The organism is Nocardia sp. NPDC004278 (assembly GCF_053602975.1).
The window spans coordinates 1-56,680 of the sequence record NZ_JBSGEQ010000022.1 but is presented as its reverse complement, the minus strand read 5'-3'; the positions used below and the strand labels follow the sequence as shown (position 1 = coordinate 56,680).

General features: G+C 65.1%; 54 protein-coding genes and 1 other RNA gene (1 of these 55 cut by a window edge). 30 read left to right on the top strand and 25 right to left on the bottom strand.

The features are described from left to right. On the bottom strand, positions 1–241 hold the 5' portion of the coding sequence (locus tag ACWEO2_RS28940) for an ArsR/SmtB family transcription factor (RefSeq protein WP_452408206.1). Its footprint begins 263 nt before the window's first position; 241 of the gene's 504 nt are visible here — the first part of the coding sequence; it begins with the start codon at positions 239–241; its stop codon lies off the left edge, out of view. A gap of 105 nt (positions 242–346) precedes the next feature. Beyond that, the gene (locus tag ACWEO2_RS28935; RefSeq protein WP_452408205.1) at positions 347–973 is read right to left on the bottom strand and encodes a hypothetical protein; all 627 of its coding nucleotides are present in this window, start codon (positions 971–973) and stop codon (positions 347–349) included. A gap of 414 nt (positions 974–1,387) precedes the next feature. Here ACWEO2_RS28935 and ACWEO2_RS28930 point away from each other — a divergent pair, with 414 nt between their 5' ends. Continuing rightward, entirely contained in the window at positions 1,388–1,705 is a 318-nt protein-coding gene (locus ACWEO2_RS28930) for a hypothetical protein (protein ID WP_355189158.1), read from the top strand. A gap of 312 nt (positions 1,706–2,017) precedes the next feature. Here the strand turns inward: ACWEO2_RS28930 and ACWEO2_RS28925 are convergent, their stop codons facing one another. Together ACWEO2_RS28925 and ACWEO2_RS28920 are read right to left on the bottom strand one after the other, a co-directional pair. Next, entirely contained in the window at positions 2,018–3,238 is a 1,221-nt protein-coding gene (locus ACWEO2_RS28925; protein ID WP_354957344.1) for an acyl-CoA dehydrogenase family protein, read from the bottom strand. 33 nt (positions 3,239–3,271) lie between these two features. After that, a complete protein-coding gene (locus ACWEO2_RS28920) occupies positions 3,272–4,666 on the bottom strand; it encodes an acyl-CoA dehydrogenase family protein (protein ID WP_452408204.1) in 1,395 nt (464 codons plus the stop codon). 130 nt (positions 4,667–4,796) lie between these two features. On the opposite strand from ACWEO2_RS28920, the gene ACWEO2_RS28915 reads away from it, so the two are divergent. After that, positions 4,797–6,656 (top strand): glycosyltransferase family 39 protein, encoded by a 1,860-nt coding sequence (locus ACWEO2_RS28915; RefSeq protein WP_452408203.1) that lies wholly within the window; start codon positions 4,797–4,799, stop codon positions 6,654–6,656. 305 nt (positions 6,657–6,961) lie between these two features. Then, a complete protein-coding gene (locus ACWEO2_RS28910) occupies positions 6,962–7,927 on the top strand; it encodes an SMP-30/gluconolactonase/LRE family protein (protein ID WP_452408202.1) in 966 nt (321 codons plus the stop codon). Between the two features lie 133 nt (positions 7,928–8,060). On the opposite strand, the gene hisN is transcribed toward ACWEO2_RS28910, so the two are convergent. Together hisN and ACWEO2_RS28900 are read right to left on the bottom strand one after the other, a co-directional pair. Next, positions 8,061–8,846, bottom strand: a complete 786-nt coding sequence (gene hisN, locus ACWEO2_RS28905; RefSeq protein WP_452408201.1) for a histidinol-phosphatase — start codon at positions 8,844–8,846, stop codon at positions 8,061–8,063. A gap of 477 nt (positions 8,847–9,323) precedes the next feature. Continuing rightward, positions 9,324–9,908, bottom strand: a complete 585-nt coding sequence (locus tag ACWEO2_RS28900; RefSeq protein WP_452408200.1) for an NADPH-dependent FMN reductase — start codon at positions 9,906–9,908, stop codon at positions 9,324–9,326. Positions 9,909–10,038: 130 nt separating this feature from the next. Between ACWEO2_RS28900 and ACWEO2_RS28895 the strand changes: the two genes are divergently transcribed. The 11 genes from ACWEO2_RS28895 to ssrA all read left to right on the top strand — a co-directional run bounded on the left by ACWEO2_RS28895 (position 10,039) and on the right by ssrA (position 20,164). Beyond that, positions 10,039–10,896, top strand: a complete 858-nt coding sequence (locus ACWEO2_RS28895; protein WP_452408199.1) for a helix-turn-helix transcriptional regulator — start codon at positions 10,039–10,041, stop codon at positions 10,894–10,896. Positions 10,897–11,088: 192 nt separating this feature from the next. Continuing rightward, positions 11,089–12,204, top strand: coding sequence for a peptide chain release factor 2 (gene prfB, locus ACWEO2_RS28890; protein ID WP_354958190.1), 1,116 nt, complete (start codon positions 11,089–11,091; stop codon positions 12,202–12,204). Then, entirely contained in the window at positions 12,205–13,062 is an 858-nt protein-coding gene (locus ACWEO2_RS28885; protein ID WP_452408198.1) for a mechanosensitive ion channel family protein, read from the top strand. It begins immediately after the preceding gene. Positions 13,063–13,264: 202 nt separating this feature from the next. Further along, entirely contained in the window at positions 13,265–13,945 is a 681-nt protein-coding gene (gene ftsE / locus ACWEO2_RS28880) for a cell division ATP-binding protein FtsE (protein ID WP_452408293.1), read from the top strand. Then, a complete protein-coding gene (gene ftsX / locus ACWEO2_RS28875; protein ID WP_452408197.1) occupies positions 13,945–14,850 on the top strand; it encodes a permease-like cell division protein FtsX in 906 nt (301 codons plus the stop codon). Before ftsE ends, ftsX begins: the two co-directional genes overlap by 1 nt. Positions 14,851–14,951: 101 nt before the next feature. After that, complete coding sequence (recQ, locus tag ACWEO2_RS28870; RefSeq protein ID WP_452408196.1) at positions 14,952–16,835, top strand: DNA helicase RecQ; 1,884 nt, start codon at positions 14,952–14,954, stop codon at positions 16,833–16,835. Further along, positions 16,832–17,911: a metallophosphoesterase gene (locus ACWEO2_RS28865; RefSeq protein ID WP_452408195.1), complete on the top strand. Its 1,080-nt coding sequence runs from the start codon at positions 16,832–16,834 to the stop codon at positions 17,909–17,911. The genes recQ and ACWEO2_RS28865 overlap by 4 nt, the downstream gene beginning before the upstream one ends. 53 nt (positions 17,912–17,964) lie before the next feature. After that, positions 17,965–18,213, top strand: coding sequence for a hypothetical protein (locus ACWEO2_RS28860; protein WP_452408194.1), 249 nt, complete (start codon positions 17,965–17,967; stop codon positions 18,211–18,213). Positions 18,214–18,265: 52 nt separating this feature from the next. Further along, entirely contained in the window at positions 18,266–18,739 is a 474-nt protein-coding gene (gene smpB / locus ACWEO2_RS28855) for an SsrA-binding protein SmpB (RefSeq protein WP_354958183.1), read from the top strand. Beyond that, positions 18,736–19,596, top strand: a complete 861-nt coding sequence (locus ACWEO2_RS28850; protein ID WP_355189132.1) for a DMT family transporter — start codon at positions 18,736–18,738, stop codon at positions 19,594–19,596. Before smpB ends, ACWEO2_RS28850 begins: the two co-directional genes overlap by 4 nt. Positions 19,597–19,793: 197 nt before the next feature. After that, positions 19,794–20,164: a transfer-messenger RNA gene (gene ssrA, locus ACWEO2_RS28845) on the top strand. Between the two features lie 581 nt (positions 20,165–20,745). On the opposite strand, the gene ACWEO2_RS28840 is transcribed toward ssrA, so the two are convergent. Together ACWEO2_RS28840 and ACWEO2_RS28835 are read right to left on the bottom strand one after the other, a co-directional pair. After that, positions 20,746–21,087, bottom strand: a complete 342-nt coding sequence (locus ACWEO2_RS28840) for a helix-turn-helix domain-containing protein (protein ID WP_452408193.1) — start codon at positions 21,085–21,087, stop codon at positions 20,746–20,748. Then, the gene (locus ACWEO2_RS28835; RefSeq protein ID WP_452408192.1) at positions 21,084–21,467 is read right to left on the bottom strand and encodes a type II toxin-antitoxin system RelE/ParE family toxin; all 384 of its coding nucleotides are present in this window, start codon (positions 21,465–21,467) and stop codon (positions 21,084–21,086) included. Before ACWEO2_RS28835 ends, ACWEO2_RS28840 begins: the two co-directional genes overlap by 4 nt. 575 nt (positions 21,468–22,042) lie before the next feature. Here ACWEO2_RS28835 and ACWEO2_RS28830 point away from each other — a divergent pair. Continuing rightward, entirely contained in the window at positions 22,043–24,304 is a 2,262-nt protein-coding gene (locus tag ACWEO2_RS28830) for a hypothetical protein (RefSeq protein ID WP_452408191.1), read from the top strand. Between the two features lie 388 nt (positions 24,305–24,692). Continuing rightward, positions 24,693–26,021 (top strand): serine hydrolase domain-containing protein, encoded by a 1,329-nt coding sequence (locus tag ACWEO2_RS28825; protein WP_452408292.1) that lies wholly within the window; start codon positions 24,693–24,695, stop codon positions 26,019–26,021. 25 nt (positions 26,022–26,046) lie between these two features. Here ACWEO2_RS28825 and ACWEO2_RS28820 read toward each other — a convergent pair whose 3' ends face one another. Both ACWEO2_RS28820 and ACWEO2_RS28815 read right to left on the bottom strand, forming a co-directional pair. Continuing rightward, the gene (locus ACWEO2_RS28820) at positions 26,047–27,798 is read right to left on the bottom strand and encodes a BTAD domain-containing putative transcriptional regulator (protein WP_452408190.1); all 1,752 of its coding nucleotides are present in this window, start codon (positions 27,796–27,798) and stop codon (positions 26,047–26,049) included. A 163-nt stretch (positions 27,799–27,961) separates the two neighbouring features. Continuing rightward, entirely contained in the window at positions 27,962–28,390 is a 429-nt protein-coding gene (locus ACWEO2_RS28815; protein WP_452408189.1) for an acyl carrier protein, read from the bottom strand. Between the two features lie 190 nt (positions 28,391–28,580). On the opposite strand from ACWEO2_RS28815, the gene ACWEO2_RS28810 reads away from it, so the two are divergent. Next, positions 28,581–29,480, top strand: a complete 900-nt coding sequence (locus ACWEO2_RS28810; protein WP_452408188.1) for a phosphotransferase family protein — start codon at positions 28,581–28,583, stop codon at positions 29,478–29,480. Between the two features lie 165 nt (positions 29,481–29,645). Next, positions 29,646–31,253 carry a peptide ABC transporter substrate-binding protein gene (locus ACWEO2_RS28805; RefSeq protein WP_452408187.1) on the top strand — a complete coding sequence of 536 codons (1,608 nt, stop codon included), beginning with the start codon at positions 29,646–29,648 and terminating at the stop codon, positions 31,251–31,253. 104 nt (positions 31,254–31,357) lie between these two features. On the opposite strand, the gene ACWEO2_RS28800 is transcribed toward ACWEO2_RS28805, so the two are convergent. Then, a complete protein-coding gene (locus tag ACWEO2_RS28800; RefSeq protein WP_452408186.1) occupies positions 31,358–32,566 on the bottom strand; it encodes a cytochrome P450 family protein in 1,209 nt (402 codons plus the stop codon). 464 nt (positions 32,567–33,030) lie between these two features. Continuing rightward, positions 33,031–33,486, bottom strand: a complete 456-nt coding sequence (locus ACWEO2_RS28795; protein WP_452408185.1) for an ester cyclase — start codon at positions 33,484–33,486, stop codon at positions 33,031–33,033. 365 nt (positions 33,487–33,851) lie between these two features. On the opposite strand from ACWEO2_RS28795, the gene ACWEO2_RS28790 reads away from it, so the two are divergent. After that, the gene (locus ACWEO2_RS28790) at positions 33,852–35,048 is read left to right on the top strand and encodes a glycosyltransferase (RefSeq protein WP_452408184.1); all 1,197 of its coding nucleotides are present in this window, start codon (positions 33,852–33,854) and stop codon (positions 35,046–35,048) included. Positions 35,049–35,107: 59 nt separating this feature from the next. Here the strand turns inward: ACWEO2_RS28790 and ACWEO2_RS28785 are convergent, their stop codons facing one another. Continuing rightward, complete coding sequence (locus ACWEO2_RS28785) at positions 35,108–35,509, bottom strand: PPOX class F420-dependent oxidoreductase (protein WP_354958170.1); 402 nt, start codon at positions 35,507–35,509, stop codon at positions 35,108–35,110. 225 nt (positions 35,510–35,734) lie between these two features. Then, the gene (locus tag ACWEO2_RS28780) at positions 35,735–36,076 is read right to left on the bottom strand and encodes a cupin domain-containing protein (protein ID WP_354958169.1); all 342 of its coding nucleotides are present in this window, start codon (positions 36,074–36,076) and stop codon (positions 35,735–35,737) included. A 79-nt stretch (positions 36,077–36,155) separates the two neighbouring features. Between ACWEO2_RS28780 and ACWEO2_RS28775 the strand changes: the two genes are divergently transcribed. Further along, positions 36,156–37,565, top strand: coding sequence for an aminotransferase-like domain-containing protein (locus ACWEO2_RS28775; protein ID WP_452408183.1), 1,410 nt, complete (start codon positions 36,156–36,158; stop codon positions 37,563–37,565). A gap of 15 nt (positions 37,566–37,580) precedes the next feature. Here ACWEO2_RS28775 and ACWEO2_RS28770 read toward each other — a convergent pair whose 3' ends face one another. Further along, complete coding sequence (locus ACWEO2_RS28770) at positions 37,581–40,634, bottom strand: BTAD domain-containing putative transcriptional regulator (RefSeq protein ID WP_452408182.1); 3,054 nt, start codon at positions 40,632–40,634, stop codon at positions 37,581–37,583. A 51-nt stretch (positions 40,635–40,685) separates the two neighbouring features. Continuing rightward, the gene (locus ACWEO2_RS28765) at positions 40,686–40,883 is read right to left on the bottom strand and encodes a hypothetical protein (protein ID WP_452408181.1); all 198 of its coding nucleotides are present in this window, start codon (positions 40,881–40,883) and stop codon (positions 40,686–40,688) included. 127 nt (positions 40,884–41,010) lie between these two features. Here ACWEO2_RS28765 and ACWEO2_RS28760 point away from each other — a divergent pair, with 127 nt between their 5' ends. The 3 genes from ACWEO2_RS28760 to ACWEO2_RS28750 all read left to right on the top strand — a co-directional run bounded on the left by ACWEO2_RS28760 (position 41,011) and on the right by ACWEO2_RS28750 (position 43,759). After that, positions 41,011–41,406, top strand: coding sequence for an ankyrin repeat domain-containing protein (locus ACWEO2_RS28760; protein WP_354958163.1), 396 nt, complete (start codon positions 41,011–41,013; stop codon positions 41,404–41,406). 69 nt (positions 41,407–41,475) lie between these two features. Then, positions 41,476–42,780: a glycosyltransferase 87 family protein gene (locus ACWEO2_RS28755; RefSeq protein ID WP_452408180.1), complete on the top strand. Its 1,305-nt coding sequence runs from the start codon at positions 41,476–41,478 to the stop codon at positions 42,778–42,780. 70 nt (positions 42,781–42,850) lie between these two features. After that, positions 42,851–43,759 carry an EamA family transporter gene (locus ACWEO2_RS28750; protein WP_452408179.1) on the top strand — a complete coding sequence of 303 codons (909 nt, stop codon included), beginning with the start codon at positions 42,851–42,853 and terminating at the stop codon, positions 43,757–43,759. 3 nt (positions 43,760–43,762) lie between these two features. Here the strand turns inward: ACWEO2_RS28750 and ACWEO2_RS28745 are convergent, their stop codons facing one another. Then, positions 43,763–44,692, bottom strand: coding sequence for a QcrA and Rieske domain-containing protein (locus ACWEO2_RS28745; protein ID WP_452408178.1), 930 nt, complete (start codon positions 44,690–44,692; stop codon positions 43,763–43,765). Between the two features lie 227 nt (positions 44,693–44,919). Here ACWEO2_RS28745 and ACWEO2_RS28740 point away from each other — a divergent pair, with 227 nt between their 5' ends. The 3 genes from ACWEO2_RS28740 (at position 44,920) to ACWEO2_RS28730 (ending at position 47,252) form a co-directional block, all read left to right on the top strand. After that, the gene (locus ACWEO2_RS28740) at positions 44,920–45,828 is read left to right on the top strand and encodes an NADP-dependent oxidoreductase (RefSeq protein WP_452408177.1); all 909 of its coding nucleotides are present in this window, start codon (positions 44,920–44,922) and stop codon (positions 45,826–45,828) included. Positions 45,829–45,928: 100 nt separating this feature from the next. Beyond that, positions 45,929–46,642, top strand: a complete 714-nt coding sequence (locus tag ACWEO2_RS28735; RefSeq protein ID WP_452408176.1) for a helix-turn-helix domain-containing protein — start codon at positions 45,929–45,931, stop codon at positions 46,640–46,642. Between the two features lie 223 nt (positions 46,643–46,865). Then, the gene (locus ACWEO2_RS28730) at positions 46,866–47,252 is read left to right on the top strand and encodes an META domain-containing protein (RefSeq protein WP_354958157.1); all 387 of its coding nucleotides are present in this window, start codon (positions 46,866–46,868) and stop codon (positions 47,250–47,252) included. Positions 47,253–47,260: 8 nt separating this feature from the next. Here ACWEO2_RS28730 and ACWEO2_RS28725 read toward each other — a convergent pair whose 3' ends face one another. Both ACWEO2_RS28725 and ACWEO2_RS28720 read right to left on the bottom strand, forming a co-directional pair. Then, entirely contained in the window at positions 47,261–47,911 is a 651-nt protein-coding gene (locus tag ACWEO2_RS28725) for a TetR/AcrR family transcriptional regulator (protein WP_452408175.1), read from the bottom strand. Further along, positions 47,911–48,594, bottom strand: coding sequence for an SGNH/GDSL hydrolase family protein (locus ACWEO2_RS28720; protein WP_452408174.1), 684 nt, complete (start codon positions 48,592–48,594; stop codon positions 47,911–47,913). The genes ACWEO2_RS28725 and ACWEO2_RS28720 overlap by 1 nt, the downstream gene beginning before the upstream one ends. Positions 48,595–49,050: 456 nt before the next feature. Between ACWEO2_RS28720 and ACWEO2_RS28715 the strand changes: the two genes are divergently transcribed. Beyond that, entirely contained in the window at positions 49,051–49,341 is a 291-nt protein-coding gene (locus ACWEO2_RS28715; protein WP_354958197.1) for a hypothetical protein, read from the top strand. Here the strand turns inward: ACWEO2_RS28715 and ACWEO2_RS28710 are convergent. Genes ACWEO2_RS28710 through ACWEO2_RS28700 form a run of 3 tightly spaced genes read right to left on the bottom strand, consistent with a single transcriptional unit; the run spans position 49,338 to position 51,699 of the window. Beyond that, positions 49,338–49,880, bottom strand: a complete 543-nt coding sequence (locus ACWEO2_RS28710) for a thioredoxin family protein (protein WP_452408173.1) — start codon at positions 49,878–49,880, stop codon at positions 49,338–49,340. The two genes, ACWEO2_RS28715 and ACWEO2_RS28710, sit on opposite strands and share 4 nt — an antisense overlap. Positions 49,881–49,939: 59 nt before the next feature. Next, entirely contained in the window at positions 49,940–50,905 is a 966-nt protein-coding gene (locus ACWEO2_RS28705; RefSeq protein ID WP_452408172.1) for a threonine/serine dehydratase, read from the bottom strand. 23 nt (positions 50,906–50,928) lie between these two features. Then, positions 50,929–51,699: a dienelactone hydrolase family protein gene (locus ACWEO2_RS28700; RefSeq protein ID WP_452408171.1), complete on the bottom strand. Its 771-nt coding sequence runs from the start codon at positions 51,697–51,699 to the stop codon at positions 50,929–50,931. A gap of 175 nt (positions 51,700–51,874) precedes the next feature. Between ACWEO2_RS28700 and ACWEO2_RS28695 the strand changes: the two genes are divergently transcribed. Next, complete coding sequence (locus ACWEO2_RS28695; RefSeq protein WP_452408170.1) at positions 51,875–52,363, top strand: hypothetical protein; 489 nt, start codon at positions 51,875–51,877, stop codon at positions 52,361–52,363. Positions 52,364–52,714: 351 nt separating this feature from the next. Beyond that, positions 52,715–53,425 (top strand): helix-turn-helix domain-containing protein, encoded by a 711-nt coding sequence (locus ACWEO2_RS28690; RefSeq protein ID WP_452408169.1) that lies wholly within the window; start codon positions 52,715–52,717, stop codon positions 53,423–53,425. Positions 53,426–53,440: 15 nt separating this feature from the next. Here ACWEO2_RS28690 and ACWEO2_RS28685 read toward each other — a convergent pair whose 3' ends face one another. The 3 genes from ACWEO2_RS28685 to ACWEO2_RS28675 form a co-directional block, all read right to left on the bottom strand. Continuing rightward, the gene (locus ACWEO2_RS28685) at positions 53,441–53,836 is read right to left on the bottom strand and encodes a VOC family protein (protein ID WP_452408168.1); all 396 of its coding nucleotides are present in this window, start codon (positions 53,834–53,836) and stop codon (positions 53,441–53,443) included. Between the two features lie 48 nt (positions 53,837–53,884). Then, positions 53,885–54,298: an arsenate reductase ArsC gene (locus ACWEO2_RS28680; protein WP_354958148.1), complete on the bottom strand. Its 414-nt coding sequence runs from the start codon at positions 54,296–54,298 to the stop codon at positions 53,885–53,887. Positions 54,299–54,623: 325 nt separating this feature from the next. Beyond that, positions 54,624–55,532 carry an oxygenase MpaB family protein gene (locus ACWEO2_RS28675; protein WP_452408167.1) on the bottom strand — a complete coding sequence of 303 codons (909 nt, stop codon included), beginning with the start codon at positions 55,530–55,532 and terminating at the stop codon, positions 54,624–54,626. Between the two features lie 132 nt (positions 55,533–55,664). Between ACWEO2_RS28675 and ACWEO2_RS28670 the strand changes: the two genes are divergently transcribed. Then, positions 55,665–56,411: an SIR2 family NAD-dependent protein deacylase gene (locus ACWEO2_RS28670; RefSeq protein ID WP_452408166.1), complete on the top strand. Its 747-nt coding sequence runs from the start codon at positions 55,665–55,667 to the stop codon at positions 56,409–56,411. Positions 56,412–56,680: the final 269 nt, after the last annotated feature.

Here is a 56,680-nt window from a genome sequence, read left to right as displayed (position 1 = left end):
AGGCGACGATGTCATCGGTGCTGAACTGGATCTGCCAGTTGTACTGCTCCGCACTGGGCAGTCGGCCCGAACCGGCGAACATCACCCCACCATTGCGCTCGTCCGCGAACTGCTCCCGCAGCGGCCGCAGCGCCCACCCTTCCGGCGGGACAGATCCATTCGCTCGACCGTTGCTATCACCGGCGAGTTCCATGGAGTCGAGTCGGCGTTCGAGCTCCGCTAGTCGTTCTTCCAGGCTCACTCGCGCAAATTTACGGAATTACGTAATTACTGGCAATAGTTCAGCATTGGGTGTCGCAATGCAGAAGCCCGGCACGGAAATCCGTGCCGGGCTCGCGTGCCGGGGTCAGTTGTAGAAGGTCCCGAAGGACGGGATGGAGATGGTCCCCATTTTGTACTGGAAACCGTCCGGGTTGGCATCGCTGACCGGAACGGGCCAACGGTGCCACAGTGTTCCGTAGACCGCGGCGACGACCAGGCCGCTGCCGAGGTCGAGGGTGCGGGTGCGGATGGTGGTGTCGACCGTGGTGTCACTGTGCTCGTTGAGCGTCTCGGTGCCGCTGCGACCGTTGGACAGGTTGATCCACGTCACCTGTAGTCTGGCGCCGTCCTGGATCGGGGAGATCGTGCCCGGTCCGCCGAAGAATCCGAATCGGAACCCGTCGTACCCGAGGGCGACCCCGGACCCGTAGACACCCGGCCCGTCACCGCGCCCGATATCGGATTGCGCTGGCATCTGGAACGGCTGTGCGGGCAGTGCCACCGGTGTGACAACCTGTCCCGAGGCCAGCAGCCGGTCCACGGCCTGCTCGGCCGCGGGATTGCCGCCGGCCGCCGCCCGCAGCTGCTGCACAGCCGCATTCCAGTCGATTGCGACCGGTTCGGCAGCGGCATGGCCAACGAAAACAGCTGCGAATGCGGTGGCGGCCGCGAGTGCGGCGGTAAAGCGACGTATCAAACCCAGTCTCTGCATAACCAGTCTCCTTGCGGGGTCTTGGTACAGCTCGGTGGAATTCGTCCGCTGAACGATCGCAGCCAACATACCGGTCATTGCTTTGCCGATGGTCTGCGGCACCCGATACCGCCGGGCAGATCCCGATGCGGTGTCGAACTTCCTCCCGAACTGCTTGTCTCGAGAATGGTGTATCTCTGAACAAGGGGCCGTCCGCACTCGTCAGAGCATGTTGTCGGCCGGATCGCATAGGGCGAGAGCGCCTCCGGCCGAGAGGTGCCGGACTTGGTCCACCCACCGTGCCCAGGAGGGGGTGGGCATAATAAGCGACGCTCGCGTACGTAAAGGGCTGCTTTGCTGCTCGATACTTTTGCTGCTCGATACTGCTGCCCCTGCGTGCGCGGGAGCCCATTACTCACACCTCGAGGGGAAACCATGACCAAGTCGTTGTCCTTCGCCACGGCGATCACGGCGGCTGCTGCCGCTCTACTCTTCCTTCCGGCCACGCCTGCGTACGCCCAATCCCCCAGTTGCGCCAAGGCCATCGAGCTGATCAACATCGCAATCGACCAGAGTGGCGGCACCATGGACCAGGCGACGGCGACAGCCCTTTCCGAGAGGCTGACCGGTCTGGGCGATTTCGCCCAAGGGGCCGAAAAGGAGGCCATCACGGCCTACGCTCGAGCGCTGATCGATGACGGCGTCGCAGAGCTCAACCCCTACACCGACGAACTGAATCGCGTCTGCGCCTGACCCGCGCTCAGCCGAAGAGGCCGCACACTTTTCGGCAGCCGCTCGGTGCCACGGCGTGCCGCTGCTGCGATGTCCATCAGTTGTGGTTCGAGGGCATGAAGATCCCCGGTTCACGCTCCGGGTGTACATGCATCTGCTCTCGTCCAGCAATGAGCGTGCCCGTCAGGCCGTGGATGACGCAGCGGCAGCGTGGGATCTATCGGCCTGGTGACGGCCTGAGATTGTGTGTAGCCGTGCATGCTGACCCCAGCAAATAGAAATCCGGTGCAAGTCATGAAGTCGACTCGCACCGGATTTCTGTTGTGGCACTTGCTATTTCAGCTCGGAGCTGGTCTTGCCGAGCACTCGGCGCGCGACGATGAGCTGCTGGATCTGCTGGGTGCCTTCGAAGATATCGAGGATCTTCGAGTCGCGGCCCCACTTTTCGAGCAGGGTGCGTTGGGAGTAGCCGATGGCACCGGCCAATTCGACGGCTTTCAGCGTGACATCGGTGCCGGTGCGGCCCGCCTTGGCCTTGGACATGGAGGCCTCGAGCGAATTCGGCTTCTTATTGTCGGCCATCCAGGCCGCGCGCAGGGCGAGCAGATAGGCGGACTCGTAATCGGCCTCCATGCGCAGGAATTCGGCGGCCGCGGCGTGCTGGTTATTGGCCGGAATGTCATAGGAGATCTCGACACCGGCTTCGGTCAGGATGGCACGCAGTTCCTCGAGCGCCGCCCGTGCGACACCGACCGCCATTGCCGCGACCAGGGGACGGGTGTTGTCGAAGGTCTGCATGACCCCGGCAAAACCCTTCTCCACATTGACTTCCGGGCTGCCGAGGATGTTGTCCTTCGGAATCCGGCAGTCCTGCAACAGCAATACCGCGGTATCGGAGGCCTTGATGCCGAGCTTGTGCTCGAGCCGCGCCACCGAAAGGCCCGGAGCGTCGCGGGGCACGACGAACGACTTGATCGCGGCGCGGCCGAGGCTGCGGTCCACCGAGGCCCACACCACGATGTGGGTGGAGCGCTGGCCCGCGGTCACGAAGATCTTCTCGCCATTGAGCACCCACTCGTCGCCATCCAGCACGGCGGTGGTGGTGACGGCGGCCGAGTCGGAGCCGAAGGACGGTTCGGTGATCGCCATCGAGGCCCACACCTTGCCGAAACGCTTCAGCTGCTCATCGGTGGCGACGGCCGCGATGGCCGCGTTACCGAGACCCTGGTAGGGGATGGAGAGCATCAGGCCGACATCGCCCCAGGAGGTCTCCAGCGCGTTCAGCAGCGCGGACATATTGCCGCCGTTGGTGTTTCCGAGCAGCTCGGTGGCGTGCTCGTCCGAATCGGAGCGGCCACCGGCTGCGCCGCCGATCTTCTGGGTGCCGGAGTCGGCCAGTCCCTCGACCATGGCGGCCATGGTGTCCAGCTCGACCGGGTACTCGTGCTCGCCGAGGTCGTACTTGCGCGAGATCGGCCGGAAGATCTCCTGAGCGACCTGATGGGCCTGATTGGCGCTGGCCCGCAGCTTCTTGGGGAGTTCGAGATTGATCATGGAATATCTCCTGGAAGTTGAGGAACCGGCCGGTTAGATGAGCACGACACCTTCGGCGACGCCGATGGCCCGCAGATCGCGGTACCAGCGCTCGACCGGGTGTTCCTTGGTGAAGCCGTGGCCGCCGAGCAGCTGCACGCCGTCCAGACCGATCTGCATGCCCTTATCGGTGGCGAGCTTGCGGGCCAGCGCCGCCTCGCGGCCGTAGGACAGACCCTGCTCCGCGCGTGACGCACCCCGCAGGGTCACCAGTCGCAGGCCGTCCAGTTCGATTGCCATATTCGCGACCATGAACGCGACTGCCTGGCGGTGCGAGATCGGCTCGCCGAACGCCTCACGCTCGTTGACGTACGGAATCACGTAGTCGAGCACGGCCTGACCGGTACCGATGGCGAGCGAGGCCCAGCCGAGGCGAGCCAGCCGCACCGCGTCGGCGTACTCCTCGGCGCGGGTCTTGGCGTCGCTGTCGCCGAGGATGGCGTCCGCGCCGACCGCGACATTGTCGAGCAGCAGGCGCCCGAGGCCAGCGGCCCGCAGCCCCATGCTCGGATCGGCCTCCACGACCAGACCCTGGGCGTCGGACGGCACGATGAACAGCGCCGGGCGGCCGTCGAGTTCGGCGGCAATGATGAACAGCTCGGCATCACCGGCGGCCGGGACGAGGCTCTTCACACCGTTGAGGCGGAAGCCGCTCGGCGAGCGGGTCGCCTTGGTCTGCAGTGCAAACGGGTCGAACAGGGCGCGCGGCTCGCTGATCACGACCGCGGACTGCGGCACATTCTCGCCGGTGAAGGCGGGCAGGTAGGTCTGCTGCTGGGCATCGGTACCCCACTGCGACAGGGCGACCGCGACACCGCTCGGCGCGAGAATCGGCAGGGCCAGGCCCATATCGCCATGTGCGAGCGCCTCGGCGACCATCGAGTTGGTGACCGCGCCGCGCTCGGCGGCCGCGCCTTCCAACTCCTCGGGCACATTGATCACGGTGATGCCGAGTTCGGCGGCGCGTTCGAGCAGATCGCGCGGCGCTTTGGCGGCATTGTCGGCCTCGTAGGCGGCCGGGCGCAGGATCTCGGCGGCGAATTCCTTCACCGTCTCGACGATCATCTGCTGCTCGTCGCTCGGGGTCAGGTCGAAGTAGCCCTTCTTCTTGGACTCGTTGTCGGCAAGGCGCTTCGGAGCGCCACCACCGGCAACCTTGCCGAAGGCGCGAGTGGCGGCACCGAGGGTGCGGAACCCGGTCTTGGTGCCTTCATAGGTGACTCGCTCGATCGGCTTGCGCAGGTTGTACTTCTCGGCGAGCTCCGAACCGGTAAGGGTCGTCATCACCCGCATGGCCGCGCCCATCCAGTCCCGCTTGGGGTGGTTCAGGCCGACCGCGGACGTGTCTGGACTTCGCTTCGTTGCGCTGTCTCGAGTGCTCATCATCACCTGTTTTCTCGGATGGGTGTGGTGCGGTCTTGTCCCCAGCTATCTTACTCCTGAGTAAGGCTATCTTACTCTTGAGTAAGAAATGCGTCGAGGTGCAGCCTACGCCGCTGAACTGTGTCAGGCTGGACGAGTGCCCAAAATCGCGGCGCGACCGCTATTCGCCGTCGCAGTCCTCTTTGTCGCACTACTGGCCGCCTTTGCCCAGCGCTATGGCTATCACCGGGATGAGCTGTACTTTCTCGCCGCCGGCCGCCACCTCGATTGGGGCTATCCGGATCAGCCGCCACTGACCCCGCTACTCGCCCGCACAATGGCGGCCATCGACGCCGATTCGTTACTGCTGCTGCGTCTTCCGTCGATCGCAGCGGCGACGTTGGTTGTCGTTGCCGCCGGGCTGATGGCGCGTGAACTCGGCGGTGGTCGCGCGGCGCAGGTGCTGGCGTCGGCCGCGGTCGCGAGTGCAGCGATGGTGTTGGGTGTCGGTCATCTGCTGACCACGACGTCCTTCGATATGGCGGCGTTCGCGTTGGTCTGTCTGCTGGTGCTGCGGCTGCTGCGCGACCCGGAGGTGCTGGCTGCGGGGAGGGGCGGGCGCGGAAGGCTGTTGGGTGCGGCGGACGGTGCGGGTGCGGGTGCGGCGGACGGTGCGGGCGTGGGTGCGGGTGCGGGTGCGGGTGCGGCGGACGGTGCGGGTGTGGAGCGTGCGGGCGTGGGTGTGGAGTGTGCGGGTGCGGCGGATGGTGCGGGTGTGGAGCGTGCGGGCGTGGGTGTGGAGTGTGCGGGTGCGGGTGTGGAGCGCGAGGGTGTGGAGCGCGGTGGCGCGGAGCGTGGGGGTGCGGAGCGCGAGGGTGTCGAGTGTGGGGGTGCGCGTGCGGATGTGGACCGTGCGGGTGCGGAGTGTGGGGGTGCACGTGTAGGCGAGGAGCGTGCCGGCGCAGGGGCGGACGTGAGTGGATGCCGAATGGCGACGGACCCGCGGTGGTGGCTCGGGGCGGGGCTCGTCGTCGGGATCGGGTTGCAGAACAAGGCGCTGTTGGTCTTTTCGGTCGGCGCGCTGGTGACGGCGCTGGTCTTGGTGGGGCCGCGAAAGATATTCGCGACCAGGTACTTTCCGATGGCGGTCGGGCTCGCGGTGGTGCTCTGGTTGCCATATCTGTGGTGGCAGGCGCATCATGGCTGGCCGCAATGGCAGCTGAGCCGGGCGATCGCGGGTGGCTCCTCCGGCACCTCGGACTCGCCGGTGGCGTTCGTAGTTCTGCAATTCGGGCTGATGGGGCCGTTATTGGTGCCGCTGTGGATGTTCGGGCTCCGGCGTCTGTGGCGGGATGCGCGCTGCCGGGCCTTCGCGGTCGCCTACGCTTTGATGTTCGTGGTCTTCGCCATCGCCGGCGGCAAGGCGTACTACCTGGGCGGGATGTATCCGCTACTGCTCGCGGCCGGAGCCGTACCGGTCGCGGAGTGGCTTGCGAATCGGCGAATCCGTTGGGCGGCAATCGGTTCGGTTCTCGCGGTGAATGCGGTGGTGTCGGCGGTACTGTTCCTGCCGGTATTGCCCATTGCGAAGTTGAAGGATGCGCCGGTGCTCGCGGTCAACTACGACGCGGGCGAAACCATCGGCTGGCCGCAGTTCGTGCGCCGAATCGCCGAGGTGCGCACCACGGTCGGCTCCGATATCGCCATCCTCACCGCCAACTACGGCGAGGCGGGCGCGATCGAGCGCTTCGGCGGTGCATACGGACTGCCCACACCGCACAGCGGCCACAATTCCTACTGGTGGTGGGGCCCACCCAGTGATACGGCCACCGCGGTCATCGCCGTCGGCCTCGACCGTGACCAGCTGACGCGGTATTTCGCCGAGGTCGAACCCGTCGGTCGCATCGACAACGGTCTCGGCATCGACAATGACGAACAGGGCCAGCCGCTGTTCGTCTGCCGCGTACCACGAGCGCCCTGGTCCGAACTGTGGCCACAGGCGAAACTCCTGGGCTGACGGGTCACCTCGAATGACCTTGGTTGCCGAGAAATTGGTTTGGGAGCCATCCGCGTGCCCACCGGCTACGAAGATCGATCGACTCCTGTCGACAAGGTGCCGCCCGCAGCGCTCGGTCGCGCCCTCTGCCGAGACTGTCTTTCCACCGCACAAGTAAGGAGATGTCATGGTGATTCGCATGTTCGATCAGTTCGTCTCCGGGATCGTCAGTTTGATGGGCATGTTGTTTACTCCGTAAGCCGAGTCGCCCGGGGCGGGATGTCCGCCCCGGGCGATATGCCCGCACGGCTGTTAGGTTGTGCCGCATGGCAAGACGGCCGCGGCGGCGGCGACTAAGGGCAACGGTGCTGACAGCGGCCGTTGTGGCGGGCATCGCTACCGGAGGTTCGGCCGAGGCGCAGACGCCCGCCGGATCGTGTGCGGATGGCTGGGACGTATCGACGATCGTCAGCGGAGTCGGGAATCTGGAGAATCTCGATACCGACGGTGCCGGCGGTTTCTATGTCACCGGGATCCAGGACGGGTACCTCGCTCATATCGATGCCGCTGGCACGTTCGAGAAGCTGGTCACCGGGCTGGATCACCCGGCCGGAGTGCGCGTCGTCGGGCGGTCCGTCTACTTCCTCACCGGCGATGGTCTTGCGGAGGCGCCGGGCACCTTGCGGCGCTATGACATCGACACCGGTGCGGTGACGATTCTGCTCACGGAGCTGTCCGGTCCGAACGGACTTCTGGAACTACCCGACGGTGACCTGTTGTTCGCCACAATCGGGATCTCCAGCCCAGCGACCGGTATCTCGCGGTACCGGCCGTCGACAGGGGAGTACACAAAGGGCTGGTCCAACCTGCCGTGGACGAACGGACTCGCACTCGCCCCCGACGGTAAGTCGATCTACACCGACAATATGACCCTGCGCGTCTTCCGCGTCCCGCTCGATAACCCGAACAACCCGACCGTCGTCACCGGTGCCCCCAATATGATCGCGCTGCCCGACGATATGGAAGCCACCCGCGCAGACCAACTCTTCGTCGCCGACCATATCCAGGGCGCCGTCTACCAGATCGACCCCGCCACCGGCACCGCATGCACGATCATCACCGGCCTGATCAAACCCGCCCCGCTCCGCACCCCGCCGGACGGCGCCACCTCCGTTCGAATCGCCCGAGACGCCACCACCTGGTCCCTATACGTCACCAGCATGGACGGCACCCTCCGCCGCCTACGCCCACCCCCTGGAATCGACCTGACCCCCGCCGACCCAAGACGCTAAAAAGCCCCACCCCCACCCGCACGATCGACAGCCCCCGCCATCGTCCACCCACCAACGCCGCAACCATTCGGTGCGAATGCGCTGATGCAGGTGGTCACTCGACGTTTGGCTGCATGAGCGCATTCTCGATGGATCAGGGGTGGAGGTGGGAGAGGGCTTGGGGGTGGAGGAGGGTGTTGGTGGCTAGGGCGTTGCCGTTGTGGGGGCCGGGGGCGCCGGTTAGGGAGGTGAAGTGGCCGCCTGCTTCTCGGATGAGGATGTCGAGGGCGGCCAGGTCCCAGAGGGAGACTTCGGGTTCGGTGGCGATGTCTACTGCGCCCTCGGCTAGGAGGCAGTAGCTGAAGAAGTCGCCGTAGCCGCGGACGCGCCAGACGTTGTCGGTGAGATCGAGGAATTTTTCGCGGAGGCCGCGCTCGTGCCAGCCGGAGAGGCTGGAGAAGGCGAGGCTGGCGGAGCCGAGGTCGCTGACGGCGGAGACCGAAATCGGTTTCGGCGCATCGGAATCGAAGCTGGCGAAGGCGCCGGAACCGGCCGCGGCCCACCAGCGCCGGGTCAGTGCGGGTGCGCTCACGACGCCGACCACCGGAACGCCGTCTTCGAGCAGTGCGATCAATGTGGCCCAGATCGGCACCCTGCGCACGAAGTTCTTGGTGCCATCGATCGGATCGATCACCCACTGGCGTCCGGTGAACTCGACATCGCCGCCGAACTCCTCACCGAGCACCGAATCCTCGGGCCGCTGCTGCGTGAGCACCTCCCGAATCGCCTGCTCTACCGCCAGATCCGCATCCGAAACCGGCGTCAGATCCGGCTTCGAATCCACCTTCAGATCCAGCGCACCGAACCGCGCCCGGGTAATCCCATCGGCCACATCGGCCAGGCGCAGGGCAAGTTCGAGATCGGAGGAGTAATCAGCCACCCCCGAACCCTATCCCCAGCTCGCCACCCCTCCGGACATCACGTCACCCCTGGCACGGACGCTCGTCCGTCGGCAGCTCGGCAACGCCGCGGTGTCGGTCAGACCTGCGCGAGTGCCCCAGGCCCACACCTCTGAACTTGCCGCATAGATCGACACACACCTGACCACCGTCGCACGCCCAGCAGCAACATAAGCGAACACCGCGGGAAGCCTCTGCTCCATCGTGACTACCTTCTGGCCCATCGACAAACACTCATCGACCGACCCTTCAGTGTCCGGGATGTCCTGTCACTGCCATGTCAGGGCTGTCACCGGAGATAGGCCGTACTGCGTGCGAAGTAGTCACGAGCAATGCGTCATCTCCGTCCAGCCCGGCTGGCCGACATCCCTGCCGACCGGCCGCCATTCCATGGGGCGGCCGGTGTCCAGCCTGTGCACGAGCGGTGCGTGGGTGTGGCAGGGGCGCTCGGGCGGTTGTTAGGCGGCGGCGGAGCGAGCGGCGGTGAGGGCGGTTGCCCACCAGTGCAATTGGTCGAGCATGGCCGCTGCGGCTGCGGCGGGTTCCGCTGGTTCGAGGAGCTTGCCTTCGGCGTCGAAGAGTAGGTAGTAGCGGGGGAAGGTGACGTAGTTGCGGATGGTGTGGGCATTGAGTTCGTTGAAGACCTGGCGCAGGTGTTCGATGGCGAGCAGGCCGCCGCTCGCGCCGCTGTAGCCGACGAAACCGATTGCCTTGCGGTCCCATTGGGTGAAGTGCCAGTCGATGGCCGCTTTCAGCGAGGCCGGGTAGCTGCGGTTGTAGTCGGGGGTCAGGATGACGAATGCGTCGGCTTCGCCGAGTCGCCTGGTGAGGTCGGTCATTCCGGCCGGGCGCTCGGGATCGGGCTCCATCATGGGGGAGACCGCGGGCAGTGCCAGTGGCAGTTCGGCCTCGGCGAGGTCGATCAGGTCGACCTCGAATGCGCCGTGGCGGGCGGCCTGCTCGACGAACCAGGAGGCGACGGCCGGTGCGAAGCGTCCCTCTCGGACACTGCCGATGATCACCGCGAGCTTCAACGTGGACATGGTGTTCTCCTTCGATCACGAGGTTGTTCGAGTCCAAATCTGCTGCCCGGCGTCGCGACCAGGAAGACCGCGCGAAGAGTGGTAGTGGCAGGGACACCCTCCGCGCCGACCGCGCTTGTACCGTCGAGTCGTGAGTAATAACGAGTTGGGCTTGTTCCTGCGCACCCGCCGTGAAGCGGTGACGCCGGCCCAGGTCGGGCTGCCCACCGGACCGCGCCGCCGCACCCCCGGTCTGCGCCGCGCCGAACTGGCCACCCTGGCCGGAGTGAGTGTCGAATACATCACCCGACTCGAACAGGGCCGCGACCGCCGACCGTCTCCTTCGGTGGTGTCCGCACTCGCCGACGCACTCGGCTTGCCGCCGAGCGAACGCGTCCACCTGCACCGGCTCATCAAGGGGGCCGACCCCGGATTCAGCTGCATGGGCGGCGCGCAGCCGCCGCGCGAGGTGCGCGCCACGGTCCGCGCCATTCTCGATCGCCTCGAGCCCGCGCCCGCACTGGTCGTCAACCGGCTGCGGGAGGTGCTCGCCTGGACCGAGGGCTATGAGCGCCTGATGGCACCGATCGGACTGCTCGACGATGTGTACCGCGCCAATCTCGCGCTATTCGTCTTCACCGACCCGCGCGCCCGCGCCGCCTATCCCGACTGGGACCACATCGCCGATGAGCTGGTCGCCGCGCTGAAACAGGGCCCGTTCCGCGCTGATCCGCATATCGCGGCTCTGGCCGACGAACTCACCGTCGCCGCCGGTACCGAGTTCACCCGCCGCGTCGAATCCGTCCCCAGCCTCGCCGCCGCCACCGGCACCACCCGCCTGAGCCACCCCGAGGCGGGCGCGCTGCGCCTAACCTACGAAACCCTCGAACTCTCCGCCGACGACGATCAGCAACTGATCGTCTATCTCCCCGCCGACGATGCCACCGCCACCGCGCTGGATGCCCTCGCCGGTCGCCGCCCGGGTGGGCTGCGTGCCGTTTCCGGCTGACGACGGCTCCGTCACCCCGACGTCGATGGCTCTGAGCAAGCACTTTTCCGCCGAAACGGGCCGTCTGCGCCGTGTTCGCGCGAAAAGCGCATGCGTCGGCCGTCGGCCGACGCAGGTGTCGGGAGCGCCACCGGCGCCACCAGGTGCACGTGTATTTCACCGTCTCAACCGCGCCCAGTAGGCTTGAGCATCGTGCATCCTGACGTTTCCGCTGATATCGCCGAACTCGACGCCACGCTCAAGACCGTCGAGTCGGTCCTCGATGTCGAGGAGCTGCGTCGACGGATCGATGAGCTCGAGCACCAGGCCGTCGATCCCGATCTGTGGAACAACCAGGAGCACGCGCAGCGGGTCACCAGTGAGCTGTCGCATGCCCAGAGCGAGTTGCGCCGGGTCGAGGAACTGCGGCAGCGGCTCGACGATCTGTCGGTGCTCTATGAATTGGCCGAGGAAGAGGAGGGCGAGGCCAGGGTGGCCGCGCTCGCCGACGCCGATGCCGAACGGGCCACACTGCACGGCGATGTGGAGGCAATGGAGGTCCGTACCCTGCTCTCCGGCGAATACGACAAGCGCGAGGCGCTGGTCAACATTCGCTCCGGCGCGGGTGGTGTGGACGCCGCCGACTGGGCCGAGATGCTGATGCGCATGTACATCCGCTGGGCCGACCGGCACAAGTACGCCGTCGAGGTCTACGACACCTCCTATGCCGAAGAGGCGGGCATCAAGAGCGCCACCTTCGCGGTGAAGTCGCCATACGCCTACGGCACCCTCTCGGTGGAGATGGGCACGCACCGGCTGGTCCGGATCAGCCCATTCGACAACCAGGGCCGCCGCCAGACCTCCTTCGCCGAGGTCGAGGTGCTGCCGGTGGTCGAGACCACCGACCACATCGAGATTCCGGAGGGCGAGGTGCGCGTCGACGTGTACCGCTCATCGGGTCCGGGCGGTCAGAGCGTCAACACCACCGACTCGGCCGTGCGGCTCACGCATATCCCCACCGGCATCGTGGTCACCTGTCAGAACGAGAAATCCCAGCTGCAGAACAAGATTTCGGCCATGCGCGTGCTGCAGGCCAAACTGCTGGAGCGCAAGCGACTGGAGGAGCGCGCCGAAATGGACGCGCTCAAGACCAACGAGGGTGCGTCCTGGGGCAACCAGATGCGCTCCTATGTGCTGCACCCGTACCAGATGGTCAAGGATCTGCGCACCAACTACGAAGTCAACAATCCGAGTGCCGTGCTCGACGGTGATATCGATGGTTTCATCGAATCCGGAATTCGTTGGCGAATGCGAGAGCAGGCGAGCTAGTTGGACGTACCCCAGGCCTTCTCCACGTCCACTGATTTCACCACCTGGCTGCGGTCCTCCGGTCTAGAGATCGTCCTGTACATCCTCGGGGCGATGCTGTTCAGCCGGTTCGCCACCTTTATCAGAGACCGGATCACCCGCAGGATCGACGCGAGCTTCCGCAGCAGCGATGCCCTGGTGCGCTCCGAGGCGGCCAAGCACCGGCATGCGCTGGCCCAGGTCGTCACCTGGGTGGTATTGACGATCGTCTACGTCCTGGTCGGTATCGAGGTGCTGCGCCGGTTCGGCTTCGGTGTCACTGGCCTGGTTGCGCCAGCGGCCGTGCTCGGCGCCGCGCTCGGTTTCGGCGCGCAGCGCATTGTGCAGGACATTCTGGCCGGATTCTTCCTGATCACCGAGCGGCAGTACGGATTCGGTGATGTGGTTCGCATCGCCGTCACTGGATCCGCGGAGCAGGCCGAGGGTACGGTCGAGGACGTCACGTTGCGGATCACCACACTGCGCAATGCCGATGGTGAGGTGATCACCGTGCCCAACGGCCAGATCGTGAAAGTCACGAATCTGTCGAAGGATTGGGCGCGCGCTGCCATCGATGTACCGGTCGCGGCCAGCGCCGATATCACCCGGGTCAACGAGATCCTGCACGAGGTCGGTACAAGGGCGTACGAGGACCGAAAGTTGAAGCCGCTGCTGCTCGACGAGCCCACCGTGATGGGTGTCGAAGATCTGACAGTGGACCAGATGAACATCCGAATGGTTGCCAGAACGTTGCCAGGCAAACAATTCGAGGTCGGTCGCGAGTTGCGGGTGCGAGTCGCCGCGGCGCTGCGCCGGGAGGGAATCAGTGAGACCACGTAGATCCACGGCGATCCTGCTGGCAACTTGGATCGCCACGTTCGTGTTGTACCTGTTCGTCAAGCCCGATCAACCGATCGTGCAATCGCCCGAAAAACTCAACATCGTTCCCGCGGTGGTGAATACGGCTATCCCCGGGCATTGACCATGATGTAGCTGGTGGCTGCGCGGCGGTTGCTGGTTACACTGGCTAGCCGTGATCGCTATGCGGAACGTGACCAAGTCGTATCAGACCTCGACGCGACCCGCGCTGGACAACATCACCGTCGATGTGGGTAAGGGCGAGTTCGTCTTCATCATCGGCCCGTCCGGTTCGGGCAAGTCGACCTTCATGCGACTGCTGCTCAAGGAAGAGGCCCCGACCGCGGGCGAGATTCGAGTCGCCGATTTCCGGGTCGACCGGCTACCCGGGCGGAAGGTGCCGAAGTTGCGTCAGCGCATGGGTTGTGTCTTCCAGGACTTCCGGCTGCTACAGCAGAAGACCGTCGCGCAGAATGTCGCATTCGCGCTGGAGGTGATCGGCAAACGGCGCCAGTTCATCGACCGGACCGTGCCCGAGGTGCTCGATATGGTCGGGCTCGGCGGCAAGGCCGACCGGCTGCCGCATGAACTGTCCGGTGGTGAGCAGCAGCGCGTGGCGATCGCCCGGGCCTTTGTGAACCGGCCGCTGGTCCTGCTCGCCGACGAGCCGACCGGCAACCTCGATCCGGACACCAGTGGCGACATCATGCTGCTGCTGGAGCGGATCAACCGGATCGGCACCACCGTGGTGATGGCGACCCACGACAATCACATCGTCGACGCGATGCGCAAGCGGGTGGTGGAGTTGGACCGAGGCCGTCTTATTCGCGATGAAGCGATCGGCGTCTACGGGGTGGGCCGGTAATGCGCGCTGGATTCCTGTTCAACGAGGTCATCACCGGCCTGCGTCGCAATGTCACCATGACCATCGCGATGATCCTGACCACCGCGGTATCGCTGACCATGCTCGGCGGCGGTCTGCTCGCCCTGCGGATCGCGGATAAGACCCAGAACTACTTCATGGACCGGGTCGAGATCCGGCTCTACCTCTCCGACCTGGTCTCGGCGACCGATACGGACTGCTCCCAGGAACCGTGTCAGCTGCTGATGCGGGATCTGAAGAAGACCGATGGCGTGGTCGCGGTCCAGTACGTCAACAGCGATGAGGCGATGAAGGAAGCCACCGAGGTGACCTTCAAGGATCAGCCCGAAATGCTGGACATGATCAAGGACACCCGGCTGCCCGCGTCATTGCGCGTGAAGATGACCGATGCCGACCAGTATCCGCGGATCTACCAGACCTTCCGCGATAAGCCCGGCATCCAGAGCGTGCTCAACGATAAGGACACCGTGGACCGGCTGGTCGGGGTGTTCGACGGGCTGCGGAACGCGGCATTCGCGTTGGCGGGACTGCAGGCATTGGCCGCGCTGCTGCTGATCGCGAATATGGTGCAGATCGCGGCGTTCAGCAGGCGAGAAGAGGTCGGCATCATGCGGATGGTCGGCGCGACGCGCTGGTATACCCAGTTGCCGTTCCTGTTGGAGGCGGTGGTCGCGGCGCTGGCGGGGTCGCTACTGGCGGTCGTCGGCCTGTTCCTCGCGCAGCCGTTGGTGGTGAATCGGGGGCTGGGCGCGCTGTTCAACAGCAACGTCTTCCCGCACATCACCAGTGAGGACATCGCCCTGGTCTCGCTGACCGTCGCGCCACTGGGCATCGTATTCGCCGCGATAACGGCCTATGGCACCCTGCGGTACTACGTCCGCGACTAGGACGAATTCGGTTATCCACAGGTGGAGAACTCGGCGCGGCACCTGCGATCCGCGCCGATGTAGGGGTTCAGTTGTCCGACCGCGCTCGTAGGATGGGCCGCGTGGAATCCCCCGATGCTTTCGCGGCCGTTCTGACCGACGGCGACCCGGTCGCCGAATCCGGTGCGGCACAAGAAGTTCTACGCCGGGTATTCGGCTACGACAGCTTCCGTGGTGATCAGCGGGAGATCGTCGAGCATGTGATCGGCGGCGGGGACGCACTGGTGCTGATGCCGACCGGCGGCGGTAAGTCGCTGTGTTATCAGGTGCCCGCGCTGGTGCGTCCCGGTGTCGGTGTGGTGGTATCGCCACTGATCGCACTGATGCAGGACCAGGTGGATGCGCTCAGTGCGCTCGGCGTGCGCGCCGGATTCCTGAACTCCACCCAGTTCCCGGATGAACGCCGGATGGTGGAGGCGCAATTCGTCGCGGGGGAGTTGGACCTGCTCTACCTCGCCCCGGAGCGGCTGCGCCTGGAATCGACCGCCGCCCTACTTGATCGCGGCAAGGTGGCGCTGTTCGCCATCGACGAGGCGCACTGCGTCTCGCAGTGGGGTCACGACTTCCGCCCCGACTATCTGGCCCTGTCGATGCTGCACGAGCGCTGGCCGGAAGTGCCGCGCATCGCGCTCACCGCGACGGCGACGGCCAAGACCAGCGACGAGATCGTCGAGCGGCTCGACCTCGGCTCCGCCCGGCGCTTCGTCGCCAGCTTCGACCGGCCGAACATCCAATACCGGATCGAACCCAAGAACCGGCCGGATCAGCAGTTGCTGGAGTTCATCAAGGCCGAACATGCCGGGGACGCGGGCATCGTCTACTGCCTGTCGCGCAATTCGGTGGAGAAGACCGCGGCCTTCCTCACCGAGAACGGCGTCGCCGCGGTTCCGTATCACGCGGGCCTGGATTCACGCACCCGCGCCGCCAACCAGGCGCGGTTCCTGCGCGAAGACGGCCTCATCGTGGTCGCCACCATCGCGTTCGGCATGGGCATCGACAAGCCGGATGTGCGCTTCGTCGCTCATCTCGATCTGCCGAAGTCAGTGGAGGGCTACTACCAGGAGACCGGGCGCGCGGGTCGCGACGGACTGCCGTCGACCGCCTGGATGGTCTACGGGCTCGCCGACGTGGTGCAGCAGCGCAAGATGATCGACTCCTCCGATGGCGACGCCGCGCATCGCAGACAGCTCCAGTTGCATCTGGACGCGATGCTCGCACTGTGTGAAACGGTGTCCTGCAGGCGGACCCAGCTGCTGGCGTACTTCGGGCAGCCGGGACAGGCCTGCGGTAACTGCGATACCTGCCTGACTCCGCCGCAGTCCTGGGACGGTACGGTGCCCGCGCAGAAGGTGCTGTCCACGGTGCTGCGCCTGAAACGTGAACGCGGACAGAGCTTCGGTGCGGGGCATATCGTCGACATTCTGCTCGGCAAATCGAATCCCAAAGTGTTGCAACATGAGCACCATGAGCTGAAGGTCTTCGGGATCGGCACCGATCTGCGCGATGTCGAATGGCGCGGTGTCGTAAGGCAATTGCTCGCACAGGGTCTGCTGACCGTACACGGCGACTACGGGGTGCTCACCCTCACCGAGGCGAGCAATGAGGTGCTGTTCGACGGTAGGGAAGTGTTGCTGCGGCGCGAGCCCGAGCGCGCGCCGAAACCGGCCAGGGCGGTCAAGACGGCGAAGGGCAAGTCACCGGCCGTCGATCTGGCGCCCGCGGATGTGCCGGTCTTCGAGAAGTTGCGCGCGTGGCGGGCCGCGACGGCCAAGGAACAGGGTGTGCCCGCCTACGTCGTCTTCCATGACGCGACGTTGCGGGAGATCGTCGCCCGCAGGCCAACGAATCTGTCCGAACTCGGTACGGTCGGCGGCGTCGGTGAGAACAAGCTGGCGAAATACGGTGAAGGCGTGCTGGCTGTCCTGGCCGGAGAGGCCGGGGCATGAAGGACAATCCGATCGGGCGACGTGGATTTCTGGCGGGCGCGGCCGCCGCTGCGGCGGGTGCGTCGCTGGTCGGTCTAACGCCCGCCGATGCGGTTCCGGTCGCCCCGGGTGTCACCAAATTCGACTTTCCAACCGACCGTAGCGTGCGCCTGCTGATCACCGGTGACGCGGGCACCGGCACTCGCACCCAATGGGCCGTGGCCGATGCCATGCGGGATTACCATCGCCGCCAACCGTTTTCACTCGCCCTCGGGCTCGGTGACAATATCTACGAGAGCGGCCCGAACAGCGCGCTCGACGTCCAGTTCGCCGAGAAATTCGAAAACCCCAATGCGGGGCTGGATTTCCCGTGGCTGATGGTGCTCGGTAATCACGACAACAGTTCGGTCCTCGGCGGCGACGGTGGCTGGCTCTTGCGCGGCAACAATGAGGTCGAGTACCACGCGAATTCGCCGCGCTGGTGGATGCCGAGCCGGTACTACTCGGTTCGGGTGCCCGAGCAGCAGCCGGTGGTCGAGTTCTTCGTCCTCGATGTGAATCCGCTCGCCTCGTACGTGCCGCCGGTTTTCGCACCGTACTGGGAGGTCGACGGTCAGTTCATGAACGAGCAGCGCGCCTGGCTCGATCGCGCCATCGCCGAATCACCCGCCAAGTGGAAGATCGCCTGCACCCACCACCCCTATCTCAACAACGGTCCGCACGGTGACGCTGGTCGCTACGAGGGGCTGTCCATGGCACCCATCAATGGCATCCACGCGAAGCGGTTCTTCGACGACCATATCGTCGGCAACTGCCACTTCATCCTGTCCGGCCACGATCACTCGCTCCAGGTGCTCGAGCCGACCCCCGCATCGAAGGGCACCCGCCAGCTGGTCTCCGGCGCGGCCGCCAAAACCGTGGCCGCCGAACCGAAGCTGGATCCAGGCGGCTCCGGCAATGCCGCGCTCTTCGAGAACTATCACGAGCTCGGCTTCATGATCATGGACCTCACCGCGAGCAGCGCCGACCTGACCGTGGTCACCGTCGATCTCGCCAACGGCGCCGCCACCGAGGCGTTCGCGCGCCGACTTGCCTGAATCGCAACGGAATTGCGCGGCATCGGACCGTTGCGGCGGCTACCGTGCACGCTATGGCATCCGGTGATCACCGCCCCGCCGACGACGGGCCCGACCTCGGCGGCTCCCCGCCGAGCGACCCCGGCGATACACCGCCCTATCGTCGCGGCACCCACGACCCCGCGGTGGATTCGGGCTGGCTGCGCCATCGCCCGCCGCCGCCACCGCGTCCACGCGGTCTGCCGCGTGTGACCACGCTATTGCTGGTCGCGGCCTTCATTGCGGTGCTCGTGCTGTACCTCCTGGTCCGGCCAGGGGGCTAGCGGAAGCGGGCGCGGAATAATCCGGTTGCCGAGTCACTTAAAGTTGACCGTTATGAAGGAAACGGGGCGCAAGGTCATCGCGACCAACCGCCGGGCGCGGCACAACTACACGATCCTGGACACCTACGAGGCCGGGATCGCGCTGGTCGGTACCGAGGTCAAGAGTCTGCGCGAGGGTAAGGCCTCGCTGGTGGACGCCTTCGCGACCGTCGACAACGGCGAGGTGTGGCTACGCGGCCTGCACATTCCCGAGTTCAGCCACGGCACCTGGACCAACCACTCACCGCGACGGGTGCGCAAGCTGCTGCTGCACAAGCGCGAAATCGAGCGGCTGGTCGGCAAATCGCGTGAGGGCAACCAGACGCTGGTGCCGCTATCGATGTACTTCTCCGACGGCAAGGTCAAGGTCGAGCTGGCGTTGGCCAAGGGTAAGCAGGACTACGACAAGCGGCAGGATATGGCCAAGCGCACCGCCGAGCGCGAGGTCACCCGCGAGCTGGGACGGCGCATCAAAGGCATGCGTTGACCGTGCTACTGGCGCTGGTGGCCGCGGTGGGCTACGGCGTGAGTGATTTCTTCGGTGGTGTGGCGTCGCGGCGGGTGACCGCCCTGCGCGTCGTGATCGTCTCCTATCCGATGTCGACGCTGTTCGTCCTCGTGCTGCTACCGCTGATCGGTGGCACCCCCGACACCGCATCGATGCTGTGGGGACTGGCGGCCGGTGTGGCGAGCGGCCTCGCGGTCTGGTGGTTCTATGCCGCGCTGGCCAGCGGCCCGATGGCGGTGGTGTCGCCGCTGACGGCGCTGTTGGTCGCGGGAATTCCGGTATTGGTCGGCCTGGTGATCGGCGAGCGCCCCGGCCCGCTCGCCATTGCGGGGATCGTGTTCGCACTCGGCGCGGTATACCTGGTCAGCCGAGAATCGCCCGATGACGTCACCGAAGAGATCACCGGCGGGCGTGAGCTGCGGTTCACCAGAAAAGTCGCGTTGCTCACCATCGGCTCGGGCGCGGCCTTCGGACTCGCCTTCGTCTTCCTACACGAAACCCACGCGAGCGCCGGGGTCTGGCCGCTGCTGGCCCAACGCGGCGCGGCAAGTCCGATGGTCTGGCTGATCGCGTTATCGGCAGGGGAGTTCCAGCCGCTGCGCGGTGAACCACTGCGGTTGGCGGCCTATATCGCGGTGCTGGACACCATCGCGAATGCCGCGCTGCTGTATGCCTTCCATGGCTCGATGCTGTCGCTGGTCAGCGTGATCGGTTCGCTGTATCCGGCTGCGACCGTCCTGCTCGCGATGGTCCTGCTCGGTGAGCGGGTCGGCCGACAGCAGCAGGTCGGGATGATGCTGGCACTCGGCTCGGTCGGGTTGATCGCGGCGGCCTGATCGCTTCGCCGGGGTCCTGAGCGCGGCATGCAGGAGCGACTGATGGGGCTGGATGGGCGGCAGTGACATCGCGGCGTGCTGCGCCCGACTCTGCTTCTGGGCAGGTCAGAGGCCTGAAATCGGTTATGGGAATAATGGAATGAACCCGCCATGGCCGAGTGTTAACATAACTAGCCCGACAAGGTGTCGGGACGTACGGGGCTGAACGGTTTCGACTGCGTACGTTGATTCAGGGGAAGCGTGTCGGTGCAGGCAAGAGACCACCGTAAGCGTCGTTGCAACCAATTAAGCGCCGATTCCAATCAGCGCGAGTACGCCCTCGCTGCCTAAGTAGCAGGCGTCTCTGTCAGTCCGGGTTCGTCCCTCGACCCGGGTACTGGCATCAGCTAGAGGGAATTACCGTCCGACTCGGTCGCGGAGCCGGACGGGACATCCAACAGTGACTGGGATCGTCATCCGAGCTTGTTCGCGAGACCCGGAGATCCAAGTAGAGACCTAGCGAACTGCACACGGAGAAGCCCTGAAGACACGGCGGAGGACCCGGGTTCGATTCCCGGCAGCTCCACAAAACGGGAAGCTGCAGGTCATAGACCTGCAGCTTCTTTTATACATCTGTCGCGATCTCGCTGAGTTGGTCCTTTCCATGCGTCTTAAGGTTTGATCCGCGTGATGTGTGCGCTTGTGTATTGGCGCGAAAGCCATTGGCGCAGGCGACTATCGGTCACTACTCTGCACTCGCGACGGTCAACGATTCTCGAACTTGACAGCCATTCAGCAGCCGAGGTTTCACCCTGATCCGTCCACGGCATACCGCGAAGCGGTTCTTGCTGTCGAGGCAGCCGCGATTCCGGTGGCCGTGCCCCATGAGACGGGTGCGAAGTTGGGGCATGTACTTGGTCAACTCGATCGGCAGGGGAATCTGTATCGGATCGGCATCAACGGCAGGTCTGGTGTGTCAGCACCGGCATCTGCAGTAGTCGCGATGATTCGGCTGTTGTGGGAAGGGCACACAGATCGGCACGAAGGCGTCACAGCCGCGATTCCGATCACGCCGGAGGCTACCCAGATGGCATCCATGCTCGCTGTGACTCTCGTCCAGTGGTTTACGACGGGAGTCATCCAGAGTAAGTAAGACCCCGAGAGCCCGTTTCAGGCTGCGTCCGTGTGGTGACTTGTGAAGCTCACTTGGGTGTCGTCGGCGTCGAGAGCGATGTTGAGGGTGGCGTCGAGGGCGTCGGCGAGTTTGGCGAGCAGGGGGAGGGTTGGCACAGTGTCGGAGCCCTCGATGCGTGAAATTTTGGCTTGGGTGAGACCCGCACGGTCGGCGAGATCGGCTTGAGTCAGTCCGAGTTCGGTCCGGCGGTCGTAAACCGCTTTGGCCAGCGCCATGGAGAGTCGGATTTCGCGGCGGGCCTCGGTGACATCGTTGGGTTCGGTGTAGCCCTCGGCGAGTTTGCGTTCCCGGAGGGTTTTCCATCGTGCGTGGCTCATCGGTCCAGTTCTCCTCTCTCTACTGTGCGAACGAATTCTTGGTGGGCGGGTTCGTGTTCGGCCTGGCAGACTTGCTGGGCGAGTTTCGCGCGTTTTACTTCGGCATCTTCTCGCATCCGGGTCTTGCGGAACACGGTCAGCAGGATCGCTCGCCGTCCGGGTGCAAGCCAGTAAGTGATGCGGATGGCGGCACCATCCACAGTTGGGCGGAGTTCGCGGACACCGTCGCCGAGATACCGGGCGTAGGGCTCACCGAGCGACTCTGCCTGTTCGGCGAGTAGACCGACATATTCGTCGATCTTGAGGAAGTGCCTGGCTGGCAGAGCTTCCAGCCAGTCCCGCAAATCGGGCTCAATCTCGATGGTGAACAGCTCACCCATGACGACGACGATATATGTCGTCAACGACATGTAGCAAGTCGCTGCCTATCGAGGGGAGGGGAGTTAACGCCTTTGGCCGCCCCCGGTCTGATCTCCACCCCCTGATCTTCGCCACAATCCGCTTAGCGATGTGGTGCTCCGCCATCAACTGTGTCATCGGCGCGCCAGCGGTGTATTTGGCGACTATCGCGGCGACCTCATCTGCCCCCAGATGCTTCTTCGACCCACCGGATGACCTTGGCCGAGTTGGTCGTGACTTGCGCGGTCCAATTCGATCGATCCGTTTCCGCAGATCAGCGAAGTTCTGCAGGACGTCGGTCCCGTTCGAGTAAGTTCCCGCCATGTCCACCATGGACGGCGGATACACGTAACGAGCATCCGCCGTCCTTTTGGTTCCGAGTGTTTGTTTGGAGTGAGGCTCCACTCGGCCGAGCTCGTCCCGCCCCCTTAGGCTTGCTCCCTCGGGTCGAGGCCGGTGCATGGGGTAGCGCGGAAGGTAAAGGTGTCGGTGCTCCCTCGTATGGTCGATGCGTCGGGCAGTAGGCCCGGGGAGTGGTGCACCGAGGAGGGGTGACGTGGCCGGTACTCTCGTCTACAGGCTTCGGGTCGAACATATCTATCAGCGGCGCTTCGACTCAGCCGATCTCGCTGTGGCGCTGCAGTTCAGCCATTGGTACATCATCACTCGGCGACCCGCCACGAAGATCGTCAAGGGATCGGTTCGGATCGATGATCAAATTCTCACGGCCGACTTCAGTACTCGCACCATGGATGGTGTGGCGCGGGTCGGTACCAGCGGGTCGGACTTCCAACGACTGGGTGGGCTTCGAGATTTTCGCCTCTATGCTGAAGGAGCGTACTTCTCGATGTATGTCGGAGACCGACTCATTCATGGTGATGCGTGGGCGTTGGCATCACTACTGTCCGGAGCGGAGTCCGACCTCGCTGGCCAAGAGGTCATGTATATCGGCCAGGCATTCGGTGAGGACGGGAGCACCAACGCCTGGCAGCGCACTCAGAATCACAAGAAGCTGCAACGAATCTATGAGGACCACGTAGACAGCGATTACGAAATATTCGTGGCACCACTCACTTTCGAGGAAGGCATGTGGACAGGTGATGACCATATCGACGATGCGGAGGAGGGGCCCAGCCTCGAGGCATACCTCGAGACGTTCTGTACGTCCGAGGGCAATCCGATCACCAGTACGGTAGTCAACCTCATCGAACACAGCCTCATCTCGTACTTCGTGCCGCCTTATAACGAGAAGTTGACGGAGTGGCGTGCGGGTGACCCAACCCTTGCCATGCGCGCCATGCGGTCCGCTGGGTTTCGTCTGCTGCAGGTCGTTCTGGATGGTTGGGGAGGGTTGGCCAGGTTCTATTCCGCGCAGTCTCCGGACCGTCTACGCAGTCATGTGATCTCGCAGGACATTCCGCCCGAGCCTCGCCTCCCGGTACTGCGTGGCATATCCGCGCCGAAGTTGAGCGACTGGCGGCTCGATGCGAATCGAGTACGCGAGGGGCAGGCGATGTTCACGGCAATGACGGAGAATTCCGACGCCGTTCTGAGCGTATTCGGTGACAAGGCGCCGCCAGTCCGCCGGCCTCCCGCCGTACATCTCACCACTAAACACGCCGAGGACAGTGATTGCTGGCAATGCAGCAATGCTGACCTGCATCGATTGATTCGGGAGTGGATCGGTTCGACACGAGAGGCGGAACGCCAGGCGGACGAGGCCTGGGTTTACGACGGCGTACAAACCTACGACCCAGCCACCGGAGCAATCATTGTCGGCGAGACCCTCGATGGGGATCCTGTGCCGTTGAAATGGCGATTGAATGATCCCGCTACAGGAGCGGTCTATTCCTCACTGGTGATCGGCGACCAAGCGATGGGGAAGTCCAGCTTTCTGCGCTTGGTCATGGCCCAGGCACTACAGTCTGGGTGCTTCTTTGTGTTTCCGTCCGATGCTTCCGGTCGAAACGGATTCGACGTGACGTGGCAGCCTTTGTATGACGAAGGGTATGTGGCCATCGGGCTCGAAGCCACAATGAATAGTCTGGAGATAGCCGGACGATTAATTGAATCTCGAAGAGCCAAAGGTAGCTATACGCCCTGCCAGGACGAGCCGGCAATCTTCGTTGCAGTCGACGATGCTGACACCCTTCTGCAGGACCAGCATGGCGCAGTAGCCGTCACGAACATCTTGGCCACCGGTGCCGATGTAGGTGTGGGATTGTTACTGGCCGTCTCGGATATCACGGGATTGGAATCGAACACACAGCTCCTGCAGAGTCTGGTCCGGCAGACGGAACTGTGCGCGATGATGCCGAATGGCAGGTGGGTTATGGCCGACCTCAGAGCCCGATACATGCGGCACCGGCAGACTACCGATGTGAATTCGGTCGTCGTGTTTCGTGGCCCAACTGGCTCGGCCGTCGGGATCGTCTCGTCGGTGACGAATCCGGCAGCCACACTTGATGAGGCCAAGGACTGGGCAATACAGAAGCTGGCCGCACGCAGTATCGTCACCAGCGACTGGCAGCCGCCTAGCAGTCTGTCCGCGACATGGCACGCCTATGTTCCAGGTTCGATGAGCCGTTGGGAACTGCGTCTGCACGCCGACTCATGGGCGCTCATCAGAATTCTCTCGAGTGCCCCGCTCATGGACGGACCAGAGATACTGCAATGGGCATCCGAAGTTATCTCCTTCCGGCTCGACGACGAGCCCTTACACTGGCAGATCGGACCGTCGGCTGTTGACGGCGACGTTCGGGCGTACTACGCCGAAATCGTCGATGGCGGAACTGACCAGGGGCTGGGCGCTGGGTAAGGTAGCGGGTCTAATACCAGTTGCTTAACCTGCGTACTTTGCCGCGCGAATCTGTCGACCGATGTCAGGAAGTCGAAGGTGGCTAAGTGGCAACACCTTTGCCGGTTCGAACGCCAAGCGCCACAAAGTCACTGGTGATGGGCACCTCGTGCTTCGCCGCAGTGAACACAGTGCTGTTCGGCCATTGATTGGTCGATCGCGGGCGACTGGGTCGATGACGGCGACGGCGCTCGCCTCCCTGGAGCGCCGACCTGGTTTCCAACGACGTAATGCGGACCGACCGGTGGGGGCGTTTGGGGTGCGGCATTCCTGCCCGAGGCGGTGTGGTGTGGGGTTATGGTGGTGCGCGCTGCATAGCCACGTTCCAGCAAACCTTGGGCGGAGAGTTATGGGACATCGGATGGGTATTGCTGCGTGTGTTGCGGCTGCGGGGCTGTTGATTGTGATGGGCTGTGGGACTTCGACGGATTCCGGTGGGAGCTCTGGGAGTACGCATTCGACTGTCTCGGGAGGGGTGCATGCTGAGCCCGCGTATGTCGCCGGTCTCAGATCGGCGATAGCGACGGTGATGAAGGACAACGTTATTCCGGGGGCGGTGGTGGTTGTCAGGTCGGGGAAGCAAGGGGATTGGGGCGAGGCGTTCGGTAGTCGGAGTGTCGAAGCGCGTGAGCCGATGTCGGTCGGTGACTACTTCCGGGTGGGCAGTAATACCAAGACCATGACGTCGACGGTGATTCTGCGGTTGGTGCAGGAGGGCAAGCTCGCGCTCGATGATCCCATTGACAAATACTGGCCGGGGGTGCCGAACGGTGATCGGATCACTATTGCGCAGCTCTCCGAAATGCGAAGTGGTCTATACAGTTACACGTTCGATCCGCAGTTCAATGCCACCCTCGACAGCGATTCGCAGAAGGTTTGGAGGCCGGAAGAGTTGCTGGCGATCGCGTTCGCGCATCCGGTCAACTTCCAGCCCGGGGAGAAGTTCGAGTACAGCAATACCAATACGATCTTGCTCGGGCTGGTCATCGAGAAGGTCACGAAAATGACTGCTGCCGAGAGTTTTCGGCAGCATATCTTCGAACCGCTCGGGCTGAAGCACATGTTGCTGCCCGCGGTAGCGGACTCCTCGATTCCGGATCCGCACCCGCAGGGCTATTCCTTCGGCACCAATGTCTCCACCATCGAAACATTCGCACTTCCCGCCGCGGAACAAGCCGCGGCGGTCGCAGGCACCCTGAAACCGAACAATGAGACGAACGCGAGCCCGTCATGGGCGTGGACCGCTGGCGGCGCGATCTCGACGGCCGAAGATTTGGCCACCTATGTGAAGGCGCTCGTCGGCGGCGGACTGCTGGACGCGAAGATGCAGAAGACTCGGCTGGACAGTATTCAGCCGATCGATCCCGCCGACCCGGAGAATGCCGGATACGGCCTGGGCATTGCGCGATTCGGTCCGCACCTCATCGGTCACGACGGTCAGATTCCGGGATTCATGACGTTCATGGGCCACGACTCGGTGTCGGATCTCACGATCGCGATCTGCACCAACCTCGCGACGGTACCGTCGGGTGAGGGGTCGGCGCTGGTACTGCTGAAAGCGATGCTGCCGGTCTTCTACGGTGCCGATGCCGTGCCAGGGCGAGATCCGGCCACGGCGACTACGAGTACGACGGCGCCGCCGAGCAGTTCCGCGGAAACGACAACTTCCGGTCGGTGACGACTACCTCGACACAAGTCGTGGATCAGGCCAGGATGGCTTCGGGCGGATCGGCGACAAGTGCCTGGGTGGCCAATTGTTTGGCGTACAGGCGATGGATTTCGAGCATCGTGTAGTGGGGGTGGCTGGTGTTGGGGGAGGGGACCACGGAGATCAAGTGGGCGGCGAGTAGTTCGTCGAGGGCGGATAGGTCGGTACCGGTGGGGAGGGCTACCGAGTTGAAGAGTTCGCGGGGGGTTAGGACGGTGCCCAGGTGGTGGTAGACGGCGGCGGTGGTGGGGGTTAAGCGGTCTACCGTTGCCGCGAGGCTGCGGCGGATGTCGTAAGGGCCGTAGGTGAATTCGTTGAGGCGTTGTTCTTCGTCGGACATTCGGCCGAGTTGTTCGACGATGGTCCAGTGGGGGCGGGCGGTCAGGCGGGCGGCGACGGCTCGCAGCGCCAGGGGGATGCCGGAGCAGCAGCGGGTCAGGGCGCTGACGGCCCATTCCTCGGCCCGGACACGGTCTGGGCCGAGGACGGCTTCCAGAACCTCGATGCTTTCGCTCATGGATAGTTCGTTCAGTACTACGCGATGAATGTTGGGTGGGCTCAGCGAGATTCGGCTGGTGACGAGGGTCGCGCTCTGCGGGCCGACCGGGAGTAAGGGGGTGAGTTGCGTGTCGGTGGCGGCGTCGTCGAGGACCACCAGCATGCGCCGTTCGGATAGGGCGGCCAGGTAGCGAGCGCGACGGGCAGCGAGATCGGTTGGGATGTACGTGATTTCGAGCTGATGGAGTAGCTGTTCGAGCACGTCCGACGAGGCGGCGGGGGTGGTGGTACCGCCCAGATCCACGTGCAGCACGCCGTCGGGGAAGCGGTCACGCAGTAGGTTCGTCAGGTGATCCGCCAAGGCGGACTTGCCGATTCCCGGGCTGCCGGTGATCAGAACCGCGGAAGCGCTCCGCTCTGCGAGTGTTCGTTGGATGCACGCGATTTCGGTGGTACGGCCGCGAAAAGCGTTCGCAGGAAGAGTTGGTGCGGCATGACGGGTCGAAATCGGCATCACCACAGCGGTATTGGGCTCCTGCCTACCCAGCAGCAGTTCGTGCAGTTCGCGCAGCCGTGGGCCGGGATCGACGCCGAGTTCGGCGGCGAAGCGGCGTCGCATGCGGTCGTAGTGCGAAAGTGCCTCTGCGCCGCGGTTATCCAGATAGTAGGCGGTCAGTAGGCGCTGGTGTAGATCATCGGCGAGCGGACTCTCCAACAGCGCCTTGCGTAGTTCGGCGGCCACCACTTTCAGCTGGCCGAGGCGCAGACTGGCATCCGCCCATTCGACGAGCGCCTCGTGGCGGAGCTGGCGCAGGCTTTCCCGGAAGCGCAGGGCCCAATCACTGTCCAGCCCGGCCAGCGGTTCCCCGCGCCAGCTGGCGAGGGCCGATGCCAGCAGGTCGGCGCGATCGGGATGGTTGGCATCCATTGCCCGACATCGGTTCAGCAGTCGGCGGAATTCGAAAAGATCTATCCGGTTGGGATCGACGTCGAGGCGATAGCCACCGACGGTGCGGCCGATCGCCGCCGTTTCCTCGGAATGTGCGGTTGCCGTGCGCAATATCCGGCGCAGCCGCGTCATATAGGTGTACACCGAATGCCGGACGGTGTCCGGTGGATCATCCCACACCCGGTCCACCAGGGCTTCGGTCGAGATCGGGCGTTCCGGCTCCGCGAGCATTGCCGCGATAATGCCGCGCTGTTTGGACGGACCCAGATCGATGGTCTTGCCATCTACCACGAGCTCCACGGACCCCAATAGTCTGAATTCGATCATTTCCTCCACCGAGACCGAGAAATCAGATCCGTGAACACTGCCGTTCATTTCGAGTGCGCAGCGTAACACGCATCACCTCGGTCCGCAGTGGGCCGAATGGCAACGGGCCGCCCCCGCCACGGCCCGTTACCCGTATTCAGAGTTCGGCACCCACCGCCACCGACTCGGCCTGGCCTCTTTCTTGTGCCGCGAGCCGATGCCCCAGATCGATCAGATTGCCGACAGTTGCCAACTCGAGCACCTGATCACTGCGCAGCGGGCGGGTCAGCGAATCACTGTCGAACTGCGGCAACACTCGCTCGAGATGGGCCAACCCCATCTCGCTGACCACCTCGCCACCGAACTCATCGTCGGGAATATCTCCCCGCAACAGCGCGGCTACATCGTCGCCGGAGATCTCGACTCCGGAATCCCGGTGCATGCGGAACCACATATCCAGCAGGTCGATCGATTCGGCGCCGAGATCGCCGATCAGCGTCGACTCTGGATGAATTCGGATCTTTTCCAGGCCGATCGCGTCCGCGACGGACGTGATGACCACGGCCGTAAGATCTTCGGCTCTCATGGGTCGACTCTGGCTCCTGCACCTAGGCGCGGACCTCGAGCAGACCTCGAGCCGATCCAAACAGCCTGTTCGCCGAGCCGGTCGCTCGCATGGCAACTCCAGGGCAACATTTCGATCGGTGCGGTAGGCCTCGGATCAGATTGATTGTTAATCAACATAATTCGTGGGATCCAACCGCTACCATTGGGCTATGACCGCGATGCGGCGGGGCAATGGGACGGGACCGATTCTTCGGGCCGCCTGCGTGAGCGCTGGAATCAATGCCGCGGGTGCGCAACTGGGTCGAGTCAGCGAAGAGGTCGACTACCGGTTGCCCGACGGCGTGGTGGTGCGGATCGGCACGCCGGGACAAGAGGGCGCGGCCAGACGTGCGGTCGATGTCGCCCGGTGGTTGACATCCGCCGGAGTCCCGGTGATGCGGGCCGTTGCCAATATTCGGCAGCCGGTGGTGGTGGACAGACGCGCGGTGACCTTCTGGCATGCGCTGCCGCAACACCGCGCGGGCACACCCACGGAGGTGGCCGCGGCGCTGACGCGGCTGCACGGACTTTCGCCGCCGACCGATCTGGAGTTCGGGCAGGTGGCGCCCTTTGTCGGGCTCGATGAACGCATTGCGGCGGCACACACCATGAGTGCCGACGATAGGTCCTGGTTGCGTGGGCATTTGGCGGAACTGCGCGGGCGGTGGGCGGCATTGCCGACCGGGCGGCCCTGGTGTGTTGTCCATGGCGCCGCATGGAGCGGCAATGTCGTTGTCGCCGAGGATGGCAGCGTTATCTTGCTCGATCCGGGGCAGTTGTCGATCGGTCCGCCGGAATGGGATCTGGTGCACGCGGCGATCGAGTGTGCGTCGTTCGGCTGGATCACCGACGAGCAGTACGCGCAGTATTGCCGTGGCTACGGCAGCGATGTGATGCGCTGGGACGGCTACTACCTATTGCGCGATATTCGGGAGTTCCGGATGGCGACGATGGCGGCGCAGGCGGCCGCCGCGAATTCCGCCTACCGGGAGCAGGCGGAACTGCGGTTGGCCTGTGTCCGTGGCGATGTCGGTCCACGGCCGTGGAGCGGCTGGACGGCGCTGGTATAACCGGCGGCGACATCATGGCCGAGGTTGTCGCATTGCCCACCGTGCTCCGGCTCGGTGAAGCCCTGGCAATCGCGAAATCATCGGGTGATCGGTGGATTTCGGGACAACGCCGGTTCGAATGGCTACTGTCCAAAGGCATTCCAAAGTGGAACATGGGAGAATGCGTTGAGATTCAACAGAGCGATAGCGTTGACCGCGGCGGTACTGCTGGCCACAAGCCTCGGACTGGCCGCATGCTCATCGAGTGACAGTGCCGATGCCGGTATCGTCACCACCAATGGCGGTGAGCCGCAGAACCCGCTGGTGCCGACCAATACCAATGAGAATATGGGCGGCCGGGTCGTGGACCGGCTGTTCGCGGGGCTGAAGTACTACGACGCGAACGGTATCGCGCACGACGAGATGGCCGAGTCGATCAAGACCTCCGACCGCAAGACCTACACGATCACCATCAAACCGGATTGGAAATTCTCCGACGGTACCTCGGTGACGGCGAAGTCGTTCGTCGATGCCTGGAACTACGGCGCCCTCGGCACCAATGCGCAGTTGCAGAGCTATGTGTTCGCACCCGTCATCGGCTTCGACGAGGTGTCGGCGGAAAAGCCGACGGCGCAGACCATGTCGGGTCTGAAGGTGGTCGACGACCGGACCTTTACGGTGGCGTTGAAGCAGCCGTCCATCGATTTCGAGACCGAGTTGGGCTTCACGCCGTTCTATCCGCTGCCCGAGGCCGCGTTCAAGGATATGAAGGCGTTCGGTGAGAACCCGATCGGCAATGGTCCGTACCAGTTCGCGCGCCCGGGCGCGTGGGAGCACAACGTCAAGATCGATCTGGTGCCCAATCCGTACTACAAGGGCGGACGCCCGCCGAAGAACAAGGGCCTGCGCTTCGTGATGTACCAGTCTTATGACACGGCGTACTCGGATCTGCAGGCGGGCAATCTCGATACCCTCGATATCGTGCCCGATAGCGCCATGTCGACCTATAAGAAGGATCTGGGCGACCGCGCGATCACCAAGCCGATCGCCTATAAACAGGCCGTCGGCATCCAGACCAATGTTGCGCACTTCGGCGGCGAGGAGGGACTGCTCCGGCGCCGGGCGCTGTCGATGGCGATCAATCGGGAACAGATCTGCGAGAACATCTTCCACGGCATCCGTAAGCCCGCCCGCGATTTCACCGCACGCACCCTGCCCGGATTCGATGAAAACCTGCCCGGCGTCGAGGTTTTGAACTACAACCCGGAACAGGCCAAGAAGCTGTGGGCACAGGCCGATGCCATTTCGCCGTGGTCGGGTCGCTACGAGATCGCCTACAACTCCGACGGCGGCCACCAGGGCTGGGTCGAGGCCGTGGCCAATAGCGTGAAGAATGTACTCGGCATCGATGCGGTCGGTGTGCCCTATCCGACCTTCAAGAACATTCGCGATCTGATCAACGCCAAGACGATCGGTAAGGCGTTCCGGTACGGCTGGCAAGGTGATTACCCGACCATGCTGCAATTCCTGACCTCGCAGTACTACAGCTTCTCCGAGACCAATAACGTCAACTACAACAACCCCGAATTCGACCATCTGCTCGACGCCGCGCTCGCCGCGCCGACGCTGGCGGAGTCGTACAAAATCGTGGGGCAGGCACAGGCGTTGCTGCTGAAAGATATGGCCGATATTCCGCTGTTCGACTACGTGGCCGCGGCCGGTCGATCCGAGAAGGTGAAGAAGGCCGATCTCGCGTGGAACGGCCTGTTCGACTTCGAGGGCATCGAGAAGTAGTTCCGAACCGACCTGCGGCGGGTGCGCGGCGAAAGTGCGCCCGCCGCATCGGTTTTCAGCCTTGTTCATGGAATCTGCATCGGCGACACCGGCGACTCCCGGCGCTACCCGCGGGGTTCGAGGAACACCGGTAAGGCGAGTGGCCCGCAGGTGATGAATTGCGGACTGTAGGGAATAGCGGCGGGGTCGCAGGCCAAGCGCAAGCGCGGGAACCGGTTGAATAAGGCCGACAATGCCGTACGGGCCTCCAGTCTGGCCAGCGGTGCACCGAGACAGAAGTGCGGTCCCCGGCCGAACGCCAGCTGGTCTCGGTGATCGTGGTCTATGTCGAAGTTGTCCGCGCTCGGGTAATGACCCAGATCCCGGCCGACGCCGCCGTACCATCCCACAATGGCCCCCGCGGGAATATCGACGCCGTCGATCGTGACATCCCGCAGCGCGTACCGGTTGAACATGTTGCCCACCGGGGAGCGGAAACGCAGCATTTCTTCGACGACATCCTCCCACCGGTCCTCGGCCCGGGCCTTGGCCAGCTGCTCGGGGTGGGTACACAGTGTGACTATCGCATTGCCGAGCAGATGCACCGAGGTCTCATGTCCGGCCATGATGACCAGCCACAACATGTCGACCACTTCCTTGGCGGTCAAACCGTTGTCGGCATTGGCTTGCAGCAGGGCAGAGGTCAGATCGTCGCCGGGACGTCGGCGCTTACTGTTCAGCAACTCGGTGAGGTAGCCGATCATGGCACCCATCGCGGCGTGAATCTCCTCGCCGGTGCGCAGATGCGACATGATCGTGGCCGCCCAGCTCCGGAATTGCCGTTGATCGACTGTCGGTACCCCGAACAGCTCGCAGATGACCCGCACGGGAAACGGCATGGTGACGTTGGCGAGGAGGTCGACCTCGGCAGTGGGATCGGGAATGTCATCGATGAGTTCGGTGATGATTTGCCGGATCCGAGGTTCGAGGGTGGCGACCCTGGCCGGAGTGAACGCCTGGCCGATCGTCTTTCGCAGCCTCCGATGATCGGCGCCGTCGAGGTTGAGCATGTGATCGATGTCGGTAAAGGCCCGCATCGGCCAGTCCGCCGGAATCGTACCGTCGTGCAGCGCCGGGCAGTTTCGCGCATTCTTGCTGAACAATATGCCGTCACCGGCGAGAATTTCACTGACCGCCTGGTAGCTCACCGCGACCCAGGCCGCGACATTGCCGGCCAATTCGATCGGAACGACCGGACCGCGCCGACGGATTCGATCGAACGTCTGGAACACTGGCTCGCCGGCGGTCGGCAGCTGAATGACGGACTCGTTCATAGTGTCTCCCACAGTGTGATCGGTCATGCGAAACCCGGCCGTGTGTGCCCGGCCAGTGTCGCGTGCGGCCGCTCATCGGACCGTGGGAACCGTGATCCGTTGCCTCGCAACGAAACTTTGACGCCACCTCGCCGAAGTTCGGGCAGCTTTCCGAATCCCTCGCGCCGGCCGGTCACTCGACGTGCGCCGTCCCGACCGCATCGGCCTGCGCTCACCCGCGGCCGGTGCCGAACGAAGCTGCAAGCGGAACTGATATTTCGTTCGGCCGACGTCGGGCACAGGTCGCTTCGACGGTGTCGGCGCCGCCGATGCGTTCCCGATCGCCGACGAATTCGTCGACCGCCACATCTGCCGCCCGCTGTGGCACCGCCACTCGCCAGGCTGTGCACACCGGGGTAGGCACGGGGCATGCCGCCATGGCCATACGTCGTGCCGCACGTGTGTGTGACCGGAACCAGACGCGCTCAGCGATGTCGGATATCCGCTGTACCAGCTTCGTCGGCGGAGGTCGTCCTGTGTTCGCCCTGCCCGATTTGCCTCATCAACGCGTCCATATCGGAGAGGTCCCAGACCTCGGCGAACTTGCCGTCTTCGAGGCGATAAAGAGTGAACTCGGAAATAGTCACCCGACGACCGGTTGCCTCAATTCCATGGAAAGTCCCCCGGTGGGTGCCGGTTACGGTGAAGTGCGCCGCTATATAGTCGCCGTCTACCAGGAGGTTCCGCATCTCCCAATGCCAGTCCGGAAATGCGGCGAAGAGATCCGAGAATTGCGCCGCAACGGCGGCTGGATCCATAGGGACATCATTGACCTTGATAGGCGATGTATAAAATGACGCCATTCGATCGGAATCGTGCTCGTTACAGCGTTCGAGATAAGACAGGTACAGGGATCGGTGTTCGTCGCGCTGTGTCACCATGCGTTATCACCGCCTCACGTGGCCGACTCGCTTACCTTCGCAGACATCTTAGTACTTCAGCAGCCATTTAATATCCTGACCGACATTTCGGTATCAGCAATAGCGGGCGATATCCCAGCTGGTTCGGACCATTTCCGCCCCGCAATCGATACAGCGGTCACAAGGTCGTACGGCGGGTACCGCCAACCTTGGGGGCGCGGGGTCAACTGCGGTAACAGTTAGCCGGACGCGGGGGCTGAGGTGCTCACGACCGCCAGGTTTGCTACGAGCACGGTGCCACCATCACCGGTGGGGACACTTTGATCGCCGGACTTCCTATGGCCGACTACGGTCCACGCCGGAACATGCGAAAAAGGAGTGACGGCGTGCAGGTGCTTTTGTCGGCGAGCGGGACACGCGGCGATATCGAGCCGGCCTTGGGGCTCGCGCTGGGGCTGCAGGAGCTCGGAGCCCAGGTGCGGGTGTGCGCGCCACCGAACTTCGAGAGGCGCTTCACTGAGCTGGGCGTGCCGCTGGTGCCGTTGGGGCCCCCGATACCGGGTTCGGATGGTGCAAAAGCCTCGATGGCGGATATGTTGGACTACGTAGACAAGTGGCCCGCAGCTCAGTTCGACACGATCCCCGCAGCAGCCGCAAGATGCGATGCGGTAATAGCAACCGGCATTACGGAACTCGCCGCCCGGTCGGCCGCTGAGAAACTGGGAATCCACTACCAGTACGCGAGCTACCAGCCGACCAGCCTGCCCTCGCCGCATCATCCGCCGATGCCGCGGATGCCAGGCGAGCGGCCCGCGCCGGAGGCGATTGGCAACCAACTGCTGTGGGAGATCGACGCCCAGGGGTGGAACGCGCAGTTCGGCGAGGCGCTGGATATCGGCCGGGCGGCCCTCGGGCTGCCACCAGTGGGCAATGTGCGCGACCATGTCGTCACCGACCGCCCGTGGTTGGCAGCGGACCCGGTTCTGGGGCCATGGCCAGAATCACCCGGTCTGGATGTCGTACAGACCGGTGCCTGGATCGTTCCCGACGAACGCCCTCTCCCCGCCGAGTTGGAGGCGTTCTTGGATGCGGGTTCACCCCCGGTGTATATCGGCTTCGGCAGCATGCGGGTACACAACGGCATCGCCCGGGTCGCGATCGAAGCGGTCCGCGCGCACAACCGCCGTGTGCTCCTCTCTCGTGGCTGGGCCGAGTTGGCCTTGATCGACGACCTCGCCGACTGCATGGCCGTTGGCGAGGTCAACCATCAGGCGCTTTTCACCCAGGTCGCGGCCGTCATCCACCACGGCGGTGCGGGCACGACAACGACCGCCGCCCGAGCCGGCGTGCCTCAAGTGGTAGTACCCCAGATGACGGACCAGGCATACTGGGCGCGCCGAGTGGCCGATCTCGGCATCGGCACGGCGTGTGCGGACGCCGATCCCGATCAAGCGTCATTGTCCGCCGCTCTCGACATGGCATTGACGTCCACCGCCCGAGCGCGTGCGAGCGAGGTGGCCGGCATGATCCGCGCTGATGGGGCAACGGTGGCAGCGAAGTTGCTGATCGACGCGATCAGATAGGCACACTGGGGCGCCAAGGGGCGCGCCCGTGAGTCTGTTGGACTTACGGGCACGACCACCTAGTTGTTGGGCGTGCGACTGGTGAAATCGAAGGAGCCGCCGTCGATGCCCCAGGAGATGATCCGTTCGGGGTGGATCCGAATGATCGAGCGCTCCTGGGGAGGGAACGGCGGCTCCTGGTCGTCGAGCGCCTCGGCCGTGCCGCGCACCTCGATGCCGCGAATCACATACGGCTCCAACGAGACCTGCTGGTCGACGACGAACGACACCCGACTGCCCGCCTCGACATTGCGGTACTTACGGCTGCTGTGCATGCGCATACCGCCGATGTCGATGGTGCCGTCGGCATTCACCCGATAGCTGGTCGGGTTGTTCTGTACAACGCCGTCGGGCGATACCGTCGCCAGCCGACCGATCCCGGCCTCCGCGAGGAACTGCTGCTCATTCGTAGTGAAAGTCACCGATGAAGCGTAGCGGGATGCCTCGGCAGCGACCCCGCAATCCTCCCCGGCTGTGTGCCCGTCCTATGAAACCTGCACGGTCGATGCCGCTCCGGGCCAGATACTGATCGCCTACCACGCCGAGCCGGGGGCGGTGTCTGAACGCGCACTTGCCCTGCTCGCCGTGATCGCCGCGGGTGCGGTCCCGAATCCGCTTCCGTACCGGTCGATTTCGAGAGATAGGCCTCAGTTGCCGTACTGCTTCGTCTCGGGCCGCTCGACCAGCACGACATGCGCCGGTGTGTCCGCCACCGGACGATGCCGAATTCCCTTGGGCACCACGTAGATATCACCGGCGCCGAGGCTCACCGGTTGCTGTCCTTCGAGTTCGATGCGGAAGGTGCCGTCCCAGCAGAGGAACAGTTCGTCCTCGTCGTGGTGGTGCCATGGGAACGCACCCTCGAGGCGGGCGGCCTTGACAACGGTGTCGTTGACCCGTGCCAGCAGGGATTGTTGAAAGGGGCCGGGCAGTGCCGCGATGGCGCGATCGATGGAGACCGCCTGCGTGGTGATCGTTTCTTCGGTCATGGGAACGATCCTCGGCGGGGCCGGTGCGCGCGGACAGGGCCAATCCGGCAGAATTGGTTTGGAGATGGAGCCAATTGCTGTGACGGAGCGACTCGGCCGCTGGTCGTCGGGTCGCGGACCGCTCTATGTGCTGCTCGCAGCCCGGCTGCGGCAGTTGATCGACGACGGTGAGCTGCCGCCGGGCGCCGCGCTGCCGCCGGACCGGGTATTCGCCGCGCAACTCGCCGTGGGACGGAGCACGGTGGTCGCGGCCTATGACCTGCTGGAGTCGGAGGGGCGCATTGCCCGGCGCCGGGGGAGCGGCACCCGGGTCGCCGGTGTGGCGACGGTGGCCACACCGGAAACGACCGGTGCGCCCATGTTCCTGCATCTGCTCGAGCCGCGACCCGATGTCATATCGCTGGCCTGCGCCGCGCCGGAGTGCCCACCGCCGGAGGTGGCCGAGGCGTATGCGCGGATCCTGCCCGAATTGTCCTCGACCACAGCCGATATCGGCTACTACCCGGGCGGCCATCCGGCCCTGCGCGCGGCCATTGCCGAGCGCTATCTGCGACAGGGTGTGCCGACGCGGCCGGACGAGGTACTGGTGACCAATGGCGGTCAGCAGGCGTTATCACTGCTCGCCCGCGCATTCCTGCGGCCCGGTGATCGCGTGCTATTGGAAACCCCAACGTACCCAGGCGCTTTGGAGGCATTTCGCGAGGCGGGTGCGCTGCTGCATCCGCTGCCGCTCGGGCTCGACGGATTCGAAGCGGCCGCGCGCATGCATCGGTCCGCACTCGCCTATGTGACGCCGACCTTTCAGAACCCGACGGGCGCAGTACTTTCCGCGCTGGTGCGGCGACGGCTGGTGGAAGTGGCCGCTGCCGTGGATGTTCCGCTGATCGCCGATGAAATCGTGGCCGATCTCGGTTTTCCCGGGGTCGACCTGCCGCAGCCGCTGGCCGCCGATGCCGCAACCGTCATTACGATCGGTTCACTGAGCAAAAACATCTGGGGTGGGTTGCGCATCGGTTGGGTGCGTGCGTCGGCGGCGACCATTGCCCGGCTGACCCGCCTGCGGGCGGTGCACGACCTCGGCGGCAATCTCCCGGCTCAGCTGGCCGCCGCCCACCTGGTGCCGCGGATCGATACCCTGTGCGCGGCCCGGGCCGCGCAACGCGAGTCGTGTCATGATCTCGTGCTGGCCGCCCTGTCCCGGAAATTGCCAGACTGGTCCGCGACGCCGGTGCGCGGCGGTCAGACCCTGTGGATTCGCCTGCCGTACGGCGACGGAAGTTCCTTCGCGCAAACCGCGCTACGGCATGGTGTCGCGGTACTGGCTGGCAGTGGCCTCGACGTGTCGGGGCGCAGCGACGACCATGTCCGCATCCACTTCCGGCATCCACCGCAGACGCTCACCGAGGCGATCGACCGCCTCGCCACCGCATGGCACGCCTACCACCCGCCCAGCCGGGCCACCGCGGCGCCACCGGCTCTGGCGGTATAGCGGATGTCCCGAGTTCTACGCCTTCTGCTGGGCGGTAGTGGCGTGGGCGAGTAGGAATTCGACTGCGGCGGTGGGAGTCAGGGCGGCTGTGCTGTCGAAGGCCACCGAGAACGCCTCGGGTCCGAGTGCCGCACCGGCTCGTTCGGCCGGTGCGACGAGATTGTCGTAGCCACGCCGATCCGCGGTGCCGAGCATGGCGGCCGCGGCACCCAGCAGGTGGGCCGCGGTGGTCGGCTCGTCGCGCACTGTCAGCGCGGCATACAGGTGGGCGAACATCGCCAGATCCGGTGGTTGCGCACCGCTCGCGGATTCGCCAGCGCTGATCGAACTCTTGACTGCCGCGTCGAGCACCCGCCGTGCCGCCGTCGGATCGTCGTCCAGAACGGCAATGAGCGCCCGGAAACCGGCACTGCGAGCCCGAACTCGGGTGCCGAAGGCGGTGCGCGCGAGACCGGTCTCGGCGCGATCCAGTTCGTGCAGCGCGGCTTTCCGATCCCCGCTGCGCAACAGATACTCTGCGGACGCGAGCCGCACATAGACGGCGGTGCCAGGTTCGCCAGCCGCCCGCATATGCTGACGAGCCCGTGCGAGTGCTGCGTCGGCGCGGTCGAGTTCGCCGAGCCGTGCCAGCGCAATGGCCAATTCGGCGCAGACGGCCGCCGCATCGCCCGGGCTGCCGAGCTCTTCGAAGGCCTCGGCGGCACGGGTGAGCGCGGTGACCGCCTGTGCCAGATCACCGTGCACCATGTGGTCATCGGCGATCGATTGCAGCGTTGTCGACAGTCCGAAACGGTCACCGACCGCCTCGAACTCCGATCTCGCGGTGGTCAATTGATCGATGTTCGAAGCGCTGAGCAAGAGCGCCATGCCATGTTCCCAACCGGTGAGCGCTGGCCATTTCGAGGCCGAAAGACCAGCCCCTTCAAGGAATGCGGGCGCGACCAGCAGTACCGTCCGGGCGGGACCGGTGGGCAGATCTGTTGAACCCCTCGCGATTTCCAGGCCCGCTGTCACTGCCCGCATGCCGTCCTCGATCGACCCGGCCTCGTATCGCGACAATCCGTCGAGCACACCGTGCAACGCCCGCAGCTCATCCGGCAGCCCGCTGCCGATCTCGAGCACCGCTCGCGTCCAACGGAGCCGTTCGCTGTGGATCCCGCGCAACGTCCAGTACCAGAACATCGCCGCGATCAAGCGGATACCGAGTTCGGCATCACCGGTATCGACCGCGAATCGCAGTGCGGCGGAAATATTGTCGCGCTCGGCATCGAGCCGGGCGAGCGCGCCGAGCTGCTGTGCGGTGCGCAGCTCGGCCTCCGCGGATTCGGTGACGCGCAGGAAGTGGCGTGCGTGCCGCTCGCGGACCTCCGGCGCACGCCCGGATTCCGCCAAACGTTCCAGCGCATAGGACCGGATGGTCTCGAGCATCCGGTACCGCTCACCGCTGCGCTCCACCAGCGATTTGTCCACCAGATCGGTGAGCAGATCGAGATCATCGAGGGCGTCGAGGGTCCCACCCGCCGGGAATACCGCCAGCCACATGGCCAGTTCCTGTTCGGGTTGCGATAGTGGCGCCCAACTCCATTCGATGACCGCACGCAGTGTCCGATGTCTGGCCTGTGCGGTCCGGCTGCCCCGACCGAGCAGTGTGAACCGGTCATCCAGCTTCGCCACGATCTGGCCGACCGATAGTGCCCGCAGCCGAGCCGCCGCCAATTCGATCGCCAGCGGCAGTCCGTCGAGCCGTCGGCAGATCTCGATCACGGCCAGCGCGGTACTCGCGTCCAGCGTGAAATCGGGGCGCACCGCCCGCGCGCGTTCGACGAAAAGGCGTACCGCCGGAAAGCTTTCGGCATCGGCCACCTCCTCGGGCCAGGGCAGGGGCCGGATCTGGTGGATATGTTCGCCATCGATGGCGAGTGGTTCCCGGCTGGTGGCCAGCACCCGCAGCTCATGACACCCGCCCAGCAGCCGGTCAACGAGTGCGGCAACCGCCTCGACCAGATGTTCGCAGTTGTCCAGGATCAGCAGGACACGTTGTTGCGCAAGGTATTCCGTCAGCCGGTCGATGGGCTCGCCCGTCGACGGATCGAGCAGTCCGACCTCGCGCACCCCGATCGTGGTGAGCATTGCGGAGGCGACCTGTTCCGGATCGGTCACCGCGGCGAGTTCGACCAACCAGACCGCATCGTCGGCCCGCTCGGCCACCTCGACGGCGAGCCGGGTCTTGCCAGCGCCACCGGGCCCGACAATGGAGATCAGGCGAGCGGTGTTCAGTCGCTCGGTCAGGTCGGCCACATCGTCTTCGCGCCCGACGAAACTCGTTATCTGCGCACGCAAGTTGGTGCGGCGGCGGGCTGTCGAAGGTTCCTGTCGCAATATCGACAGGTGTAGTTCGGTCAGCTCGGGGGAGGGATCGATGCCGAGTTCGTCACCGAGACGATCCCTGGTGCGTTCATAGGCGGCCAGTGCGTCGGCCTGCCGACCCGCCGCGTACAGGGCGCGGATCAACAGCCCCTGGATGCGCTCGGTCAGCGGATGCGCCTCGGCCAGTACGCGCAGTTCGTCGAGGACATCGTTACCCGCGGCGACCTCCAGCCCGAGCCGGTGTTCGGCCGCGTCGAGTCGCAGCTCGTCCAGCCGCACCGCCGCATCGGCGGCGAACCGCAACTCCAGCAGGTCGGTCAGCGCCGGACCACGCCACAACGCCTCGGTCTCGCGCAATGCGGCCAGCTCGCTCGACTCCCGCCCCGCCGCGGTCAGCCGTTCGAATCGAACGACATCCACATCGAGGGGGTCGATGACCAGCCGATAGCCCGGCGCCCGCCCCTCGACGCGCGCCGTACCGATCGCACGCCGAACCCGAGACGCCAGGGCCTGCAAGGCGTTTGCGCCATTGTCCGGTGGGTGTCCATCCCAGATCGCGTCGGCGAGCACATCGGCGGGGACCACTCGGCCTGGTTCCATGGCGAGCCGGGCCAGCAATGCGCGCACTTTGACTCCGGCGATCCGAATCGGTCGGTCGTCATCATCGCGGACCTCGAACGGACCCAGCAGCAAAACACGCACGGCGATAAGCCTGCCGTATCGGCAAGGAGTGTCGGATCTCTGGTGGGGCGGCTAACGACTGTGCGGCAGGATGCCGAGCGTCACAGCCAGTCCGGCGGCAATACATGCGGCTGCGGCCGCGGTCGTCGAGAGGGATCGGGTGATGGTCGCGATGCCAGCCACGAAAATCAGGCAGGTGATCGAGGCAAGCAGCGCTGTTCCGCGATCGACACCGGCGGAGCGGTGCAGTCGCTTACGCGTTGCTGTCATTATGGGGGAGTACCCGATCCTCGAGTTATCAAACTGTTATCGACAGCGACCGCCCATGTTCAGACCGGTGCGCACATTCGGCCGCACCTACCGGCGATGACCGATCTCAGGTGGTAGTACTGGGCAGATGAGCGCTGACGACATGGATCCGGAACTGCTCGAACTCGCCACCAAGATCTTCGATCTGGCGCGCCATGGCAATGCCGAGCAGCTCACGGCCTACTTGGACGCCGGTGTCCCAGTGAACCTCACCAATGACCATGGCGACAGCCTGCTCATGCTGGCCGCCTACCACGGTCAGCAGGACGCGGTGCGGGTGCTGCTCGCGCGCGACGCCGACCCGAATCGGGCCAATGACAAAGGGCAGACGCCGCTGGCGGGCGCGGTCTTCAAGGGCGAGGTCGAGATCCTGCGTGCGCTGCTCGCCGCGGGCGCCGATCCGGATGCCGGAAGCCCGTCCGCGCGTGCTGCGGCCGCCATGTTCGGCAAGAACGATCTGCTGAGTCTGTTCGAGACGTCCTGAGCCACCGAATTGGCACTGGCTGGAACGCCGATTCGGACGCGTTCGCGCGGGTCGGTATAGTCGCCGCGGATGAGTAATGTCACCACCCGAGATAGGTCCAAGCCCGTGAACCGACGATTCGGGCGCGTGGTGTGGCTAGTGCCGGTGTTGCTCATTGCCTTCGCCACGTGGTGCCTGACCGAACCGCTGTGGCCCTTCCATCGGATCACCGGCGGTTTCATCGACCTGCAGGTATACCGGCTCGGCATCGAGGCGCTACGTGACGGCGCGGATATGTACGGCCAGCTGCCACAGACCACCATTGGCATCGGCCTGCCGTTCATCTACCCGCCGTTCGCCGCACTGGTGCTGAGCCCCTTCGCGCTGCTGCCCTGGGATGCCGCGGCCTTCACCTTCTTCATCTCCTCGACGCTCGCGCTGGCCGTCACGCTGTATCTGGTCGCGCGGCGGCGCTGGCCCGAACACAGTGGGCTGCGGCTGGCGCTGCTGGCCACCTCATGTGCGACGCCGCTGGCCATGCTGTTGGAGCCGATCCGTTCGACGCTGGACTTCGGTCAGGTCAACCTGCTGCTGATGGTGCTGGTCGCCGCCGACGCACTGACCGAGAAGCCGAAGTGGCGGCGCGGCATGCTGGTCGGCGTTGCGGCTGCGATCAAGCTGACTCCGGCTGCGTTCGTGCTGTACTTCCTGGTGCGCCGGGACTATCGCGCGGCGGTGACGGCCGCCGTCACCGGTGCGGTGGCGACGGCGCTCAGCTTCGCGGTGCTGCCCAAGGAATCGGCCACCTACTGGTTCGGTGGACTCGGCAACGTCTCGGGATTGAGCGGCTCGTCGTTCCACACCAACCAGTCGATTCAGGCCGTGCTGGCCCGGTTCGGCGTGGAGAAGCCGCTGTTCACCGTGCTCTGGCTGGTGCTGAGTGCGGCGCTGCTCGTCCTGGTGGTCGCGGCCATGCGACAGGCGGAACAGGCGCCCGCGCTCGCGCTGGGGATCAATGCGGTCTTCACCTTGCTGGTATCGCCGATCTCCTGGTCGCATCACTGGGTGATGATCGCGCCCGCGCTGTTCGGGATGGTCTGTTATGCGACCACGGTGCCGCGGGGTCGGGCGATCGGGTGGTATGTGGCCATCGTGGTGACCGCGGCGGCATTCGTCTACGGGCCGCAGAACTGGATGCCCGGCGATAATCGACGCGAATTGTCGTGGACGCCTTGGCAACACCTGTGGGGCAACACCTACGTGTGGTTGAGCGTACTGCTGGTTGTGGTGTTCCTCGTGGGCAGTAGGCGTGCGAAGTCGCTTGCAGCCGCCGCGGATTCGGTGCCAAAGGATGGCGATCTCGTCGATCTGGCAGGTCCTCGACCCGCCGCCTGACTCCCACGCGCCATCCGTTGACAGTATGCGGATGATGGAAAGTCGGGGTTTTGTCGATGGAGGGTGTCGCGTGGTCGCGATCGATTTCGAACGGAATGTGCAATCGGCGCGGCCGCTGACGGCTGTGCGCGCGATGAGCCTGCGTGGGCTCGGCGGGGTGCCGCCGACGGCCTTGGTGCTGATCGGGATCGTGAGCGTGCAGGTCGGCGCGGCGCTGGCCAAACAGCTGTTCAGCGCGACCGGTGCCGCGGGCGCGGTGACGCTGCGGCTGTTCTTCGCCGGGATCGTGCTGTTGGTCGTCTGGCGGTCCGGGCTGCGGATCGAGCGGCGCGCGCTGCCGGTGGTGCTCGGCTACGGCGCGGTGCTCGCCGTCATGAATCTATGTTTCTACCAGGCCATCGACCGAATTCCGCTCGGTATGGCGACGACCCTCGAATTCCTCGGGCCGCTCAGCGTCGCCCTGGCTGGCTCGCGGCGGTGGGCCGATCCGGTGTGGGCGGTGCTCGCTGGCGCGGGGGTGCTGCTGCTGACCAGGACGGGCGGGCAGGTGGCGTGGTCCGGAGTGCTGTTCGCCCTGGCCGCCGGAGCGTGCTGGGCGGGCTACATCCTGCTCAGCGCCGCACTCGGCGACCGCACCAGCGGCGGCGGAGGCCTGGCCATTGCGATGGCATTCGGCGGTGTGCTCATGGTCCCGGTCGGCATCGCCGAGGCGGGTACCACGCTGTTCCACCCCTCCGTCCTCGCCGCCGGATTCGCCGTCGCGATGCTGTCGTCGGTGCTGCCGTATTCGGTGGAACTCGAAGCGCTGCGGCGCATTCCACCGCGTGTCTTCGGCGTACTGATGAGCCTCGAACCTGCGGCCGCCGCACTCGCCGGACTGATCGTCCTCGGGCAGATCATGAATCCCGGGCAATGGACCGGTGTCATCTGCGTGGTGGCCGCCTCCATCGGAGCGACCCGAACCGCTCGGCGAAAGTAGCCGTCAGCAGCCCGCGCTACCCGGGGCGAAGAACGGTATCTCACACCACAACGGTTTGATCACCGGCGGCGTTGCCGGTGCGCCCGCCACGATCCAGTCGCCCTGTACCGACACCTCACGGCGCGACAGCGGCTCGTTGGCCGGGCCGGTGGCGACGGAGCCGTCGAGATGGAATTTGCTGCCGTGACAAGGGCAGTTGATGGTGCCGCCCGCGATTTCGTTGAGGGCACAGCCCTGATGCGTGCAGATCACCGAGAAGCCCTGGTAGTTACCGGGATTCGGTTGGGTGAGCACGGTATCGCCGAGAATGAGCCCGGAGCCGACCGGTACGTCGGAGGCGCGGGCCAGCGCGTTCTCGGGTGCGCCCGGTTCGATGACCTGCTGGGCCGGTGCGGGTTGTTCCTGGACCTGCTGCTCGGCAGCGGGCAGCGGGGCGAACGCGCCCGCGACGATCCATTCCCCCTGTACAGAGATGGTGCGTGCGGCCAACGGCCGGGTGGCCGGACCGGTGGCGACGGATCCGTCGAGGTTGAATCTGCTGCCGTGACAAGGGCAGTTGATGGTGCCGCCGCTGATCGCGTTGACAGCACAGCCCGCATGCGGGCAGATCACCGAAAAAGCTTGGTAATTACCGGGGCTTGGCTGGGTGACGACGGTATCGCCGAGCAGCACGCCGGAGCCGATCGGCACATCGGAGGTGCGTGTGAGCGCGGTGCCCGGCGCCGGTTCGGGGCCCGCCTGCACCTGCTCGGTCGGCGGTGGTGGTGGTTCGGCGCTGGGAGCGGCGGCGACCGAACTCGATGTTGTCGCTGGCGTCGCGGTGGAAGTGGTTGTCGGCGTTGACGAGCGCTCGCTCGTCGAGCAGGCCGCGACAACTGCCGCGGCCCCTGCTCCGATGACGATTGTTCGACGGTTGAAGTGTTCGGCACTCATCGCGACCTCGGCGTTCTCGACACATTGTGCTATGTGTTACGAGATGGCCGCCGATTCGGTTCGAGGTCGTTTCGGATTCACATGAACATTGGCGCTGCCTCCGCCCGGTTGAGACTGGGACCGGGCGGGGCAGCTATCGGTCATTGAACGGAACACTCCTGAGATCAGGGCTGGTGTTCTATGAGACTCTGCTGAGAAAATTCTGATCCTGCACGTAGGCTGAGGCGATGCGGGCGATTGCGTACTACGAACTCGGTGGGCCGGAGGTACTGCAGGTCGTTGACATCCCGATTCCGCAACCGCGTGCTGGTCAGGTCCGGGTTGCGGTGCGGGCCACCGCGGTTAATCCGGCGGATTGGAAGATTCGTTCCGGCGCACTGTCTTTCGGTGAGCCGGTCTTCCCACAGTATCCGGGTGGTGAGATCGCGGGTGTGGTCGATGCGGTCGGTCCCGAGGTGACCGAGGTGGCGGTCGGCGATGAGGTGCTGGGCTGGGCCGTCGCGGCCTACGCCGAATACGCGATCAGCACCGCCGTCGCCGCGAAACCGCCGGAATTGTCCTGGGTCGATGCCGCATCGCTCCCGGTCGCGGTCTCGACCGCGGCGAAGGCATTGGCCGCATTGAAATTACAACCGGATGAGACAGTGCTGATCAATGGTGCCGCCGGTGCGGTGGGGTCGATGGCCGTGCAACTGGCGGTAGCCGATGGTGCCACCGTAATAGGGACGGCCTCGGCGGCCAATCAGGACATTGTTCGCGAACTCGGCGCGATCCCGACCACATATGGTGACGGTGTTTCCGGTCGTGTGCGAGCTCTAGCCCCCGATGGCATCGATGCGGTCTTCGACGCGGCCGGACACGGTGTGCTGCCTGCCGCCGTCGAACTGCGCGGCGGCACTGATCGAATCGTGACGATCGTGGATCCGGCCGCACTGGAACTCGGCATCACCTTCCTCACCGGCGGCGGTGGCCCGCGGCCCACTGAACTTCTGCATCAGGTCGCCGAGCGGGTCGCCAGTGGCGCATTCCGGCTGTCCGGACCGGCGCGGACATTCCGGCTCGAAGAGGCGGCGGCCGCGCAGGAGGACAGCGAAAAGGGGCGCGGTCCAGGCAAGGTCGTGCTTACTGTGAGCTGAGCGTCGCAGAACGCCTTGTTGCGAACGACAGTGGGCGTAGCATCTTCTCTTGCCGTGTTGTGCCGACGTGCGGCCGCGGTGCGGAGGAAGGCGGGGCGCGATGGCCGAGAGTCCATCGGCTGACGGAGCGGGCCGTGGGGTGCTCGATGCCGGTTTCCAGATACTGGAGGCGATTTCGGCGGCGCCGGAGGGCTGCGGGCTGTCGCAGCTGGCCAGGTCCACCGGGTTGGCGAAGGCCACCGCGTACCGATTGGCCGAGCAGCTGGTGGTGCTCGGCGCGGTGCAGCGGGTGGAACAGCGGTATTTCGTCGGCGAGCGGATGGCGGAGCTCGGTCGGCACTGGCAGGCCGCGCCGCGGCTGCGCCGGGCCGCGCAACGACCGGCCCGGGTGTTGGCGGCTCTGACGAATTCGACTGTCGCGGTTTGTGTTCTCGACGTGGGCGAGGTCCGGCTGGTGGCCGGGGTCAAGGGCGCGGAATTCTTTCTCAACACCACCGCTGATCCCGATGTGGTGTATCGGACCGCAATGGTGCAGGTGCTCTTCGCGGGACGTGCCGACAATACCGTCCCGCCACCGACCTATTCGGCCGCCGAATGGCATCGCGTGCGCACCCGAATTGCTGATGCTGGAATGGTTTCCGTCGACCACCACGATCTGATCGCCGGAATATGTTGTGCCGCAGCAGCAATCCGTCAACCCGGCGTCTGCGATGTGGCAGCCATCGCTTGTATGTCACTGTCGCAACAGTTTCCGCCGAATCTGCCGGGCCTGGTCGCACGCGCCGCGCGCGAAATCGAGAAGAATCTGCGCTGATCGGTTCGCTCAGTGGACCGGGTCATTTCTGCCCGCGGGGGCGGCAATCAGGATAGGTGGGCCGTCGTACGCCGTGAGTAGGGGCTGATCCACCAAATGACAGTATCGCGTAGCGATTCGATAAGGGGGTGGTGGTCGGGTGACGGGTGGGCCAGTATCGCGTAGCGATTCGATAAGGGGTGGTGGTCGCGTGACGGGTGGGCCAGTAGCGCGTGGCGATTCGATGAGGGGTGGTCGGGCAATGGGTGGGCACGACTGCGAGCTGTGGGGTCACCGCTACGTCTCCTCGTCGGTAACCGAGAACGGCCGACCACGATTCCTGGTCCGCGGCACCCGGATCACCCTGTGGTTCGTCGACGAAACCCAGCGCCTGTCCGCCCACGCGGGCGGCAATACCGTGATGTTCGAGGTGGATGTCGATGACGGCGTCCTGAAGACCCGCTCCCCCTTCAGCACCGTCCTGTCCTATCCGCGGGAAGTCACCAACCAGGACACCTGGCTCACCGAATTCCTCCTGCTCGCCCCCGCCTGGACCGCCATCGACGGCACCCTCATCCTCACCGACGACCGAACTCGCATCGAACTGGAGCAAACCGCCGATCGCCCCTGATCGACGGATCACGCCGGTGGGTTGAGAAAGCCCTCGACCACCCGGCGGACCTTGTGCACCACATCGGCATCGCCGAGCCGCAGAGCGGTATTGGCCGAGCACAGGACGGCGTCGATCTGGAAGGCGGCGAAATCGGTATCCAGGTCCACGATTTCGCCGGCATCGACGGCGTAGCGGAGTTCGCGGGCGATAGTGGCCATCCAGTCCCGCTGGTCGCGGACCAGGGCGTCGCGGACCGGTCCTGGATGGCTGTCGAAATCCGCCATATTGGCGACGCGGTAGCAGCCGCCCGCGAACAGCGGTGTCTCGGCGTAGCCGATCCAGTGCTCGATCAGCGAGCGAAGGCGTTGCACCCCATGGGGCTGTGCGCGTGCGGGACGGATGACGGCATCGATGAACATCTCGCGGGCCAGGTCGAGTGCCGCGAGCTGCAGGGCTTCCTTGGTCTTGAACAGCGTCTGCACACCCGCCTTGCTGAGGCCGGTATCGGTCGCTAGTTTGCCGAAGCTCAAGCCGTCGAGACCGTCGAGGGAGGCGGTGTCGACGGCCTGGCGGAGCACGAGCTGGCGACTGCGCGCGCCGCGCTGTAGACGCTTGTCCTCGGGCCCGCCCGCTACCGGGCCACCACCCCTTACCGAATCGCTTCGTGATGCTGGCATCATGCAGGTACTCGCTTACCGAGTTGGTGTGCAAGGGATTTGACGACCTCGGCCGCCATGACGGCCTGTCCCGAGGTCGAGAAGTGGATGCGGTCCGCGCTCAATAGATTCGCGCGGTCGTTGATCGGGTGATCCCACATGTCGATGACCAGTGCGCCGTACTCGGCGGCGAGGCGGCGAGTGATGTCGTTGACCAGCCGCACCCGCTCGCGCCAATCCGAAAAGACCGGCACGACATAGGCTCTGCCCAAGGTGAAGGTCATCAGCTGGGCTCCGGTTCCGGCGGCGAACCGGTACATCGCGCGCAATGTCTGCTCGATTTCGGCGAAATCCGGTGTGCGCCGGACGATATCGTTCGCACCCGATGGCACGTGGAGCAGATCGGGCGCGAACTCGGCCAGCTGATCGGCTTGGTGCCGCATGATCTGGGCCGTCGTCGCCCCATCCTGTGCGGTGTTGCGGTATGTCAGGTCGGGATGTACCCGGCGCAGCGTATCCGCCACGCGATCGGCCCACCCCATGCTGGCGTAGCCCGGGCTCGGATCGCCGGTCCCGGCCGAAAGACTGTCGCCGATCACCGCGAACCGGCGCCACGGTGCGTCGAAGAGCAGCGCGGCCGCGTCCAGCGGAGACAGGCAGAACGGATCGGTTTCCTCGGTGGGCGGGAGCGTCGCCGTCGTCATAGATTAAAGAATACGTCCGATCGTATGTTTAAGCAAGGGAGTCGGAGGGCACCGCCGCATGCAGCAGATCGCGCAGTGTCTCCTGCTGGGTGACCGTGGCGACCGCACGGCTGCCGCGAAAGCCGATCGTCCTCGGCTTGATCGCGGTAGCGATCGTCGAGAATCTGGGTTCGGCTCTCGCGCCGAACTATTCGAACCCTGCTGCTGGCCGGGTTCGCTGTCGCAACGTCTTTCGCCGTCGCGATCGCCACGGTCACTTCGAGCGTCCGCACGGTGTTCGGTCTGCTGCTCGCGCTGCGCATGCTGCGGCATGATGGCGAACCGGTGCTGAAATTCAGCTGAACCGGTATGCCGATGAATCTGGTTGCTGCACAATCTGTCTCGAGCCGAGACGCTATTATCTGGCTAGGCGCTCTACGGCGTCGCCGATATCAGAAGAGGGGTACGACTGTGAGCATGATACTCGCCGCGGCACATGACACCTATGGAGCAGTCCTGGCCCAACTCGGCAACCCGACACCGGAGGCGCCACCCCTCGCGAACAAAATCCTGCAGATGGTGCGCTATTTCACGTGGTTCATTCTGCTGGCCGGCGTCACCGCCATCACCTACGCGGGCGGTCGGTTCGCCTGGGAGAAGTGGTCCGGCGGCGGCCTGCAGTCACCGAAGATGGTGGCGGGAGCCATGATCGGCGGTGTCGTTGCGACCAGCGCGGGCACGATCATGAATGCGGTGATCGGTACCTAGGCCCGCCATTTAATGGAGCAGCCCATGCTCGGCCGATGCGGTTCGGGCACGGCTGCTCCGGCGAGCACATTCTCGATCGCGGCGCGTAATTCATTGCCGGTCACCGGTTTACCGTTGCCCGGCGTGGATTCGTCGAATGCGCCGCGGTAGGCGAGTTCGAGGCGCGCATCGTAGAGGAAGAAGTCCGGCGTGCACGCGGCGCTGAAGGCCCGCCCCACCTGCTGGGATTCGTCGATCAGGTAGGGGAACTTCCAACCGGCGCGGTCGGCTTGGGCGCGCAGCCCTTCCGGTGCGTCGTCCGGGTAGGCGTCGGCGTCATTGGTGCAGATCGCGACCGTCGGGATCGCCAGTGTGCCGAGTACCTCGCCGAGCTTCGACTCGATATGCCGCACGTACGGGCAGTGATTGCAGGCGAAGATGACCAGGAGTCCGGGACCGGCGGTGTAGTCGGGCCTGGCGTGGGTGTGACCGTCGAGATCGGGTAGCGCGAAGTCCGGCGCGGGCGTTCCGACCGGGACCATGAGGGATTGGACCGACATGAGGTGCCTCCATCCGAGTCGATATCGAGCTTAGTGCCCCGGCCCGAGCTCGACCCGATTTACTGCGCCAGGTCCGCTGGATCGGTATTCGCGCCGCACAGCACGACACAGATCCGCTCGCCGGGTTGGGCGCGGTAGGCACCGTCAGCGGTGGTCAGGGCCGCGAGCGCGGTCGCGGCGCCGTGTTCCACCGCCAGGCGGCGGTCGTGCCACAGTTTTCTGCGGGTCGCGATGATGTCCCGATCGGGGACGAGGACCGAGGTGACGTCGTAATTCCGTGCCGCGTGCAGCGCCAGTTCGGTGGCGCGGCGGGCGCCGAGGGAATCGGCGGCGACCGAGTCGACCGGTGCGTCGACGATCTGCCCGGCCGCAATCGCGGCGTGCAGGGCCCGGCAGTTCTGCGGTTCCACCGCGATCGTCCTTACGCCATAGTGCGCCGCTGCCGTGGCGATTCCGGCGAACAGACCGCCGCCGCCGACCGCGACGACGACGGTGTCCAACCGGGGGTTCTGCCGGTGGATCTCCATCATCAAGGTGCCTGCACCGGCCGCGATATACGGGTTGTCGTAGGCGTGGGAGCGCAGCGCGCCGCTGGTGTCGGCGTATTCGTGACAGGCCGCGAGTGCGTCGGCGTACTCGGCACCGACCAGGCGCACGTCCGCGCCGTAGCCGCGCAGTCGCTCGACCTTAACGGCCGGGGCGGTGGTCGGGAGGAATACCGTCGCCCGAACACCCTGCCCGCGTGCTGCCCACGCGCACGCAAGCCCTGCGTTCCCGCCCGAGGCGATGGTCACGCCCGCGTCGGGTAGCGTCCCGTCATCGCGGTGCGCCTGGATGAAGTTCTGCGCCCCACGGGCTTTGAACGATCCGGTGTGCTGCATGAACTCCAGCGCCAGCCACAGCTCAGCCGGTCCGGATCCGGTCGTCGCGACCGCGTCACTGTCCCCAGGGACGATGGCGACCGGCCGTACCCGACCGGCGATCCGATCGGCGGCGGCCTTCACGTCCTCGTAGCTCAACTCCATCTGCACTCCTCCGCGTTGTCCCTTCATCTTGCCTGCTGGGCCCGCCGCAGCAGCGCGAGGAGATCCGCGAGGTGGCGGTCGTAGGCCGCCTGATCGAAGACGGGCGTGTCACGCATGGTGAAGCCGTGGCGGGTATTCGGGTAGACCACCGAGGTGTAATGCACATGCGCGGCGTCGAGCGCCTTGTCGAGACGGGCGATCTGCTCCGGCGGCATCGAATCATCCTGGCTCGCGTGCGCGATCAACAGTTCGGCGGTAATGCCGGCGGCGGCGTGATGCGGACTGTCGGGTTGGTCGTCCACGGCCAGGCGGCCGCCGTGGAAACTCGCCGCCGCGGCAATGCGATTCCCGAATGCGCCCGCGGTGCGCAAGGCGAGTCTGCCGCCCATGCAGTATCCGGTAACCGCCACCGGACCCGGCGCAACGAACTCGGCGGCGCTGAGCCAATCGAGATAGGTTTGTGCGTCTGCCAACGCTTTGTCGGGCGTGCACGCAGCCCGCACCGGGCCCAGTGCGGCAAAGAATTTCGCGTGCCCGGCCGGGTCGGTGGATTCGGGCATCGGAAGCACGGGGGCGCGCCCGGATCGGTAGAAAACATTGGGCGCCAACACGGTGAACCCATTGGCCGCGATGGCTTCGATCATTTCGCGCAGGTACGGGCGCAGGCCGTAGGCGTCCATGTAGAACAGCACGCCGGGATGGGGTCCGCCGTCATCGGGTCGGGCCAGGTAGGAGTCGGCATTGCCATCGGCGGTGCGGACATCGAGCGTGCTGAATGCGACGGGCATCGTCATGGAGTAGTTCCTTCGAGGCGAATGGCGGCGAGAGCTACGCCGACCAGTATCGCGCCATCCGGATTTTCGATTTCGGCCGAGTCCTCTTATTTGCAAACAAATTGCCGATTTCGCGCCATGTAGTCTGCGTCCATCTGGAAGTTGTAGTCATGCTCTGTCGAAGAGAGGTTGACCTGTGAAACTGATCTGGATGACGGTGACGGCCTCGCTGGCCGTGGCCGTGGCGGGGTGTTCCGATGACAAGTCCCCGACGGCGGCAACGGAATCGTCGGCCGTGTCGGAATCGAGTTCGGTGAGCGCGATGCCCGCCGCGACCGAACACGAGGAACCCGGCGGCGGTGTGCGAATTCCGCTGGGGGAGACCAAGAAAGTGCCCATTCCCGCCGATGCCGTGATGGATATCAGGGTGCCCGTCGACTGGGCCGCCGCGACCACGAGTCTGCGCTGCACCGTCACCGACAGCACCGGCCGCAATGAAGACCTACGTTCGACCAATACGAACAAACCGGAAAATATCGGCGGGAAAGAGTGGATGACACTATGGACCTTTTCCTCGCCACCGGGTGCCGAGGTCACTGTGGGATGCAAGGATCCGGAGTCGAAAATCGCAGCGGGTGACAATCAGGTGATCCGGGTCATCCCGCGCGGTATCACTCCGCACTGAGCGGTGATTCGACATACCGGCGCCGTGATCGCGCGTGAACTCGAGTCCGCTGGACGCGATGATCGGGCGGCCGAGAACCAATCGAATGTCACTGTCGGTTGGTGACCAAACCCAGCAGGCGCAGGGCGAGTTCGTTGTTGCCGGCTACCCGCACCCGATCGACGACATCCGCTGGATCGAATTTGCGGGTGCCGATGCGGGCCAGGGGCGCAGGTCGGTGGTGCTGGTGGCGTCCGCGTTGCCGATTTCGCCGAGGGTCACGCCCGTCTGTCCGTCGCTGATCGTGATGGCCCCCGCAGAACCGATTGAGGCGCGGCCTTCGGCGTGGGCGGCGCGGGTAGCCTCGGATCCGTGGCAGAGGTGGCGTCGAGGTATCGGGAGCGGCGGTCGCGGCTCACCGATGCCGTGGTGTGGACGAACACCAACGCTACCGGGGCTGCACTGCTGCCGGTGCTGCCTGATGGCTGCATGGATCTGCTGTGGAGCGAAGACAGATTGCTGGTTGCCGGGCCGGATACCCGGGCGTATATGGCCGATGGTGCGGTCGGCAGGCGGTGGGTGGGGATTCGGTTCGCGCCGGGGACCGCACCCGCGCTGCTCGGAGTGCCCGCGCACGTGTTGCGCGACAGGCGGGTCGAGCTGGCCGATCTGTGGTCCGCGGCGACGGCGCGACGGCTCGCGGAACAGATCGGGGCGGCGCGGGATCAGCCCGCCGCGCTGGAGGCGATCGCATTGCGGCGGGCGTACGAGACCGAGCCGCCCGATCCGGTATTGCGGCGGATCGTCGGTGCACTGGATGCCGGATGGTCGGTCGCGGCGACGGCCGACGCCGCCGGGCTCGGTGCGCGGGTGCTGCATCGGCGATCGCTCGCGGCATTCGGCTACGGGCCCAAAACCTTGGCGCGCATTCTGCGACTGCAGCGGGCGCTCGCGGTGGCCCGCAGCGGAGTGCCGCTCGCGGACACCGCATTTCGCACCGGATTCGCCGACCAAGCCCATCTCGCGCGCGATGTGCGCGAACTGGCCGGAATGCCGTTGAGCGAGTTGCTCACTCGCCGCTAGCGCGCGGTTGCCGGATCAACTGGACAGCGGCGCATACAGATCGACGCCAGTGCCGTCCGGATCCAGGATCGTGGCATAGCGCTGGCCCCAGAAGGCGTCCCACGGCTTCAACTCGCCGTGGTAGCCCGCGCCGGTGAGTTCGTCGTAGACCGCATCGACTTCGGCCGGGTCCGCGCACTGGAACGCCAATCCGATCCGGCCCGCCGTCGTCGGTCGCCGCCAGTCGGCGTGGAAGGATTCGATGACCGCCTCGGTATCCAACGTGACCCGCACGCCGCCGGGCAGTGTGGTTTCAACGTGGCCCTCGGTCTCCGCCCCCTCCGGGAACTCGAGACCCAGGCGTCGGTAGAAGGCGAGCGAGGCGGCCATATCGCTGACGACAATGCCGAAGACGTTCAGTTGTGGAGTCATATCCGCAGCGTATGCCGCGCTTCGGCAGGTGTATTGAACAAATCGGACTCAGCAGGCGGTGGCCGGAATCAATTCGGCGATCAGGTTCTCCACCAGGATGCGGATCCGGTCGCGGATCGAGCGGACGATCGCGATGTCCTCGCCGGTCGGATCGGGCAGCATCCAGTCGCGATAGCTGATGCCGGGGAAGAACGGGCATACGTCGCCACAGCCCATGGTGACGACGACATCGGACATGGCCACCGCGTCGACGGTCAGCGCCTTGGGCGCCTGCGCGGAGATGTCGATATCGAGTTCGGCCATGACCGCGACGGCTGTCGGGTTGAGTTCGTCGGCGGGCACGCTGCCCGCGGAACGCACATCGATGCGGTCACCGGCGAGTGTGTCGAGGAATCCGGCGGCCATTTGCGACCGGCCCGCATTGTGGACACAGACGAACAGCACGATGGGCTTGTGAGCCATGCGCGGGAGAACCTTTCAGGCTGGTGTATCGGAGCTTGTGCTGGGCGCGATGTCGGAAATGTCGGGCACAGTTTGCACCGGGTCTGCGTCGTAGGGTGCGTGATACGTATACCAGGACGGGGCGAATGTGTTTCGCGACGAGGGGCCGACTTTGTCCGCCAAGGCATCTCGAGGCGGCTCACTCGAGAGTTGTTGCCACGGGCGGGATATCGACCGAGAAGAAACCGGTCGGTCATGAATTCTGCATTTTGCCTGCATACAGCGGGCCCGCGGTGCCGAACGGCAGCCGCGGGCCCTTCGCTCGTCGCAGCCGAGCGCGTGACACTCACATGGGACGCAGATCGATGACCTTGCGCAGTCGCGCCCGATCGCGCTCCAGCCGACGCGCCTCGTACGCGATCGGGAAGTAGCGCACCCGCTCCGGCAGCAGCGGCACCGTGCGAGCGATGAACCAGCCCAATGCCTTCAGTTTGCGTTCATCGGATGCGGTCCAGGTGAGGCCGAGCTTGCGGCGTGCGGGCTCCGGCGTGGTGCCGACGGTGACAAAGTACTGCAGCCGTCCCACCGGCGATACCACGCGCTGCCACACCGGCCGCAATGCGCGCGGCAGCTGCCGCGGCGGCGCGACGGAGCGGATCACCTTCAGGTAGTCATGTGCGGTGCCGGTCTCCTGCAGGTGGTTGTCGACCATATCCGCGAAGAACTTCTCGAATTCGGCATAGTTCGCCGGAATCTCCTTGGGAGCCACCGAGAAATTGCGCATGAGCTGCACCGTCTCCTGGTAGTACGCCTCCTTCTCGGCCGCGGTGAGCGGGCGGCGGGAGAAGTACTCCGCATTCTCGGTGAAGGCGAAGGTGCCGGTGTGCAGGACCCAGGCCCACGGTCCGGCGGCCAGCGCCGTGTGCCGTACGCCGTCCGGGGTGGTGGTGTTGAGCGAGGCGTGCATCTTGCGCAGCCGATCCGCCTCGGCGATCGCCTCGTCGCCGCCGTAGATCCACATCATCACCGAACCGATGCTGCGCACCGCGCGTCCGAGCGGATCGGTTCGGAAGGTGGAGTGCTCATCGACCACGGCGGAGATGGTCGGCTCCATGGTCTGCAGTAGGAACGCCGAACCGGCCGTCAGGGAGAAGGTGATCAACCCGGTCTCGTCCCACATCCGCGTGCCCGGTGCGAATGGGCGGCGCTGCGGTGCGTTCCCTGAACTGCTGTCGGATGCGACGGCGGTGGTCATTGCGATCTCCCTTGATCGGCCCTTCCAAGAACATGAGAGATTTAGTGTAACAATCTCTCGCGACTCGGCTCGTCGTCGCGGCCAACCGATCACTATGGGCAGGGATCGCGCAGCGCCCTAGGCTGATTCGATATGACGACCGACTGGCGCAAACGTGACGGACGGATCGGCGTGCTCACCGGCGCGGGCATCTCCACCGATTCCGGCATACCGGACTTCCGTGGCCCGCGCGGGGTGTGGACGAAGGATCCCATCGCCGAACTGCTGTCGACCTATGACGCCTACCTCGCCGATCCAGAGCTGCGTAAACGGTCCTGGCTGGCGCGCCGCGACAACCCGGCCTGGCAGGCCGAGCCGAATGCCGCGCACACCGCGCTCGCCGACCTGGAGCGCGCGGGACGCACCATCACGATCATCACCCAGAACATCGACCGGCTGCACCAGCGCGCCGGATCCTCGCCCGGCCGAGTGATCGAGATCCACGGCAATATGTTCGAAGTGGTCTGCGTCGGCTGCGATTACCAGACGACCATGGCCGCCACCCTGGCCCGCGTAGCGACCGGCGAGGCGGATCCGCCGTGCCCGGCCTGCGGCGGCATCCTGAAATCGGCGACCATCATGTTCGGCCAGCAGATGGACCGGCGCACCATGACCAAGGCCGCGCTGACCGCCGAGGCCAGCGATATCTTCCTCGCCATCGGGTCCTCACTGCAGGTGGAGCCCGCCGCGTCGATGTGCGCGATCGCCGTCGACAGCGGCGCGGATCTGGTCATCGTCAATGCCGAGCCCACGCCCTACGACGGCATCGCCACCGAGGTCATCCGCGAACCCATCGGCATCGCGCTGCCGCGCCTGGTATCCGAAATACTGGCTGACTGACTTCGTCTTACGAGCGACGTTCGCGGCCCGTCTTGCGTCCCAGTCGTTGAAGCGCATGCGCGCCAGGTGCGAGTCTCACCACCGGGCGGTGCACCCGGGCGCCGAACTGCTCGCTCGAGGTAACCACAAGGGAGCGAGTCTTACGAGCGACGTTCGCGGCCCGTCTTGCGTCCGAGTCGTTGAAGCGCATGCGCGCCAGGTGCGAGTCTCACCACCGGGCGGTGCACCCGGGCGCCGAACTGCTCGCTCGAGGTAACCACAAGGGAGCG

Excerpts from the sequence above, each read along its gene's own strand:
- ACWEO2_RS28860 (WP_452408194.1), top strand. The coding sequence starts at position 17,965 with ATGGCATCCGGTGATCACCGCCCCGCCGACGACGGGCCCGACCTCGGC.
- ftsE (WP_452408293.1), top strand. The coding sequence starts at position 13,265 with ATGCGGAACGTGACCAAGTCGTATCAGACCTCGACGCGACCCGCGCTG.
- ACWEO2_RS28745 (WP_452408178.1), bottom strand. The coding sequence starts at position 44,692 with ATGAGTGCCGAACACTTCAACCGTCGAACAATCGTCATCGGAGCAGGG.
- ACWEO2_RS28935 (WP_452408205.1), bottom strand. The coding sequence starts at position 973 with ATGCAGAGACTGGGTTTGATACGTCGCTTTACCGCCGCACTCGCGGCC.
- ACWEO2_RS28680 (WP_354958148.1), bottom strand. The coding sequence starts at position 54,298 with ATGGCTCACAAGCCCATCGTGCTGTTCGTCTGTGTCCACAATGCGGGC.
- ACWEO2_RS28795 (WP_452408185.1), bottom strand. The coding sequence starts at position 33,486 with ATGGTGACACAGCGCGACGAACACCGATCCCTGTACCTGTCTTATCTC.
- ACWEO2_RS28815 (WP_452408189.1), bottom strand. The coding sequence starts at position 28,390 with ATGAGAGCCGAAGATCTTACGGCCGTGGTCATCACGTCCGTCGCGGAC.
- ACWEO2_RS28715 (WP_354958197.1), top strand. The coding sequence starts at position 49,051 with ATGATACTCGCCGCGGCACATGACACCTATGGAGCAGTCCTGGCCCAA.
- ACWEO2_RS28755 (WP_452408180.1), top strand. The coding sequence starts at position 41,476 with ATGAGTAATGTCACCACCCGAGATAGGTCCAAGCCCGTGAACCGACGA.
- ACWEO2_RS28670 (WP_452408166.1), top strand. The coding sequence starts at position 55,665 with ATGACGACCGACTGGCGCAAACGTGACGGACGGATCGGCGTGCTCACC.
- ACWEO2_RS28735 (WP_452408176.1), top strand. The coding sequence starts at position 45,929 with ATGGCCGAGAGTCCATCGGCTGACGGAGCGGGCCGTGGGGTGCTCGAT.
- ACWEO2_RS28900 (WP_452408200.1), bottom strand. The coding sequence starts at position 9,908 with ATGTCCACGTTGAAGCTCGCGGTGATCATCGGCAGTGTCCGAGAGGGA.
- ACWEO2_RS28825 (WP_452408292.1), top strand. The coding sequence starts at position 24,693 with ATGGGACATCGGATGGGTATTGCTGCGTGTGTTGCGGCTGCGGGGCTG.
- ACWEO2_RS28730 (WP_354958157.1), top strand. The coding sequence starts at position 46,866 with ATGAGGGGTGGTCGGGCAATGGGTGGGCACGACTGCGAGCTGTGGGGT.
- ACWEO2_RS28765 (WP_452408181.1), bottom strand. The coding sequence starts at position 40,883 with ATGACAGCAACGCGTAAGCGACTGCACCGCTCCGCCGGTGTCGATCGC.
- ACWEO2_RS28930 (WP_355189158.1), top strand. The coding sequence starts at position 1,388 with ATGACCAAGTCGTTGTCCTTCGCCACGGCGATCACGGCGGCTGCTGCC.
- ACWEO2_RS28810 (WP_452408188.1), top strand. The coding sequence starts at position 28,581 with ATGACCGCGATGCGGCGGGGCAATGGGACGGGACCGATTCTTCGGGCC.
- ACWEO2_RS28800 (WP_452408186.1), bottom strand. The coding sequence starts at position 32,566 with ATGAACGAGTCCGTCATTCAGCTGCCGACCGCCGGCGAGCCAGTGTTC.
- ACWEO2_RS28835 (WP_452408192.1), bottom strand. The coding sequence starts at position 21,467 with ATGGGTGAGCTGTTCACCATCGAGATTGAGCCCGATTTGCGGGACTGG.
- ACWEO2_RS28710 (WP_452408173.1), bottom strand. The coding sequence starts at position 49,880 with ATGTCGGTCCAATCCCTCATGGTCCCGGTCGGAACGCCCGCGCCGGAC.
- ACWEO2_RS28925 (WP_354957344.1), bottom strand. The coding sequence starts at position 3,238 with ATGATCAATCTCGAACTCCCCAAGAAGCTGCGGGCCAGCGCCAATCAG.
- ACWEO2_RS28740 (WP_452408177.1), top strand. The coding sequence starts at position 44,920 with ATGCGGGCGATTGCGTACTACGAACTCGGTGGGCCGGAGGTACTGCAG.
- ACWEO2_RS28760 (WP_354958163.1), top strand. The coding sequence starts at position 41,011 with ATGAGCGCTGACGACATGGATCCGGAACTGCTCGAACTCGCCACCAAG.
- smpB (WP_354958183.1), top strand. The coding sequence starts at position 18,266 with ATGAAGGAAACGGGGCGCAAGGTCATCGCGACCAACCGCCGGGCGCGG.
- ACWEO2_RS28780 (WP_354958169.1), bottom strand. The coding sequence starts at position 36,076 with ATGACCGAAGAAACGATCACCACGCAGGCGGTCTCCATCGATCGCGCC.
- ACWEO2_RS28910 (WP_452408202.1), top strand. The coding sequence starts at position 6,962 with ATGGCAAGACGGCCGCGGCGGCGGCGACTAAGGGCAACGGTGCTGACA.
- ACWEO2_RS28700 (WP_452408171.1), bottom strand. The coding sequence starts at position 51,699 with ATGACGATGCCCGTCGCATTCAGCACGCTCGATGTCCGCACCGCCGAT.
- ACWEO2_RS28685 (WP_452408168.1), bottom strand. The coding sequence starts at position 53,836 with ATGACTCCACAACTGAACGTCTTCGGCATTGTCGTCAGCGATATGGCC.
- ftsX (WP_452408197.1), top strand. The coding sequence starts at position 13,945 with ATGCGCGCTGGATTCCTGTTCAACGAGGTCATCACCGGCCTGCGTCGC.
- ACWEO2_RS28675 (WP_452408167.1), bottom strand. The coding sequence starts at position 55,532 with ATGACCACCGCCGTCGCATCCGACAGCAGTTCAGGGAACGCACCGCAG.
- ACWEO2_RS28720 (WP_452408174.1), bottom strand. The coding sequence starts at position 48,594 with ATGACGACGGCGACGCTCCCGCCCACCGAGGAAACCGATCCGTTCTGC.
- ACWEO2_RS28865 (WP_452408195.1), top strand. The coding sequence starts at position 16,832 with ATGAAGGACAATCCGATCGGGCGACGTGGATTTCTGGCGGGCGCGGCC.
- ACWEO2_RS28725 (WP_452408175.1), bottom strand. The coding sequence starts at position 47,911 with ATGCCAGCATCACGAAGCGATTCGGTAAGGGGTGGTGGCCCGGTAGCG.
- ACWEO2_RS28840 (WP_452408193.1), bottom strand. The coding sequence starts at position 21,087 with ATGAGCCACGCACGATGGAAAACCCTCCGGGAACGCAAACTCGCCGAG.
- ACWEO2_RS28705 (WP_452408172.1), bottom strand. The coding sequence starts at position 50,905 with ATGGAGTTGAGCTACGAGGACGTGAAGGCCGCCGCCGATCGGATCGCC.